The organism is Rhizobium sp. R711 (genome assembly GCF_002211365.1).
Lineage (GTDB): Bacteria > Pseudomonadota > Alphaproteobacteria > Rhizobiales > Rhizobiaceae > Rhizobium.
This window is the reverse complement of the sequence record NZ_LOKZ01000008.1, coordinates 1-55,654: the sequence shown is the minus strand read 5'-3', so window position 1 is coordinate 55,654 and position 55,654 is coordinate 1. Positions and strand designations below refer to the sequence as shown.

The 55,654-nt window shown below is 60.3% G+C and carries 53 protein-coding genes, 2 tRNA genes and 1 pseudogene (1 of these 56 cut by a window edge); 28 read left to right on the top strand and 28 right to left on the bottom strand.

Annotated elements, in window-relative coordinates:
* The 8 genes from infB to ATY80_RS11500 all read left to right on the top strand — a co-directional run.
* On the top strand, window positions 1-682 hold the 3' end of the coding sequence (gene infB / locus ATY80_RS11535; RefSeq protein WP_088692563.1) for a translation initiation factor IF-2. The gene continues 2,048 nt to the left of window position 1, outside the view; 682 of the gene's 2,730 nt are visible here — the last part of the coding sequence; its start codon lies off the left edge, out of view; the stop codon is at window positions 680-682.
* Between the two features lie 75 nt (window positions 683-757).
* Window positions 758-1,168 carry a 30S ribosome-binding factor RbfA gene (gene rbfA, locus ATY80_RS11530; RefSeq protein ID WP_088692562.1) on the top strand — a complete coding sequence of 137 codons (411 nt, stop codon included), beginning with the start codon at window positions 758-760 and terminating at the stop codon, window positions 1,166-1,168.
* Window positions 1,169-1,180: 12 nt separating this feature from the next.
* Window positions 1,181-2,113, top strand: coding sequence for a tRNA pseudouridine(55) synthase TruB (gene truB, locus ATY80_RS11525; RefSeq protein ID WP_088692561.1), 933 nt, complete (start codon window positions 1,181-1,183; stop codon window positions 2,111-2,113).
* Window positions 2,114-2,243: 130 nt separating this feature from the next.
* Window positions 2,244-3,095, top strand: a complete 852-nt coding sequence (locus ATY80_RS11520) for an alpha/beta hydrolase (RefSeq protein WP_088692560.1) — start codon at window positions 2,244-2,246, stop codon at window positions 3,093-3,095.
* A gap of 157 nt (window positions 3,096-3,252) precedes the next feature.
* Complete coding sequence (gene rpsO / locus ATY80_RS11515) at window positions 3,253-3,522, top strand: 30S ribosomal protein S15 (RefSeq protein WP_016552226.1); 270 nt, start codon at window positions 3,253-3,255, stop codon at window positions 3,520-3,522.
* Between the two features lie 317 nt (window positions 3,523-3,839).
* Window positions 3,840-5,990 (top strand): polyribonucleotide nucleotidyltransferase, encoded by a 2,151-nt coding sequence (pnp, locus tag ATY80_RS11510; protein ID WP_088692559.1) that lies wholly within the window; start codon window positions 3,840-3,842, stop codon window positions 5,988-5,990.
* Between the two features lie 75 nt (window positions 5,991-6,065).
* On the top strand, window positions 6,066-7,082 hold the full coding sequence (locus ATY80_RS11505; protein ID WP_088692558.1) for a class I SAM-dependent methyltransferase: 1,017 nt from the start codon (window positions 6,066-6,068) through the stop codon (window positions 7,080-7,082).
* A gap of 71 nt (window positions 7,083-7,153) precedes the next feature.
* Window positions 7,154-7,561 carry an ester cyclase gene (locus ATY80_RS11500; RefSeq protein ID WP_088692557.1) on the top strand — a complete coding sequence of 136 codons (408 nt, stop codon included), beginning with the start codon at window positions 7,154-7,156 and terminating at the stop codon, window positions 7,559-7,561.
* A 53-nt stretch (window positions 7,562-7,614) separates the two neighbouring features.
* Here ATY80_RS11500 and fabI read toward each other — a convergent pair whose 3' ends face one another.
* The 3 genes from fabI to fabA are packed head-to-tail and all read right to left on the bottom strand — an operon-like array spanning window position 7,615 to window position 10,223.
* Complete coding sequence (gene fabI, locus ATY80_RS11495) at window positions 7,615-8,421, bottom strand: enoyl-ACP reductase FabI (protein ID WP_088692556.1); 807 nt, start codon at window positions 8,419-8,421, stop codon at window positions 7,615-7,617.
* A gap of 4 nt (window positions 8,422-8,425) precedes the next feature.
* Window positions 8,426-9,649 (bottom strand): beta-ketoacyl-ACP synthase I, encoded by a 1,224-nt coding sequence (gene fabB, locus ATY80_RS11490; RefSeq protein ID WP_088692555.1) that lies wholly within the window; start codon window positions 9,647-9,649, stop codon window positions 8,426-8,428.
* A 58-nt stretch (window positions 9,650-9,707) separates the two neighbouring features.
* Window positions 9,708-10,223: a 3-hydroxyacyl-[acyl-carrier-protein] dehydratase FabA gene (gene fabA, locus ATY80_RS11485; RefSeq protein ID WP_007528973.1), complete on the bottom strand. Its 516-nt coding sequence runs from the start codon at window positions 10,221-10,223 to the stop codon at window positions 9,708-9,710.
* Window positions 10,224-10,526: 303 nt separating this feature from the next.
* Between fabA and irrA the strand changes: the two genes are divergently transcribed.
* On the top strand, window positions 10,527-10,946 hold the full coding sequence (irrA, locus tag ATY80_RS11480; RefSeq protein ID WP_088692554.1) for an iron response transcriptional regulator IrrA: 420 nt from the start codon (window positions 10,527-10,529) through the stop codon (window positions 10,944-10,946).
* 2 nt (window positions 10,947-10,948) lie between these two features.
* Here irrA and ATY80_RS11475 read toward each other — a convergent pair whose 3' ends face one another.
* Window positions 10,949-11,584: a trimeric intracellular cation channel family protein gene (locus ATY80_RS11475; RefSeq protein WP_088692553.1), complete on the bottom strand. Its 636-nt coding sequence runs from the start codon at window positions 11,582-11,584 to the stop codon at window positions 10,949-10,951.
* 124 nt (window positions 11,585-11,708) lie between these two features.
* On the opposite strand from ATY80_RS11475, the gene ATY80_RS11470 reads away from it, so the two are divergent.
* Window positions 11,709-12,191 carry a hypothetical protein gene (locus tag ATY80_RS11470; protein ID WP_088692552.1) on the top strand — a complete coding sequence of 161 codons (483 nt, stop codon included), beginning with the start codon at window positions 11,709-11,711 and terminating at the stop codon, window positions 12,189-12,191.
* A gap of 5 nt (window positions 12,192-12,196) precedes the next feature.
* Here the strand turns inward: ATY80_RS11470 and ATY80_RS11465 are convergent, their stop codons facing one another.
* The 6 genes from ATY80_RS11465 to ATY80_RS11440 all read right to left on the bottom strand — a co-directional run bounded on the left by ATY80_RS11465 (window position 12,197) and on the right by ATY80_RS11440 (window position 16,192).
* Complete coding sequence (locus ATY80_RS11465) at window positions 12,197-12,982, bottom strand: YdcF family protein (protein ID WP_088692551.1); 786 nt, start codon at window positions 12,980-12,982, stop codon at window positions 12,197-12,199.
* A gap of 53 nt (window positions 12,983-13,035) precedes the next feature.
* On the bottom strand, window positions 13,036-13,758 hold the full coding sequence (locus tag ATY80_RS11460; protein ID WP_088692550.1) for a YoaK family protein: 723 nt from the start codon (window positions 13,756-13,758) through the stop codon (window positions 13,036-13,038).
* Between the two features lie 746 nt (window positions 13,759-14,504).
* Window positions 14,505-14,924: a GNAT family N-acetyltransferase gene (locus tag ATY80_RS11455; protein WP_088692549.1), complete on the bottom strand. Its 420-nt coding sequence runs from the start codon at window positions 14,922-14,924 to the stop codon at window positions 14,505-14,507.
* A gap of 96 nt (window positions 14,925-15,020) precedes the next feature.
* Window positions 15,021-15,296, bottom strand: a complete 276-nt coding sequence (locus ATY80_RS11450) for a DUF1778 domain-containing protein (RefSeq protein ID WP_189637132.1) — start codon at window positions 15,294-15,296, stop codon at window positions 15,021-15,023.
* 286 nt (window positions 15,297-15,582) lie between these two features.
* Window positions 15,583-15,658 (bottom strand) — tRNA-Ala (locus ATY80_RS11445).
* Between the two features lie 147 nt (window positions 15,659-15,805).
* The gene (locus tag ATY80_RS11440) at window positions 15,806-16,192 is read right to left on the bottom strand and encodes a TIGR02300 family protein (RefSeq protein WP_088692629.1); all 387 of its coding nucleotides are present in this window, start codon (window positions 16,190-16,192) and stop codon (window positions 15,806-15,808) included.
* A 239-nt stretch (window positions 16,193-16,431) separates the two neighbouring features.
* On the opposite strand from ATY80_RS11440, the gene ATY80_RS11435 reads away from it, so the two are divergent.
* From ATY80_RS11435 to rpsA, 3 genes are all read left to right on the top strand, one after another.
* On the top strand, window positions 16,432-17,073 hold the full coding sequence (locus ATY80_RS11435; RefSeq protein ID WP_088692547.1) for an FMN-binding negative transcriptional regulator: 642 nt from the start codon (window positions 16,432-16,434) through the stop codon (window positions 17,071-17,073).
* Window positions 17,074-17,081: 8 nt separating this feature from the next.
* Window positions 17,082-17,729 carry a (d)CMP kinase gene (cmk, locus tag ATY80_RS11430; RefSeq protein ID WP_189637131.1) on the top strand — a complete coding sequence of 216 codons (648 nt, stop codon included), beginning with the start codon at window positions 17,082-17,084 and terminating at the stop codon, window positions 17,727-17,729.
* 165 nt (window positions 17,730-17,894) lie between these two features.
* A complete protein-coding gene (gene rpsA / locus ATY80_RS11425; protein ID WP_088692545.1) occupies window positions 17,895-19,598 on the top strand; it encodes a 30S ribosomal protein S1 in 1,704 nt (567 codons plus the stop codon).
* Window positions 19,599-19,688: 90 nt separating this feature from the next.
* Here rpsA and ATY80_RS11420 read toward each other — a convergent pair whose 3' ends face one another.
* The 3 genes from ATY80_RS11420 to ATY80_RS11410 all read right to left on the bottom strand — a co-directional run bounded on the left by ATY80_RS11420 (window position 19,689) and on the right by ATY80_RS11410 (window position 22,982).
* Entirely contained in the window at window positions 19,689-21,239 is a 1,551-nt protein-coding gene (locus tag ATY80_RS11420) for a hypothetical protein (protein WP_088692544.1), read from the bottom strand.
* A 234-nt stretch (window positions 21,240-21,473) separates the two neighbouring features.
* Entirely contained in the window at window positions 21,474-22,100 is a 627-nt protein-coding gene (locus tag ATY80_RS11415; protein ID WP_088692543.1) for a ribonuclease D, read from the bottom strand.
* Between the two features lie 75 nt (window positions 22,101-22,175).
* On the bottom strand, window positions 22,176-22,982 hold the full coding sequence (locus ATY80_RS11410; RefSeq protein WP_088692628.1) for a MerR family transcriptional regulator: 807 nt from the start codon (window positions 22,980-22,982) through the stop codon (window positions 22,176-22,178).
* A gap of 203 nt (window positions 22,983-23,185) precedes the next feature.
* Here ATY80_RS11410 and ATY80_RS11405 point away from each other — a divergent pair, with 203 nt between their 5' ends.
* Window positions 23,186-24,463, top strand: a complete 1,278-nt coding sequence (locus ATY80_RS11405; protein WP_088692627.1) for a 4-aminobutyrate--2-oxoglutarate transaminase — start codon at window positions 23,186-23,188, stop codon at window positions 24,461-24,463.
* A gap of 32 nt (window positions 24,464-24,495) precedes the next feature.
* A complete protein-coding gene (locus tag ATY80_RS11400) occupies window positions 24,496-25,977 on the top strand; it encodes an NAD-dependent succinate-semialdehyde dehydrogenase (RefSeq protein ID WP_088692542.1) in 1,482 nt (493 codons plus the stop codon).
* 81 nt (window positions 25,978-26,058) lie between these two features.
* Here ATY80_RS11400 and ATY80_RS11395 read toward each other — a convergent pair whose 3' ends face one another.
* Together ATY80_RS11395 and ATY80_RS11390 are read right to left on the bottom strand one after the other, a co-directional pair.
* Window positions 26,059-26,496: a PACE efflux transporter gene (locus ATY80_RS11395; protein ID WP_088692541.1), complete on the bottom strand. Its 438-nt coding sequence runs from the start codon at window positions 26,494-26,496 to the stop codon at window positions 26,059-26,061.
* 118 nt (window positions 26,497-26,614) lie between these two features.
* The gene (locus ATY80_RS11390; protein WP_088692540.1) at window positions 26,615-26,824 is read right to left on the bottom strand and encodes a SlyX family protein; all 210 of its coding nucleotides are present in this window, start codon (window positions 26,822-26,824) and stop codon (window positions 26,615-26,617) included.
* Window positions 26,825-27,005: 181 nt separating this feature from the next.
* Here ATY80_RS11390 and uxaC point away from each other — a divergent pair, with 181 nt between their 5' ends.
* Both uxaC and ATY80_RS11380 read left to right on the top strand, forming a co-directional pair.
* The gene (uxaC, locus tag ATY80_RS11385) at window positions 27,006-28,421 is read left to right on the top strand and encodes a glucuronate isomerase (RefSeq protein WP_088692539.1); all 1,416 of its coding nucleotides are present in this window, start codon (window positions 27,006-27,008) and stop codon (window positions 28,419-28,421) included.
* Window positions 28,418-29,872: a mannitol dehydrogenase family protein gene (locus ATY80_RS11380; RefSeq protein ID WP_088692538.1), complete on the top strand. Its 1,455-nt coding sequence runs from the start codon at window positions 28,418-28,420 to the stop codon at window positions 29,870-29,872. Before uxaC ends, ATY80_RS11380 begins: the two co-directional genes overlap by 4 nt.
* Before the next feature lie 263 nt (window positions 29,873-30,135).
* Here the strand turns inward: ATY80_RS11380 and ATY80_RS11375 are convergent, their stop codons facing one another.
* The 7 genes from ATY80_RS11375 to ATY80_RS11345 all read right to left on the bottom strand — a co-directional run bounded on the left by ATY80_RS11375 (window position 30,136) and on the right by ATY80_RS11345 (window position 38,853).
* Window positions 30,136-32,586 (bottom strand): FAD-dependent oxidoreductase, encoded by a 2,451-nt coding sequence (locus ATY80_RS11375; protein WP_088692537.1) that lies wholly within the window; start codon window positions 32,584-32,586, stop codon window positions 30,136-30,138.
* Window position 32,587: 1 nt separating this feature from the next.
* Window positions 32,588-33,463 (bottom strand): phosphotransferase, encoded by an 876-nt coding sequence (locus ATY80_RS11370; protein ID WP_088692536.1) that lies wholly within the window; start codon window positions 33,461-33,463, stop codon window positions 32,588-32,590.
* Window positions 33,464-33,528: 65 nt separating this feature from the next.
* On the bottom strand, window positions 33,529-34,608 hold the full coding sequence (gene ugpC, locus ATY80_RS11365; RefSeq protein WP_088692535.1) for a sn-glycerol-3-phosphate ABC transporter ATP-binding protein UgpC: 1,080 nt from the start codon (window positions 34,606-34,608) through the stop codon (window positions 33,529-33,531).
* Between the two features lie 24 nt (window positions 34,609-34,632).
* A complete protein-coding gene (locus ATY80_RS11360; protein ID WP_088692534.1) occupies window positions 34,633-35,706 on the bottom strand; it encodes a Gfo/Idh/MocA family oxidoreductase in 1,074 nt (357 codons plus the stop codon).
* A gap of 21 nt (window positions 35,707-35,727) precedes the next feature.
* Window positions 35,728-36,612, bottom strand: a complete 885-nt coding sequence (locus tag ATY80_RS11355; RefSeq protein ID WP_088692533.1) for a carbohydrate ABC transporter permease — start codon at window positions 36,610-36,612, stop codon at window positions 35,728-35,730.
* A complete protein-coding gene (locus tag ATY80_RS11350; RefSeq protein ID WP_088692532.1) occupies window positions 36,605-37,561 on the bottom strand; it encodes a sugar ABC transporter permease in 957 nt (318 codons plus the stop codon). Before ATY80_RS11350 ends, ATY80_RS11355 begins: the two co-directional genes overlap by 8 nt.
* Window positions 37,562-37,566: 5 nt before the next feature.
* Window positions 37,567-38,853 (bottom strand): ABC transporter substrate-binding protein, encoded by a 1,287-nt coding sequence (locus tag ATY80_RS11345; RefSeq protein ID WP_088692531.1) that lies wholly within the window; start codon window positions 38,851-38,853, stop codon window positions 37,567-37,569.
* A gap of 201 nt (window positions 38,854-39,054) precedes the next feature.
* Between ATY80_RS11345 and ATY80_RS11340 the strand changes: the two genes are divergently transcribed.
* Both ATY80_RS11340 and ATY80_RS11335 read left to right on the top strand, forming a co-directional pair.
* Window positions 39,055-39,732: a TetR/AcrR family transcriptional regulator gene (locus ATY80_RS11340; protein WP_088692530.1), complete on the top strand. Its 678-nt coding sequence runs from the start codon at window positions 39,055-39,057 to the stop codon at window positions 39,730-39,732.
* Window positions 39,733-39,887: 155 nt separating this feature from the next.
* Window positions 39,888-41,162, top strand: a complete 1,275-nt coding sequence (locus ATY80_RS11335; RefSeq protein ID WP_088692529.1) for a Gfo/Idh/MocA family oxidoreductase — start codon at window positions 39,888-39,890, stop codon at window positions 41,160-41,162.
* Here ATY80_RS11335 and ATY80_RS11330 read toward each other — a convergent pair.
* The 3 genes from ATY80_RS11330 to ATY80_RS11320 are packed head-to-tail and all read right to left on the bottom strand — an operon-like array spanning window position 41,159 to window position 45,056.
* Window positions 41,159-42,169 (bottom strand): hydroxyacid dehydrogenase, encoded by a 1,011-nt coding sequence (locus ATY80_RS11330; protein WP_088692528.1) that lies wholly within the window; start codon window positions 42,167-42,169, stop codon window positions 41,159-41,161. The two genes, ATY80_RS11335 and ATY80_RS11330, sit on opposite strands and share 4 nt — an antisense overlap.
* The gene (locus ATY80_RS11325; RefSeq protein WP_088692527.1) at window positions 42,166-44,022 is read right to left on the bottom strand and encodes a DUF2264 domain-containing protein; all 1,857 of its coding nucleotides are present in this window, start codon (window positions 44,020-44,022) and stop codon (window positions 42,166-42,168) included. The genes ATY80_RS11330 and ATY80_RS11325 overlap by 4 nt, the downstream gene beginning before the upstream one ends.
* Before the next feature lie 14 nt (window positions 44,023-44,036).
* Window positions 44,037-45,056 (bottom strand): LacI family DNA-binding transcriptional regulator, encoded by a 1,020-nt coding sequence (locus ATY80_RS11320; protein ID WP_088692526.1) that lies wholly within the window; start codon window positions 45,054-45,056, stop codon window positions 44,037-44,039.
* Window positions 45,057-45,193: 137 nt separating this feature from the next.
* Between ATY80_RS11320 and ATY80_RS11315 the strand changes: the two genes are divergently transcribed.
* The 6 genes from ATY80_RS11315 (at window position 45,194) to ATY80_RS11290 (ending at window position 52,759) form a co-directional block, all read left to right on the top strand.
* Window positions 45,194-46,483: an ABC transporter substrate-binding protein gene (locus ATY80_RS11315; RefSeq protein ID WP_088692525.1), complete on the top strand. Its 1,290-nt coding sequence runs from the start codon at window positions 45,194-45,196 to the stop codon at window positions 46,481-46,483.
* A 182-nt stretch (window positions 46,484-46,665) separates the two neighbouring features.
* Entirely contained in the window at window positions 46,666-47,688 is a 1,023-nt protein-coding gene (locus ATY80_RS11310; protein ID WP_088692524.1) for a LacI family DNA-binding transcriptional regulator, read from the top strand.
* A gap of 41 nt (window positions 47,689-47,729) precedes the next feature.
* On the top strand, window positions 47,730-48,968 hold the full coding sequence (locus tag ATY80_RS11305) for a sugar ABC transporter substrate-binding protein (protein WP_088692523.1): 1,239 nt from the start codon (window positions 47,730-47,732) through the stop codon (window positions 48,966-48,968).
* Between the two features lie 74 nt (window positions 48,969-49,042).
* Window positions 49,043-49,957 (top strand): sugar ABC transporter permease, encoded by a 915-nt coding sequence (locus ATY80_RS11300; protein WP_088692626.1) that lies wholly within the window; start codon window positions 49,043-49,045, stop codon window positions 49,955-49,957.
* Window positions 49,957-50,820: a carbohydrate ABC transporter permease gene (locus ATY80_RS11295; RefSeq protein ID WP_088692522.1), complete on the top strand. Its 864-nt coding sequence runs from the start codon at window positions 49,957-49,959 to the stop codon at window positions 50,818-50,820. Before ATY80_RS11300 ends, ATY80_RS11295 begins: the two co-directional genes overlap by 1 nt.
* A 25-nt stretch (window positions 50,821-50,845) precedes the next feature.
* Window positions 50,846-52,759: a beta-L-arabinofuranosidase domain-containing protein gene (locus ATY80_RS11290; protein ID WP_088692625.1), complete on the top strand. Its 1,914-nt coding sequence runs from the start codon at window positions 50,846-50,848 to the stop codon at window positions 52,757-52,759.
* A gap of 62 nt (window positions 52,760-52,821) precedes the next feature.
* Here the strand turns inward: ATY80_RS11290 and ATY80_RS11285 are convergent, their stop codons facing one another.
* Complete coding sequence (locus tag ATY80_RS11285; protein WP_088692624.1) at window positions 52,822-53,532, bottom strand: type 1 glutamine amidotransferase; 711 nt, start codon at window positions 53,530-53,532, stop codon at window positions 52,822-52,824.
* A 118-nt stretch (window positions 53,533-53,650) separates the two neighbouring features.
* Here ATY80_RS11285 and ATY80_RS11280 point away from each other — a divergent pair, with 118 nt between their 5' ends.
* A complete protein-coding gene (locus ATY80_RS11280; RefSeq protein ID WP_088692521.1) occupies window positions 53,651-53,947 on the top strand; it encodes a SelT/SelW/SelH family protein in 297 nt (98 codons plus the stop codon).
* A 2-nt stretch (window positions 53,948-53,949) separates the two neighbouring features.
* Here ATY80_RS11280 and ATY80_RS11275 read toward each other — a convergent pair whose 3' ends face one another.
* Complete coding sequence (locus tag ATY80_RS11275) at window positions 53,950-54,312, bottom strand: BA14K family protein (RefSeq protein WP_245306826.1); 363 nt, start codon at window positions 54,310-54,312, stop codon at window positions 53,950-53,952.
* A gap of 241 nt (window positions 54,313-54,553) precedes the next feature.
* On the opposite strand from ATY80_RS11275, the gene ATY80_RS11270 reads away from it, so the two are divergent.
* Together ATY80_RS11270 and ATY80_RS11265 are read left to right on the top strand one after the other, a co-directional pair.
* Window positions 54,554-54,638, top strand: a tRNA-Leu gene (locus ATY80_RS11270).
* A gap of 368 nt (window positions 54,639-55,006) precedes the next feature.
* A complete protein-coding gene (locus tag ATY80_RS11265; RefSeq protein ID WP_245306818.1) occupies window positions 55,007-55,327 on the top strand; it encodes a plasmid maintenance toxin (PemK-like) in 321 nt (106 codons plus the stop codon).
* 87 nt (window positions 55,328-55,414) lie between these two features.
* Here the strand turns inward: ATY80_RS11265 and ATY80_RS11260 are convergent.
* A pseudogene (locus tag ATY80_RS11260) lies at window positions 55,415-55,654 on the bottom strand (nucleoside kinase); the annotation flags it as partial.

The following is a 55,654-nucleotide window of genomic DNA, read 5'->3' as shown; positions in this document are numbered from 1 at the left end:
TGCCGCCCGCCATTCGGGCCAGCGCGGCTCGCTGGAACAGATGATGACGCAGCTGCAGTCGGCAGGCGTCAAGGAGTTCCCGCTGGTCATCAAGGGTGACGTGCAGGGTTCGATCGAAGCGATCGCCGGTGCGCTCGAAAAGCTCGGTACGGACGAAGTTCGTGCCCGCATCGTTCACTCGGCTGTCGGCGGTGTAACGGAATCGGATATCTCGCTTGCCGAGGCATCGGGTGCTGCGATCATCGGCTTCAACGTTCGTGCGAATGCACAGGCCCGTACGCTGGCAGAACGCCAGGGCATCGAAATCCGTTACTACAACATCATCTACGATCTGGTGGATGACGTGAAGGCGGCGATGTCGGGTCTGCTCTCGCCGGAGCGCCGCGAAACCTTCCTCGGCAATGCCGAGATCCTCGAGGTGTTCAACATCACCAAGGTCGGCAAGGTCGCGGGTTGCCGTGTTACCGAAGGCAAGGTCGAGCGTGGAGTTGGTGTCCGCCTCGTCCGCGACCACGTCGTCATCCACGAAGGCAAGCTCAAGACGCTCAAGCGCTTCAAGGACGAAGTCTCGGAAGTGCATTCCGGCCAGGAATGCGGTATGGCTTTCGAGAATTACGAAGACATCCGCGCCGGCGACACGATCGAATGCTTCCGCGTCGAGCACATCACCCGTACGCTCTGATCGTGTGATATTGGAAATTTGGACGGGCGCCGGATCAACTGAGGCCGGCGCCCGAACCTTTTGAGGCAAAGAAAAATGGCAACAAGACCAACAACCTCCGCACCTTCGCAGCGTATGCTGCGCGTCGGCGAGCAGGTTCGCGCCGCTATCACGCAGGTTCTGCAGCGTGGCGAAGTGCGCGATGACGTGATCGAGAAGACCGTCATTTCCATCTCCGAAGTCCGCATGTCGCCTGATCTGAAGATCGCGACGGCCTACGTGACGCCGCTCGGTGTAACGGATCATGATGCAGTGATCGCTGCGCTGAACCGCAATGCGAAATACATCCGTGGCCGCCTTAGCCCGCAGCTTCGGCAAATGAAATACATGCCGGATATCCGCTTCCGCGACGATACGAGCTTCGACAATTACAAGAAGATCGACGAGTTGCTGCGCTCACCGGAGGTGAGCCGCGATCTCGACCACGGCGATACCGAAGAAGAATAGTAGAAGAGACTGATGTCCAAACCACGTAAACCGAAGGGCCGCCCGATCTCGGGCTGGCTGATCCTCGACAAGCCGGTCGATTTCGGCTCCACCGAAGCTGTTTCCAAGATCAAGTGGCTGTTCAAGGCGCAGAAATGCGGTCACGCCGGCACGCTCGACCCGCTGGCCTCGGGCATGCTGCCGATCGCGCTTGGTGATGCGACGAAGACCGTTCCCTACGTGATGGACGGCCGCAAGATCTACGAATTCACCGTAACCTGGGGTGAGGAGCGCGCAACCGACGATCTCGAGGGCGATGTAACGCAGAGCTCCGACAAGCGCCCGAGCGAACAGCAGATCCGCGACCTCCTGCCAAAATACACTGGCGTCATCAGCCAGGTGCCGCCGCAGTTTTCGGCAATCAAGATCGCGGGCGAGCGGGCCTACGATCTGGCGCGCGATGGCGAGGCGGTGGAAATCCCCTCCCGTGAGGTCGAGATCTTCCGCCTGACGCTGTTGTCATGCCAGGACGCCAATACGGCGCATTTCGAAGTCGAATGCGGCAAGGGCACCTATGTACGCGCGTTGGCGCGCGATTTCGGCCGCGAACTCGGCTGCTACGGCCACATCTCGGGCCTGCGCCGCAGCTTCGTTGCACCGTTTGCCGAAGAAACGATGGTACCACTTGCCGACCTCGTCGCGCTCGAGGCGATCGAAGACGCCGACGAACGGCTTGCTGCCCTCGATGCCCTGCTGATCGACACCAGCGAAGCGCTCTCCTCGCTGCCGCATCTCGTCGTCAATGACGACCAGGCACATCGTCTGAAGATGGGCAACCCGATCCTCGTGCGCGGTCGCGACGCACCGGTTGCCGAAAGCGAAGCCTATGCTACGTCTCGCGGCAAACTGGTTGCGATCGGCGAGATCGGCCAAGGTGAGTTCCGCCCGAAACGCGTCTTTGGCTGAGCTTCTATAAACTTCTGGTTTTGGCTCGCTCGAGCGCCGGCAAAACCATAGATGGCAGTTGTCAGCCTTTGGCATTAAGATATGTTTCCCTGATCCGGGCCGTGGAGCCCTTTGGATCAGGGAGACAGTCATGGGCAGACTTGCAGCCGGCATCCTGATGTTCTTCTCGGCGGTTTTGATGGCCGCGAGCGCTTGCTCGGCAGAGCGCTGGGCAACGTTGCCAGCCTTTCCGCCAATGCCGACAGCAAAGACGAGCGGCATGGCACCCGTCAACGACATCAAGATGTATTACGCCGAGTATGGTGAGGGCGATCCGATCCTGTTCATCCATGGTGGGCTCGGTAGCGCGGACGTCTGGGGCTATCAGGTGGCTGAGTTCGCGAAGGATCATCGGGTAATCGTGGCTGACAGCCGCGGACACGGCCGCTCGACGCGCAGTGAGCAGCCGTTCGGCTATGACCTGATGACGTCGGATTATGTCGCTTTGCTGGACTATCTGAAGCTCGACAAGGTGACCCTGGTCGGCTGGTCTGATGGCGGCATCATCGGCATCGACATGGCGATGAAGAACCCTGAGAAGCTGACGCGCGTGATCGCGCAGGCGGCGAACGTCACGACCGACGGCCTAAAGGCCGACGTTATGACCAACGAGACCTTCAGCAATTACATCAATGCCGCCGGCGAGACTTACAAAAAACTCTCGCCGACACCAAACGAATATGATGCCTTCGTTACCGAGATCTCGGCGATGTGGGCGAGCCAGCCGGCCTGGACTGCCGACGACCTTGGCAAGATCAAGGTACCCGTCACCTTGACGATCGGCGACCACGACGAGGCAATCAAGCTCGACCATACCGAGATGATGGCCAAACAAATTCCGGGATCGAAGCTGGTGATCCTCAAGGACGCGAGCCACTTCGCCATGCTGCAGGACCCAGAGGGCTACAATGCCATGATCCGGGATGCGATGGCCGGAAAGTGACGAATCGGCGATCTGTGGCATACCTCTTTCCATTGCAGCGCATTTGGTTTATACGCAGCGCCAGCAATCGGGCTCGGCCCGAATGCATTCGCGGCCGAAGCTGGACGACATCCCGGCTTTTGGCGACCTAATCTCCTCTCATAGAAAGGAACATCCGATGTCGATTACTGCTGAGCGCAAGACGGCTCTCATCAAGGAATACGCAACGTTCGAAGGCGACACCGGTTCTCCGGAAGTTCAGGTTGCCATCCTGACCGAGCGTATCAACAACCTGACCGGCCACTTCAAGGACCACAAGAAGGATAACCATTCCCGCCGTGGTCTGCTGACGATGGTTTCCAGCCGCCGCTCGCTTCTTGACTACCTCAAGAAGAAGGACGAAGGCCGCTACACCAAGCTGATCGGCAGCCTGGGTATCCGCCGCTAATGATTTTTCGGCGGGCGCTCCCCCTTGGGACGCCCGCCGGATTTTTTCGGGGAACCTTTCCCCACCCGCCGCCCATGGCGGATTGCCCGGCAGACCCGGATGGGCCGGTTCTGCCAAACCAACCGTTGACCTGTCATGGGGCAGGATTGCCGGATGCTTTCGGCCAGAGCTCGAGGAGCTTTGGCCCGGTCTCTTCCGGGGCCGTCGATGTAAAGCCTCCCGTTGTCTTGCCCATGATGCGTCACACCGATTGCGGTTGACCGTGCGCCGTGCCTTGGAAGGCGGGGCGCATGTTCCCGCATTGAAGGACAAGACATATGTTCGATACTCATAGTGTGGAAATCGAGTGGGCAGGCCGCCCGCTGAAGCTCGAAACTGGCAAGATCGCCCGCCAGGCCGATGGCGCCGTTCTCGCGACTTACGGCGAAACAGTGGTTCTCGCCACCGTCGTTTCCGCCAAGGCGCCGAAGCCGGGCCAGGACTTCTTCCCGCTGACCGTCAACTACCAGGAAAAGACCTACGCAGCCGGCAAGATTCCCGGTGGCTACTTCAAGCGTGAAGGCCGTCCGAGCGAAAACGAAACCCTCGTTTCCCGCCTGATTGACCGCCCGATCCGCCCGCTCTTCCCGGAAGGCTACAAGAACGACACCCAGGTCGTCGTCACCGTCATCCAGCATGACCTCGAAAACAACCCCGACATCCTTTCGATGGTTGCGACCTCGGCGGCACTCACCCTTTCGGGTGTTCCCTTCATGGGCCCGGTCGGTGGCGCCCGCGTCGGCTACATCAACGGTGAATACGTTCTCAACCCGCATCTCGACGAGATGGACGAGTCGGTTCTCGACCTCGTTGTAGCAGGTACGCACGACGCCGTTCTGATGGTTGAATCCGAAGCCAAGGAACTGAATGAAGAAGTCATGCTCGGCGCCGTCATGTTCGGCCACCGCGGCTTCCAGCCGGTTCTCGACGCGATCATCAAGCTCGCCGAAGTGGCTGCCAAGGAACCGCGCGACTTCCAGCCGGAAGACTATTCGGAACTCGAAGGCGAAATGCTGAAGCATTTCGAAGCCGAGCTGCGCACCGCCTACAAGAACACGCAGAAGGCCGAGCGCTACGCTGCCGTCGACGCCGTCAAGGCGAAGGTCAAGGCGCACTTCCTTCCGGAAGAAGGCGAAGCCAAGTACACGGCCGAAGAAGTCGGCGCGATCTTCAAGCACCTGCAGGCAAAGATCGTTCGCTGGAACATTCTCGACACCAAGAGCCGTATCGACGGTCGTGACCTCGAAACCGTTCGTCCGATCGTCTCGGAAGTCGGCCTCCTGCCGCGCACCCACGGTTCGGCGCTCTTCACCCGCGGTGAAACGCAGGCGATCGTCGTTGCCACGCTCGGCACCGGCGAAGACGAACAGTACGTTGACAGCCTCACGGGCATGTACAAGGAGCGCTTCCTGCTCCATTACAACTTCCCGCCCTACTCCGTTGGTGAAACCGGCCGCATGGGCTCCCCAGGCCGCCGCGAAATCGGTCACGGCAAGCTCGCATGGCGCGCTATCCACCCGATGCTGCCGTCGGCTGAGCAGTTCCCCTATACGCTGCGCGTTGTCTCCGAAATCACCGAGTCGAACGGCTCGTCCTCGATGGCAACCGTCTGCGGTACCTCGCTCGCTCTCATGGACGCCGGCGTTCCGCTTGCGAAGCCGGTTGCCGGTATCGCCATGGGTCTGATCCTCGAAGGCGATCGCTTCGCCGTTCTCTCCGACATCCTCGGCGACGAAGACCACCTCGGCGACATGGACTTCAAGGTCGCCGGTACCGCTGACGGCATCACTTCGCTGCAGATGGACATCAAGATCGCCGGTATCACCGAAGAGATCATGAAGGTCGCGCTCAGCCAGGCAAAGGGCGGTCGTGCCCACATCCTCGGCGAAATGGCCAAGGCCATCACCGAGAGCCGTGGCCAGCTTGGCGAATTCGCACCGCGCATCGAAGTCATGAACATCCCGGTCGACAAGATCCGCGAAGTTATCGGCTCCGGCGGAAAGGTCATCCGCGAAATCGTCGAAAAGACCGGCGCCAAGATCAACATCGAAGACGACGGCACGGTTAAGATCGCTTCCTCGTCCGGCAAGGAAATCGAAGCGGCCCGCAAGTGGATCCACTCGATCGTTGCTGAGCCGGAAGTTGGTCAGATCTACGAAGGTACGGTCGTCAAGACCGCCGACTTCGGCGCATTCGTCAACTTCTTCGGCGCCCGGGACGGCCTCGTCCACATCTCGCAGCTCGCTTCCGAGCGTGTTGCCAAGACGCAGGACGTCGTCAAGGAAGGCCAGAAGGTCTGGGTCAAGCTCCTCGGCTTCGACGAGCGCGGCAAGGTCCGCCTGTCGATGAAGGTTGTCGACCAGGCAACCGGCCAGGAACTCCCGGCTGCCGAAAAGTCCGAAAAGAAGAAGGAAGATGCGGCTGAGTAAGCCGCGCCTTTCAACTCGTTCGAGGGCGTGGGAGTTTTCCCGCGCCCTTTTTGTATCCGAAGGTGAGAAGAGATCATGAGCCGCGAAACCCTGAAGACCCTGTTCCATCCCTTTGCCAGCGGCACCGTCGACGCGCCCGGCGAGGGCGAGCGTGTGCTCTTTCTGGGCGCCGAGGCAGGCTTCGCAGTGCCGGAGGGCTTTGCCGCCTCGCTGAGCGCCGTACAGGGCCTCCGGCCGCTGTACCGGCAGCTTCTCTCCCAACGCATCGAAACCACGCCTGAGATTGAAGGCGAGGACTACGATGCCGCCTTGGTCCTCTGCAACAAGCACAAGGGCGAGAACGAGGCCAACATCGCTGCCGCGCTTCAGCGTGTAAAGGTCGGTGGCCTGATCGTCATCGCCGGCGGCAAGGAGGATGGCATCCAGTCGCTCCGCAAGCGCATGGAGGGTTTCGGCTTCGACATCGAGCATATGCCGAAATATCACGGCGTTGCGTTGTGGTTCGCGCGGCCGGCCGATCTCAGCGAGATTGTCGGCAAGTTCGCCAAGCCACCCGTTCGCGTCGATGGCCGCTTCCTGGCCGCGGCTGGCATGTTCTCGCACGACCGCGTCGATGATGGCTCGGAATTGCTCGCCTCGCGCCTGCCTGCCGATTTCACCGGCGACGTCGCCGATTTCGGTGCTGGTTGGGGGTATCTCTCCGTCGAATTGGCAGAGCGGTCTCCCGGCGTCAGCCGTCTTGACCTCTACGAAGCCAACTACGCCGCTCTGGAAGCGGCAAAGGCCAATCTGGAGGAGAACTGCCCTGACGTGCCTGCGCGCTTCTTCTGGCACGATCTGGCCGGCGAACCGGTGAAGGACAAGTACGATCTCGTCATCATGAATCCGCCCTTCCACGAAGGCCATGCGGCAGAGCCGTCGCTCGGCCAGGCGATGATCAAGACGGCCGCGTCGGTGCTGCGTGGCGGCGGTCGCCTGCTGTTGGTTGCCAATCGTGGCTTGCCTTATGAGCCGGTGCTCGCTGCGAACTTCAAGGAAAGCGGAGAGACCTGCCGCAATGCCCGCTTCAAGGTGCTTTGGGCGAAGAAGTAGGCTGCCGACATAGGCAGCCTTGGGGGATCTGCTAGACTTGCTGCAGATGGAGAGACAACAGGGGGAGAGACATGGAGACGGAAGCCAACAAGACGCTCGTAAGGGCCTATGTTGAGGCATTCAATCGCTTCGACATGGCGGCACTGCGCGAGCTGTTTGCCGCCGATGCGCAGATTTACGGTGTTCTGGGGTATGGCGGTCTCGATGACGTCGAGCCCATCTGGCGCGAGCTTCACGAGGGTATGAACATAAACCTCGAGATCCTCGATATCGCCGCCGAGGGAGCGAATGTCGTGGTTCGCTATCGGGAAAGCGGGCGCTATTCCGGTTTCTTTCGCGGTCTCGTGGGTCATGACCCGACCGGCAAAAGCTACGAAGTCACTGCAATGGAATGGTTCGTGGTCGAGAACGGAAAGATTGCGACTCGCTGGGGCGCCAGGGATTCGGCGGCCATCTTGCGGCAGGTCACGCATCCCTAGCGGATGCATCTTGAAAAAAAGCCGGGCTCGTCATCAAGCCCGGCTTTCAGTGTCTATTCCACGTCTGCCTTGCGTAGCGTCTCGAGCGCCGGCATCGAGGTAATGTTGAAGCCGGCATCGACGAAGTGGATTTCGCCGGTGACGCCTGCTGCCATGTCGGAGAGCAGGTAGAGGGCCGAATTACCGACGTGATCGATGGTCACGGTCTTGCGCAGCGGCGAGTTCTGCTGGTTCCACGACAGAATGGCGCGGGCGTCAGAGATACCGGCACCGGCCAGCGTGCGAATCGGGCCGGCGGAGATCGCGTTGACGCGAATACCACGCGGGCCGTAGTCGGCGGCCAGATAGCGCACGGAGGCCTCGAGAGCGGCCTTGGCAACGCCCATGACGTTGTAGTTCGGGATGACGCGCGTCGAGCCGTTATAGGTCAGCGTCAGCATCGATCCGCCTTCGTTCATCAGAGGCGCGCAGCGCTTGGCGATCTCGGTGAAGGAGAAACAGGAGATGACCATCGTGCGGCTGAAGTTGTCGCGCGTGGTGTCGGCGTAAAGGCCCTTGAGCTCGTTCTTGTCGGAGAAACCGATGGCGTGAACGATGAAGTCGAGCGCGCCCCAGCGTTCCTTGATCGCTTCAACTGTGGCATCGACGGAGGCAATGTCCTCGACATCGCAAGGCAGAACGAATTCGGATCCGACTTCGGCGGCCAGCGGCTTGACTCGCTTGCCGAGCGCATCGCCCTGATAGGTAAAGGCGAGTTCGGCGCCCTGCGCTGCCAGCGCCTTCGAAATTCCCCAGGCGATGGAATGGTTGTTCGCGACACCCATGATGAGGCCGCGCTTACCCTGCATAATTCCCGTCATATTGTTATCCGTTATAGCGCTGGAAGACGAGCGTGGCGTTGGTGCCGCCAAAGCCGAAGGAGTTGGAAAGCGCAATGTCGATCTTGGCATCGTCGATGCGCTTGCGAACGATCGGAACACCGTCGAATTCCGGGTCGAGCTCGGTGATGTGGGCGCTTTCGCCGATGAAGCCGGCCTGCATCATCAGCAGCGAGTAAATCGATTCCTGCACGCCGGCTGCGCCCAGCGAGTGGCCCGTCAGCGACTTGGTCGACTGGATGTGCGGGATCTTGTCGCCGAAGACTTCGCGGATTGCACCAATTTCCTTGCTGTCGCCAACAGGGGTGGAGGTGCCGTGCGTGTTGATATAGTCGACATCGCCCTTAACGGTGGCGAGCGCCTGACGCATGCAGCGGATCGCGCCTTCGCCCGATGGAGCGACCATGTCGTAACCATCGGAGGTCGCGCCGTAGCCGACGATCTCGGCGTAAATCTTTGCCCCGCGCGCCTTGGCACGCTCCAGTTCTTCCAGCACGAGCACGCCCGCGCCGCCGGCGATGACGAAGCCGTCGCGGCTGACATCATAGGCACGCGAAGCCGTGTTAGGCGTGTCGTTGTATTTGGAGGACATGGCGCCCATGGCGTCGAAGAGGTTCGACATCGTCCAGTCGAGGTCTTCGTGGCCGCCAGCGAACATCACGTCCTGCTTGCCCCACTGGATCATCTCGGCGGCATTGCCGATGCAGTGTGCCGAGGTCGAGCAGGCCGACGAGATCGAGTAGTTGACGCCGTGGATCTTGAACCAGGTCGCGAGCGTTGCCGATGCCGTCGAAGACATCGCCTTCGGGACGGCAAACGGGCCGATGCGCTTCGGGCTGTTGTTCTTAATGGTAATCTCGGCCGCTTCGATCAGCGTGCGCGTCGACGGGCCGCCAGAGCCCATGATGATGCCGGTGCGCTCGTTGTTGCTGATGTCGCTCTCTTCGAGGCCGGAATCGGCGATCGCCTGCTTCATCGCAACGTGGTTCCAGGCACCGCCCTGCGACAGGAAGCGCATGGCGCGGCGATCGACCAGATCAGTCGGATCCAGTGTCGGGCGACCCCATACCTGGCATTTGAAGCCGTGCTCGGCAAAATCGTTGGAGAAGGAAATGCCGGACTTGGCATCGCGCAGCGAGGCAGTGACCTCGGCGGCATCATTGCCGATCGAGGAAACAACGCCCAGACCCGTGACAACTACCCGTCTCATGTGTTTCGACCTTTTCGTTTTTTCTAACTTGGAAACCGGGCAAGGATGCCCGGTGCAATCAGGCTTCTTTGTCCTTGGACAGGCCGACGCGCAGGTCGGTGGCCTGGTAGATGGTTTCGCCGTCGGCCTTCAGCCAGCCATCGGCGGTGCCGAGAACCAGGCGGCCGCGCATGACGCGCTTGAAATCGATGCCGTACTCGAGCAGCTTCGTCGTCGGGCGGATCATGCCCTTGAACTTCACTTCGCCTGTCGAAAGCGCCATGCCGCGCCCGGGCTCGCCCAGCCAGCCGAGGAAGAAGCCAGTCAGCTGCCACATGCCATCAAGGCCAAGGCAGCCTGGCATGATCGGGTTGCCGGCGAAGTGGCACGGAAAATACCAGTCGTCTGGCTTCACGTCGTACTCGGCGCGGATGTAGCCCTTGTCGAAGGCACCGCCGGTTTCGGAAATGTCAGTAATACGATGAACCATCAACATCGGCGGGAGGGGAAGCTGCGCGTTGCCCGGACCGAACAGTTCGCCGCGGCCGCAGGCCAGAATTTCCTCGTAGTTGAAGCTGGATTGTTTCGTCGCCATGAAAACTCTAATTCCCCCCGCAACTGTGCCGATGGATGTGAACGTTTAGTCCAAGTTCAGCAGAAAATGAAGCATAAGCATGACTGAGCTTCACCCACCTTCGGAGGACCGACTGCGCGCCTTATTTGGTGGTCGCATACAGGAAGGCCAAGCCCCCGACCAGCACTAATTGCGCCAAAAGCCCGATTTTGCGGCGCTTTCGCACTCTTTGTCCCCATTGAAACTATTGAAACGCTTTTGCGCAAAAGTTATATGGCTAATGAAACCTGATTGCTTGACGCTAGATTAACCGGAGTTTGTCGGATGGTGGCAGAGGCCCCGCTTACCATTGAGGCACGGCTGAGACACGCCGGCCTGCGTCCGACGCGCCAGCGCGTCGCACTCGGTGACCTGCTCTTTGCCAAAGGCGATCGGCATCTGACGGTTGAAGAACTCCATGAGGAGGCCGTGCAAGCGGGCGTGCCGGTGTCGCTGGCGACCGTCTACAACACGCTCCATCAGTTCACCGAAGCCGGCATGATCCGCGTTCTCGCCGTCGAAAGCGCCAAGACCTATTTCGACACCAACGTCTCCGACCATCACCACTTCTTCATCGAAGGCGAAAATGATGTGCTCGATATTCCGGTCAGCAATCTGACCATCGGCAATCTTCCGGAGCCGCCGGAAGGTCTCGAAATCGCGCATGTCGACGTGGTGATCCGCCTGCGCGCCAAGCGGCGCTGAATTCACATCACATCGTCAGGGTGCCGGCCGGGCTTGGCCTTGTACGTCGGAAATGTCCAGCCGAAGTACAGCGCACCGCCACGCACGAGGAATGCCGCAAGGACACCGACTGCGGAGGCTGCGTAGAGCGGCAGATTAAGTGCATTCGCAGCCGTAAAGATGCTACCGCCGACCAATGCTGCCGTGATGTAGATTTCCGGCCGCAGCAACACGGACGGCTCATTGGCCAAGAGATCGCGCAGGATGCCGCCGAAGGTCGCCGTCAATGTCCCGGTAACGATGCCGATCGTCGGTGAGCCGGTAGCGGCAAGACCCTTCGCCGCACCCATTACGCAATAGGCGGAGAGCCCGACGGCATCCAGCCAGATCAGTAAGCGATAGCGCGACTCGACAAGGTGGGCGGTAAAGAACACCAGGACGCCAACGGCGCAGCAAACGATGACGTAAGTCGGGTTCAGAACCCAGAATACCGGCACGCGTCCAAGAATAATGTCGCGTACCGTGCCGCCGCCGGTGCCGGTGACGATCGCAAAGAAGAGAAAGCCGATCAGGTCGAGCTGCTTGCGCGACGCCGCGAGCGCGCCGGTCGCCGCAAAGAGCGCAACGCCGGCATAATCAACGTAGACGAACGGCGACATGCAGTCCTCCAGAACCGACGAGTATCTTTCCGAAATATGAATCACGGCGGCAAGGGCGGCGCAAGGCGGATCAGCCAAACTGTGCGGCCAACAGCGTCCTTATTCGACCAAAAGAGAAACCCTCGTGAAAACGCTTCTGATCGCTTTGAACATTGCCGCGCTACTCGCCGTACCAGTTGCGGCCTTTGCCCAGCAGTCGCTTATCTCGGACCCGGAGATTTATGAGAAGAAGCACTTTCAGGAACAGTGCACCAAGGCCGAGTTTTCGGATGGCTACGTCATCCGCCAGGATATCAACAACGATGGCTTGGTCGACGCCGTCGTCAATGAGGGCGAGTTGACCTGCGACGGCGAGAAGGGGCCGCAGTGCAATGACGACGGCTGCACCTACAATTTCTATCTGCAGGTGGCCGAGGGCGGCTATTTCATGATCGCGACCGCCCAGATCTATGGCTACGACTTCGTGAAGCGCTTCGGCAACATGGTGCTGGCGATGAAAATGCACCCGCGCTTCTGCGATCGCCCGGATGCCGACAAGACGAAAGAGCCCTGCATCGTCACGGCCCGTGTGCGCGGCACCAAGTTCGTGACGATCTCCAAGAAATAGCGCGTTCAGCCAGGATAGAGCTCCGAGGTGCGACCGGCGAGATAGTAGCCGACAAGACCGAACCACTCGCGGATCGCTGTTGCGAGGTTCTGGGAATTTCGGCTCGGCTGCGTGAAATCGAGGCCAAGACTCTCTCGTCCGTCGGTCCGATAATCTGTCGGCCAGGGCACGATGTCGATACCAAGCTTGCGGAAAATACCGACCGACCGCGGCATATGATAGCCTGAGGTGATCAGCAGGCAGTTCGAGAGGCCATGGCCCACCAGGAGTTCCTTGGTGTTCATCGCGTTTTCGAACGTCGTCCGTGACGTCGTTTCCTTAACCAGGCGTTCCCTGCCGATGCCGAACATCGGAAAGAAGCGCGCCGATATCACCGCGTCGCCTTCATAGATTCCGGAAATCGAACCATCACCTCCTGAAATCAAGATTCGCGCCTGCGGAAATTTCTGTGCCAGCCGCAGCGCCTCGACGAAGCGATCGGCGCCGGCATTGAGCTCGACGCCGTGGCGGGCGGTATTCACCTCGTTCTCGAAAGCGCCGCCCAACACGATCATGCACTGCAGGTTTGCAGGATCCTGCAGTTTCACAAACCGATCCTCCAGTCCCTGCAGAAGGTAATTGCCGGCAGTCGTGTAGAGCGTGATGAACAAGATGAGACCCGCAATCGCGCACGAAACGAGGCTTGTCGCACGCCAGCGGACAAGGCCGGCCAGCACGGCAAGCACGACGAAAAGAAAGGCGAGCGACAATGGCTGCCCGAACAGCCAGACGAGCTTTGAAAAGAGAAACAAGGATGCCTTCCTCTAGCGGTTTCCGCTCGCCCCTTATCTGATTCGGTGGGGTTCTATTGTGACCGTGACTTCATACGCGCTGACGAACGTGGCGCGGCGTTAAACCGGCTTTGGGTGCGTTTCGGAATCAAGAGGGTGGCGAGCGCAACCAGCATCGCAAAAACGGCAATCAGCCACAGCGCCGCAGCTCCCGCGATTTGTGTCAGCAGCGCTCCAACGATAGCCCCAGCCAGCATGCCGGCCCAAGGTACGATCTGGATGGTCCAGTCCATCTGCCTGTCGCCGATGATCCAGCGTCCAAGACCCCGTCCGAAACGCGAAAGCGCCCCCGTTACATAGGTCAGCCCTATCGGCAACCCTTCGATCTGCTCGACCGCCGCGTTGACCATCCCCATCGAGGCAACAATGAGATAAAAGCGCGGCATTTCCATACTCTCGCCCATCATAAGCGAGGCGGTTGCCAGCGCGATGCTGACACATGACAGCACGGCGAAGGTGCGCCGGTCCGAGAAATGCGCGATCACGATGCCGACAGCATTGCCGAGCACGAAGACCATGATCGCCGAGAGAAGAATGGCTGCATGCCGCAGGTTTCCCTCTCCGAGCGACAGGGCTGCACGTGTCGTGTTGCCCGTCATAAACGACACGAAGTCCCCTGTCAGCGCAAGGCCGGTCGCATCGGTCATCCCGGCCAGAAAGGAGATCGTGCCGGCAAGCGTCAGGCCGGTTGCCGTTCTGCGCGTATGGATGATCCGCCGTCGTCTTTCTCGTGTCATTCAATCACTCCAGTCCGCCGGAAAAGCCGGCGTCGACACCATAGCCGCTGTTGCTAAAAATTTGGCAAAGCATCGATAAGCGAAGCACCTGGTAAACTGCTCTTTCAGTTGATTGTGACTGTGGATCTCGCCAGGTTCGGCGCACTCAACACGCGATGCTCGGTGCGTCTTCGACGCGGCCAGAAGCATGAGGCCGGCCCGTATATCGAGGAGGGCCGACTTCGATCTGCCGTCGGATAGAATAAAGAAGCTTTCCCCCAACGACCGTCAAGTCGACGATGGGTTGGGAAGCTCAGTCTTAAATAGCAAAGTGATATTCCCGCAGAGGCGAGGACGCGCTCCAGCGAGGATCTGGAACATCGCCACCTGTATAGTGCTCTCGCTGACTCTGCCGCAGACCGTTTGGAGCTGCTGAAGAGGCAGAAGACCGGGTTGTATGCTGTGCTGGAGGTCATCATGTCGCGCCCAGAGGAATTCTCGGAAACGATACAAGTCTTCCACGAGCGATCTGACGGAGGAGACGACGCGGTTGTTGCCGCACGAAAACTGCTGGTTGGGTAGGCCGAGCTGTTCAACGACTACGCGGATTTGGAAGCCAGTGTGATGACCGATCTGGAATGGGAAGTGATGGCGTACCCGGGACGGCGCTGTCAGCTCGCCGGATGGACGCCGTGAGTTCTGATAATGTAGGCTTTCGGAAGTCAAAAACGTGTCCAGATCACCAAAGGGTGCACGCCGCCTGGCGTTTAGCCTGTGGCCTCCTTCAAGGAAGCTGCAATGTCCTTAGTCGGCAGAATGAGGCGCCGTTCCATGTTCTTCGTTTCTTGGAAGCCGAATTTTTTATAGAAACTGACGGCATCATCATCGAGAGCGTGAATTATTACGGCGCGAAAAGTGACTACTTGTGCGGCGGACACCACACTCATGAGCGCGTTTTTGAGGAGTGCTTTGCCAAGGCCCTTACCTTGATGGTCGGCATCAACGGCAAGTCGGGCTAGAACTGCAATCGGAATCTCGGTTGGAGATTTAGACCCCTTCACCGATCGGGAAACATCGTTCCGGTGTATCATGCCTGCGCAAACCGAATGGTACCCCACCACTCTGAAGTTTTCATCCGCAATTACAAATGTGCGAGTATACCCCTGCTCCTGATTATATAAGGCCATTTCCTTTAGCCACGAATCCAAAGAGGGCTTCCCTGACGAGAAGCCCTCAATGATGTGCTGATTTGTAATAGGGCAAGGCTTCCGATAGGGCAAACGTCAGTCCATCCAATCTAATTTGGTCTGAAAAAGCTGGACCAAGTTGTCTCTGGCTATGCCTGGAGCGGCAAGCTGGTCGCTTACAGCTTCAAACACGTCAGCGGATACGCCCATGAATCGTTGATCTAGCAGCTCTTCTTGCGCGGTATGAACCGAGGCTTCGGTCATGAACGCAGTTATGCTCTTTCCACAAACCTCAGCCGCACGTGCAATTAGATCATGCGTTTCCGGTTCAATCCGAAGATTGACGGTTTTGGTTTTCCTAGGAGCGGACATCATGCTTCTCCATCAATCGCACAGTTGATTTTGATTTGTGCGACGTACCCGATGAATGTTCGAAAACAAACGTGTGTGGTCAATGTAAATACGTTACAATAATTTTCAATTACTGAAAAAGTTCCATTTCCGCTAATGCGCTGAAACCAGTCCGGATTTTTGTCATTGCGTAGGTTGGCGCCATCAAAAATAAGCGTTCGTACTTCCCCGGTGCTTCTCCAGAGACGAAGTCAGTCTGGGTCAGGGCCGAAGCTACCTATATGTGGTTGACTGCGCAGGAGAAAATTGGTGGAGCTAAGCGGGATCGAACCGCTGACCTCTTGCATGCCATGCAAGCGCTCTCCCAGCTGAGCTATAGCCCCATCAAGGCAGTCCGGCGAGCCGGTCCTGGGATGCTTCGCGAAGCCTTGCCTCGCGGAGTGGCGGCTTATTACTTCCGGTTTTTGGAGATAGCAAGCCAAAAAAACGGCCCGGCGAAATTTTCTCGTCCGGGCCGACGCTTGATAAGATCAGACTTCGTCTTCGTCGCCGGTGACGCCGATGATGTCGCTCATGTCGTCATCGTCGTCGTCTTCGTCGGCTTCGAGGAAGGTGTCGTCTTCGTCGCCTTCGATTTCGACGTCGTCGTCGCCCATATCAGGAATGTCGTCGCCGGATGCGCCTTCATCGGCGTCCTCGAGCGAAACCATTTCGACTTCCGTGCTTTCCGTATCGACTTCCGCCACTTCCTCTTCATCCTGGGCTTCAGCGGCGGCTGCAGCGGAGGTTTCCTCGAAGAAGGAGAGGGGATAGGACTTGCCGGTGTAGGGAGAAACGATCGGATCCCGGTTCAGGTCGTAGAACTTCTTGCCGGTTTCCGGATCGGTACGCTTCGTTCCAAGTTCAGCTTTCGCCACTGTAAGCCTCGTGAGAATGGCCGAATCAAGATTCGGCAAATGCCGTGAAAACCGGCGTTCTATTCGGAATTTATAAGCCGGTCCCCATAATCGTTGCAACACGGCATGTCAAAGCCAAACTTCACGCATCGCTCATGCGTGACGGATGACCGGCGCCGCCGTTTGTGGTACTGAGCCGGCGATTGTTCATTTGCAGGGCAGATCGGCATGTCGCCGGCTGCCGGAATGGGTGCGAGACAATGTACCAGCCGCCGCATTTTCGTGAGGAAGACCTGAGCGTCCAGCACGCCTTGATCCGGGCGCATCCGCTCGGCTTGCTGATCACTGCGGGTGCCTCGGGCCTGATGGCGAATTCGATTCCTTTCCATCTGGATGCCGCGGCCTCCCAGAAGGGTACGCTGCGCCTTCACCTCGCCAAGGCCAATCCGCAGTGGCGCGATATCGAGGCCGGCGCCGACGTGCTGGCCGTCTTCCAGGGCGCCGATGCCTACATCACGCCATCCTGGTACCAGACGAAACAGGAGACCGGCAAAGTCGTGCCGACCTGGAACTACGCGATCGTGCAGGTGAGGGGCAACGCACGTGTCATCGACGACGCGGCTTGGCTGCTTCAGCAGATCAACGCGATCACGACGCAACAGGAAGGGCCGCGCGCTAGGCCCTGGGCAGTCGGCGATGCGCCGGATGATTTCATCCGCGCGCAGATGAAGGGCATCATCGGCGTCGAAATCGAGATTGCCGCGATCGAAGGCAAGTGGAAGGTAAGCCAGAACCGACCGGTTGCCGATCGCGAGGGCGTTGCTTCAGGCCTCGGCGAAGAGGCCGGGCAGGCGGATATGGTCGATCTCGTCCGCCGCTACGGCAGACTGGCGGAAAAATGAACGGACAGATGACCTCAAGACACTTCACCATTGCCATCGATGGACCGGCGGCTGCCGGCAAGGGAACACTTTCGCGCCGCATCGCGGAGACCTACGGATTCCATCATCTCGATACGGGCCTAACCTATCGCGCCACCGCAAAGGCCTTGCTCGACGCTGGCCTGACGCTCGACGATGAGGCGGTGGCGGAAAAGATCGCCCGCGAGGTTGAATTGGCCGGTCTCGATCGCGATTTACTCTCGAAACACGAGATCGGCGAGGCGGCCTCGAAGATCGCGGTGATGCCTGCTGTGCGGCGTGCACTGGTGGAGGCGCAGCGGCGGTTCTCGCGAAAGGCGCCTGGAACGGTGCTCGACGGTCGTGATATCGGCACGGTTGTCTGCCCGGCAGCGCCGGTGAAGCTCTATGTAACGGCAAGTCCCGAGGTTCGGGCGAAGCGCCGCTACGACGAAATTAGAGGCAAGGGAGGAATTGCCGATTTCGATGCCATTTTCGACGACGTCAAGCGCCGCGACGAACGCGACATGGGGCGGGCCGACAGCCCTTTGAAACCAGCCGAAGACGCGCACTTGCTTGATACGTCGGAAATGAGTATAGAGGCGGCGTTTCAAGCTGCGAAATCGATCATCGATCAAGCCTTGAGCCGAAATACCTAATTCGAGCGATTTGCCCAAGCTTTGCCTGGGTCGCTTTCGAAGACTAGCCTGAAATTCCGTCCAAGCGCCGGATTGCTTCCCGACAGGAAGCGGACTGGGTTCAGGCCCGTTCAACACGAACCAACCGGCGCATACGTATCCGGATTCGGATATGCAGGAGATTACATGTCAGTAGCTACTCCCTCTCGCGAAGATTTCGCGGCCCTTCTCGAAGAGTCCTTTGCCAAGCACGACCTGGCTGAAGGCTATGTCACCAAGGGCATCGTAACGGCAATCGAGAAGGACTCTGCCGTTGTCGACGTCGGCCTCAAGGTCGAAGGTCGCATCCTACTCAAGGAATTCGGCGCCAAGGCCAAGGACGGCTCGCTCAAGGTCGGCGACGAAGTCGAAGTTTACGTTGAGCGCATCGAAAACGCTCTCGGCGAAGCTGTTCTGTCGCGCGAGAAGGCTCGCCGCGAAGAAAGCTGGATCAAGCTCGAAGCCAAGTTCGAAGCCGGTGAGCGCGTTGAAGGCGTTATCTTCAACCAGGTCAAGGGCGGCTTCACGGTTGACCTCGACGGCGCGATCGCCTTCCTGCCGCGTTCGCAGGTCGACATCCGTCCGATCCGCGACGTCACCCCGCTGATGCACAACCCGCAGCCATTCGAAATCCTCAAGATGGACAAGCGCCGCGGCAACATCGTCGTATCGCGTCGTACGGTTTTGGAAGAATCCCGTGCCGAGCAGCGTTCTGAAATCGTTCAGAACCTCGAAGAAGGCCAGGTTGTTGACGGCGTCGTCAAGAACATCACCGACTACGGTGCGTTCGTTGACCTCGGCGGCATCGACGGCCTGCTGCACGTCACCGACATGGCATGGCGCCGTGTGAACCATCCGTCGGAAATCCTGTCCATTGGCCAGCAGGTCAAGGTTCAGATCATCCGCATCAACCAGGAAACCCACCGCATCTCGCTCGGCATGAAGCAGCTCGAGTCGGATCCGTGGGATGGTATCCAGGCCAAGTATCCGGAAGGCAAGAAGATTTCCGGTACCGTCACGAACATCACCGACTACGGTGCGTTCGTCGAGCTGGAGCCGGGCATCGAAGGCCTGATCCACATCTCGGAGATGTCCTGGACCAAGAAGAACGTACACCCCGGCAAGATCCTGTCCACGAGCCAGGAAGTCGAAGTCGTCGTTCTCGAAGTCGATCCGTCCAAGCGTCGTATTTCGCTCGGCCTCAAGCAGACCCTGGAAAATCCGTGGGCGGCATTCGCTCGCAGCCATCCGGCTGGCACTGAAGTCGAAGGCGAAGTCAAGAACAAGACCGAATTCGGCCTGTTCATTGGCCTCGACGGCGATGTTGACGGCATGGTGCACCTCTCTGACCTCGACTGGAACCGTCCGGGCGAACAGGTCATCGAAGAATACAACAAGGGCGATGTCGTTAAGGCTGTCGTTCTCGATGTAGACGTCGAAAAGGAGCGCATCTCGCTCGGCATCAAGCAGCTCGGCAAGGACGCTGTCGGCGAAGCTGCTGCTTCGGGCGACTTGCGCAAGAATGCAGTCGTTTCCTGCGAAGTTATCGCAGTCAACGACGGCGGCATCGAAGTGAAGCTCGTCGACCACGAAGACATCACCTCGTTCATCCGCCGTGCAGACCTGTCGCGCGACCGCGACGAGCAGCGTCCGGAACGCTTCTCGGTTGGCCAGGTTGTTGACGCCCGCGTCACCAACTTCTCCAAGAAGGACCGCAAGATCATGCTGTCCATCAAGGCGCTGGAAATCGCAGAAGAGAAGGAAGCGGTTGCTCAGTTCGGTTCGTCCGACAGCGGCGCTTCGCTCGGCGACATCCTCGGCGCGGCTCTGAAGAACCGCGGCGGCGAATAATCGTCAGCCTCAGGCTTGAAGACTAAAAGAACCCGCCGGAGTGATCCGGCGGGTTCTTTGCATTTGTGCTGTCCATGCAAGTGTGGCTGGCTATTCCCAGTCGACCTTGCGCCGGTAGAGCATATAGGCCTCGTCCGCATTTGCAGCCATCGGCAGCGGCGGCGCCGGTCGGTGAGGCGGTGTTCCCGCCTTGATCTGACTTTCCCGGGAGGTCAGAGCCTCTGCGACTTCGTCGTCGGTGGCGAGACCCGTTCCTTCCTCCTCCGACGGTTCGCCGTGCTGCTCCGCATCTTGCTCCGACGGCTCGCCGCCATTGTGGTCTTCGCGGTACATCTCGCGGGCGCCGCTATCGTCAACCTTGTCCTTTGAGAATTCGTAGGGCTGCATCGCGTAGGGTACGCCCTCGACAATCTTCATCAGCACCGGCACATAGGTTTCGTCGATGGCCTGCTGCACGATCAGCGGGCCCTGGACTTCCGGAGCCTGATGTTTTTTCGCGGTTGCGATAGCTGCTTCGCCTGCCGGCTGTTCTGCCACGAGCGGTGACTGGCGTGCCATGCCTTCCGGCAGGGGCAGCGCGCGATCAGGCAGTGCAGTCAACTCCTCCGGCAGATCGGCCAGGATCGTCTCATCGAGGATGATGTCGATTTCGACTGCCGGATCCGGTTCGGCTGCCTCGAGCAGTGATTCCGTTTCCTGGTCCTGAATAATTGTCACGATCAGTTTCGTTGTATCGTCCGACAGGGACGCAGGTATCGCCGCCCAACTCTTCGGAATGATGGGATCGCCCTTGGATACCGCTCCGTTCGTGTCTGCGTGCATGGTTTCATGGGCCGCCTCGGCCTTTTCGCTGGACGCCACGCTCTCCAGCAAGACTTCGCCGAGCTCGGGGAGCGCTTCTTCGCCGGTCGCCTCGACAGCCGCTTCGGCGATTGGCCTGTCGGTGGAGACAGATCCTTTGATGAGTTGGACGGGCTCGCCATCTGCATTGAGATACGCGGCGGCAACGAGCGCCGTCCGCGGTTGCGGAGCTTCCGGCTCCTGCCTCGCCGTAACCGGAGCCCGCGCCGCGTCAGCAAGATTGTCCCGATGGATGCTGATTTCGGTCCGCTGCTCCTGGCGCACCGGCGAGGCATCGTTCTGGCCGTAGGAGCGAACGACGGCGCGGGCAGCCAGATCGCGATCCTTGTAACGAATGGTTTCGAGATAGGTGGCGATGCGGGCGGCTTCCGGTCCGGCCGGGTTTCGCAGTGCCTCGGCGAGCAACCGAAGCGGGACTGCATGGCCTTGCATTGCAAGCTGACGCTCTACCTGTTCGATTTTCGCCGACGGCAATTTCTGAATCGCGGCCGCCAGACGGGAGGCAAAGGCCAGATCGGTTTCATCTTCCTCCCGCGGGATTGAAAGCACCTGGCTGGTCGCATTGAGGACATCAAGAAGGGCGTCGACCATGCGTGCACGCACGGCCAGCAGCAGGATGTTGAGTTTGCCGGCAACGGAGGAATTAAGATCCGCGCCCTGGATCTGGTGGACCGGAGCAACGGTGCTGGCAGCGCGCACGAGGCCGTCAGTGCTCACGGCGGCCGTCTGCCCCTGGGAAGATAAACTTGCATTTGACGCTGCACGAACCGGAGTCAACATGTCATGCTCCTTCTTTCGTAAAGTGCGATGAAAGCAGGTTACAAGAAGGCCGCGCTCATCCGGCCCGTCGCATTCCCCGGCAGTTCCTTGCTGCGCGACGTGACGCTCCATTGCGCCGTCGAATGCATAAAAATTGGTAAACAATTTAACGACGCGGCGGTTAACGAATCGCTAATGGCCGGTGCGCGGTTGGGCCACACCCCCGGTCCTGTCTGTCCAAAATCCAGAAATGTCTCAGCTATGCGCGAAGATGTCGGCTTCTTCCCAGCCGAGCAGGTCGAGCTTGGCCCGTGTCGGAAGGAATTGGAAGCAGGCATTGGCGTGATCCATGCGGCCGTCGCGCACCAGCCGTTCAGTCAGCTTGTCACGCAACGCATGCAGGTAGAGGACGTCGGAGGCGGCGTACTCCAGCTGGGCTTGCGACAGAGTTGCTGCCGCCCAGTCGGAAGACTGCTGCGCCTTGGAAATATCGACCTCAAGCATTTCCTTGAGATTATCCTTGAGGCCGTGCCGATCGGTGTAGGTGCGGCAAAGGCGCGAGGCAATCTTCGTGCAGAACACCGGCTGGGCGGTGACTCCGAACGTATGGAACAGAACCGCGATGTCGAAGCGGCCGTAGTGGAAGATCTTCTGGCGGGAAGGATCCGCCAGCATCGCAACCAGGTTCGGTGCGTCTTTCTGGCCGGCAGCGATGCGGATGACATCAGCCGAACCGTCGCCCGGCGAGAGTTGGACGACGCAAAGCCTGTCCCGGCGCGGCACGAGGCCGAGCGTTTCGGTATCGATCGCAATGGCTCCGGTGTAGCGCGCAGCATCCGCCGCGGAGATATCACCTTCATGGTAACGTATGGTGGCTGCCATCGATCTCGTCTCTCACTCAAACTGTCACTTGTGGCGCTATAGCGCAAAGTCACCGCAGACGATACCGCCAAGGTTTCAGAATGTCGGCGGCGTATTGATCCAGAGGACGATAGTTTCGCCGTCGTGACGGTTGCGCCAGGAATGGTAGCGGCGGCTCTCGAAGTAGAGCGAATCGCCCGGCCCAAGGTCGAAGAATTGATCGGAATCCAGCACCAGTTCCAGCCGCCCGGAGAGCACGTGCATAAACTCCTCGCCCTCGTGGCGATAGGCGCCTTCGCTTGCCGCGCCGGGCGCGAGCACGAAACGGTGGCAATCCATCATCGTGCGCCCTTCGGCCAGAAGCTGGACGGTAACACCGGGCGTCGTTTCCGGCCATGTGCGCCAGGCGCCGGCACGAACGACCGCAGGCACGTCGTCGCGTTCCTCCCCGGACAGGCGAGAAACCGTGGTGCCGTAATATTCGGCGAGGTCGTGCAGCGTCTTGAAGCTCACCCCCTGGGACGTGCGCTCCAGAGTCGACAGCGTCGAGGCAGCAAGGCCGATGTCGCCCGCGACCTGATCCAGCGTCTTACCCGCGCCATGGCGCAGGCTGCGCAGCCGCCGTCCGAGATCCGAAGAGTCCGCTGTTTCCGAGCTTTCCGACGGTTCCTCGCTTTCCAGCGCCTCGCGAATGGCCGCCGGATTGAGTCCGCGCTCGGTTCGATACCAGGCTATCTTCTTGATTCGCGCGACGTCTTCGGTGCTGTATTGCCGGTGTCCGGTGTCCGAGCGGTCCGGAACGACAAGCCCCTGGCTTTCCCAAAGACGCAAGGTGGATGCGGAAACGCCCGCCGATTTTGCCGCCTCCGCTACCTTGTAGCGCACGGGCGTCCCATTGTTCATAAGCCAAATATTCCCGGTTCGTTTGTCTTCTTGAGGCCTCTCCGGCCTTCGTTTCTTGAGTCGACCATCGCCGAAAACGGCGACGGTTTGAAGCGGAAAATGCCGCTTGCTTTCTTGCAGGAAAAATGTAGGAGTTTTGTACATATCTTGCAGAAGTTATGCAAGATCGTTTTCAACTCATTCCAAAGCGCAGGAACGCACCGATGACCGCGACCACTCTTACAGACCGGAAGAATGCTGCCATTTCGCGCGGCGTTGGCATGACCACGCAGATCTATGCCGATCGCGCAGAGAACGCCGAAATCTGGGACAAGGAAGGTCGCCGCTATATCGATTTCGCGGCAGGTATCGCCGTTCTCAACACCGGTCATCGCCACCCGCGCGTGATCGCTGCCGTCAAGGAACAGCTCGATCACTTCACCCATACCTGCCATCAGGTCGTCCCCTACGAAAACTACGTACATCTTGCCGAGCGCCTGAATGCGCTGACGCCCGGCAATTTCGAGAAGAAGACGATCTTCGTCACGACGGGCGCCGAAGCCGTCGAGAATGCCGTGAAAATCGCGCGTGCCGCGACCGGTCGCTCCGCCGTCATCGCCTTTGGCGGCGGGTTCCATGGCCGCACCTTCATGGGCATGGCGCTGACAGGCAAGGTCGTTCCCTACAAGGTCGGTTTCGGCGCAATGCCGGGCGATGTCTTCCACGTTCCGTTCCCGGTCGAACTCCATGGCGTGACGCCGGATCAGTCGCTCGGCGCGCTGAAGAAGCTGTTTGCCGCCGATGTCGATCCGCAGCGCGTCGCCGCCATCATCATCGAGCCGGTCCAGGGCGAGGGTGGTTTCTACTCGGCGCCGGCCTCCTTCATGAAGGCGCTGCGCGAGATCTGCGACCAGCATGGCATCCTGCTGATCGCCGATGAGGTCCAGACCGGCTTTGCCCGGACCGGCAAGCTGTTTGCGATGGATCATCACGAGGTCGCGCCCGACATGATGACAATGGCCAAGAGCCTCGCCGGCGGCTTCCCGCTCGCAGCCGTCACCGGTCGCGCCGAGATCATGGATGCGCCGGGACCGGGCGGTCTTGGCGGCACCTATGGCGGCAATCCGCTCGGCATCGCGGCCGCTCATGCGGTTCTTGACGTCATCAAGGATGAGGATCTCTGCAACCGTGCCAATCAGCTTGGCAGCCGGCTCAAGCAGCGACTGGAATCGCTTCGCGAAAGAGCGCCCGAGATCGTCGACATCCGCGGTCCGGGCTTCATGAACGCCGTCGAATTCAACGACAAGACGACGAAGCTGCCGAGCGCCGAATTCGCCAACAAGGTGCGCCTGATCGCGCTGGAGAAGGGCCTGATCCTTCTGACCTGCGGTGTGCACGGAAACGTCATCCGTTTCCTCGCCCCGATCACGATTCAGGACAGCGTATTCGGCGAAGCGCTCGACATTCTGGAAGCCTCGATCCTCGAGGCAAGCGGCAAGTAAGGCGATAACCTCTTTGCCTGGAGTTACATGACATGGCATTCACGACTGCACTGACAAAACACGTTTCCTTCTCCTCGCCTTTCCTGCGCGACGCCGGTTACATTAACGGTATCTGGACGGCTGGTGGGGCGACCAAGACCTTCGACGTCCTCAATCCTGCTACCGGTGAGGTTCTCGCCTCATTGCCCGACATGGGCGCTGCCGAAACGCGGGAAGCAATCGATGCCGCCTATGCCGCGCAGCCGGCCTGGGCGGCCCGTCCCGCCAAGGAACGCGCCGGAATCCTGCGTAAGTGGTTCGATCTGATGGTCGCCCATGCCGACGAGCTGGCGGCGATCCTGACGGCTGAAATGGGCAAGCCCTTCGCGGAGGCTCGCGGCGAAATTCTTTACGCCGCAGCCTATGTCGAATGGTATGCGGAGGAAGCCAAGCGTATCTATGGCGAAACGATCCCCGCGCCCTCGAACGACAAGCGCATGATCGTCATCAAGCAGCCCGTTGGTGTCGTTGGCACCATCACGCCCTGGAATTTCCCGGCCGCGATGATCACCCGCAAGATCGCTCCGGCGCTCGCCGTTGGCTGCACCGTCGTTTCCAAGCCGGCCGAACAGACGCCGCTGTCGGCGCTGGCGCTTGCCGTTCTCGCCGAGCAGGCTGGTATTCCCGCCGGCGTCTTTAACGTCATCGTTGGCGAAGACGGCCCGGCGATCGGCAAGGAACTCTGTGGCAACGACAAGGTGCGAAAGATCAGCTTCACCGGCTCGACGGAGGTTGGCCGCATCCTGATGCGCCAGTGCGCCGATCAGATCAAGAAGATCAGCCTCGAACTCGGCGGCAATGCGCCCTTCATCGTCTTCGACGATGCGGATCTCGACGCTGCAGTCGAAGGCGCTCTGGCGTCGAAGTACCGCAATGCCGGCCAGACCTGTGTCTGCGCCAACCGCCTCTACGTGCAATCCGGCGTCTACGATGCCTTTGCCGCCAAGCTCGCCGCGAAGGTGGGAGAAATGTCCGTCGGCGACGGCTTCAAGGCTGGCGTGACGATCGGCCCGTTGATCGATGAGCAGGGACTGGCGAAGGTGGAAAGCCACGTCGCGGATGCGGTGTCGAAGGGCGCGAGGATCGTCACGGGCGGCAAGCGCATCGAGGGTGCAGGCACCTTCTTCACGCCAACAGTGCTCACCGGTGTTACCCGCGAGATGACGGTCGCGCGCGAAGAGACCTTCGGTCCGGTCGCCCCGCTCTTCCGTTTCGATACTGTGGAAGATGTGATCGCGCAGGCCAACGACACCGAGTTTGGCCTCGCCGCCTACTTCTTCGCCGGCGACCTGAAGAAGGTCTGGCGTGTCGCCGAGGCGCTGGAATACGGCATGGTCGGCATCAACACTGGCCTGATGTCGGCGGAAACGGCGCCATTCGGAGGCATCAAGCAATCCGGCCTTGGCCGCGAAGGCTCGCGTCACGGCGCCGACGACTATCTCGAGATGAAATATCTCTGCATGGGCAATGTCTGATCGCTGGATCGCTCACGCCTTGAAAATCAACGGGATCGCTGGCAACGGCGGTCCCGTTTTCTTTTGGCCAGCAAAACGGGCCTATGATTCCTCGGCGGCTGGCTGCCAGTCCGGCAGCGGGAAGACCCGGTCATAGGCCCAGTTGAAGACGAAGGCGTAGACCACATAGAAAAGCGCGAAGGATACGTCCATCATCAGCGCTTGAACGACACTGATCCCAAGGTACCAGGCGATCATCGGCAGAAGCGCCAAAAGCAATCCCGTCTCGAACATCACGGCATGCAACAGGCGCATTGCGACACTCTTTTGCGTGCCGCCGGTCAGACGCTTAATCAGGTGATCGAAGCCGAGATTGTAGATGTAGTTCCAAACCGTCGCCAGCGTCGCGCCGGCAACGCCGACCACGCCGATATCGGCCATGGGCATGCCGAAGGCGAGTGCCCCGAGCGGCGTGACGAGCGCTAATCCGATGATTTCGAAGCTGATGGCGTGACGGATACGATCCGCGGTCTTCCGCATGATTACCCCAATGGGAATATTCGGGTCGTCCCGAGTTGATGCCCATGGAGGGGGAGGTCGTCCTCACGCCCCTTTTAATAGGCATTCCGGCTGCCAAGAACAAGGGTGGGAGCTTTGCTTAGTAGTGCGGCGGCCGTGTAATTGCCGGGGCTTCCAGCGATCGCTCCTCAAGCGACAAAAACCGCTCCGTCAGCCTATCGAGCTTGGCGCGCGTTTGCTCAACGACCTTCCATTGTTCGGCCAGCTGGTCGGACAACTCTTCGATCGTCTTTGCCTGGTGAGCGACGATTTCCTCGAGCTTCGTCACGCGGCTTGTCTCTTCGGACATGGAACCTCCTTGCCGCAAGCGGCCAATTTCGTCCGCATCTGAAAAGCGGAAATAGTTCGCGCGGTCAATCGTTTCGAGGGTTGAACGGAGCGATTCGCAAAAGCGAACTGTTTGGTTACTAAAAGCCCTTGCCGCGTTCCGTCTTGTGGGGTAGGCCGATAGCTCTCAGGAGGAATTCTAGATGGATGTTGGAAACGGCTTTCTTCATCCGGACCGGCTCTTTCCGGCCGATCCGGCAACACGCACGATCGCGCGGGATCTTTACGAGATGGTTCGCGCGCTGCCGATCGTAAGCCCGCACGGGCATACCGAGCCGTCATGGTTTGCCGACGACAAGCCGTTCGAGGATGCCTCCTCGCTGCTCGTCATTCCGGATCACTATCTCTTCCGTATGTTGCATAGCGTCGGCGTCAAGCTCGATGATCTCGGCGTTCCGCGCCTCGACGGCAAGCCGGTCGCCAAGGGACGCGACATCTGGCGCGCTTTCGCCGCGCAGTACCATCTCTTCCGCGGCACGCCCTCCAGCCTCTGGGTTGATCACGCGATGTCGGCCGTTCTCGGCTGCGAAGAGCCGCTAACGCCTGAAAATGCGGATGCGCTTTACGACCATATCAATGCTCAGCTGGCGCTGCCGGAATTCCGCCCGCGTGCCCTGCACAGGCGTTTCGATATCGAGACGATCGCGACGACCGAAGGCGCGCTCGACCCGCTGGTGCACCACCAGAAGATGGCGCAAGACGGCTGGATCGGCCGCGTCCGTACCACCTATCGGCCAGACAGCGTCACCGACCCGGATGCCGTCGGCTTCCGCGAAAACCTCGTTCGGCTCGGCGAATTGACCGATTGCGACGTGACGAAGTGGGGTGGGCTGATCGATGCCCACCGCAAGCGCCGTGCCTATTTCCGCCAATTCGGCGCGACCGCCACCGACCATGGGGTCCCGACGGCCTTCACCGCGGACCTGCCGCTGGCCGACAAGCAGCGCCTGCTCGACAAGGCGTACAAGGGCACGCTGAGCGCCGACGAAGCGGAGCTTTTCCGTGGCCAGATGCTGACCGAGATGGCCGGGCTTTCGGCCGAAGACGGCATGACGATGCAGATCCATGCCGGGTCGCGCCGCAACACCGATCGCGAACTGTTCCAGACCCGCGGTCCGAACATGGGTGCGGATATCCCGACACCGACCGATTGGGTTGGCGGACTTTCCGCCATGCTCGCAAAATACGGTCATGCGCCGGGCCTGCGCGTGCTACTGTTCACGCTCGACGAGACGAGCTATGCGCGCGAGTTGGCGCCGATGGCCGGCCATTGGCCATGCCTGATGATCGGTCCGCCCTGGTGGTTCCACGACAGCCCGAACGGCATCCGCCGCTATCTCGATCAGGTGGTCGAGACGGCGGGATTCGCCAATCTGGCGGGCTTCAACGACGATACGCGCGCGCTTCTGTCGATCCCGGCCCGCCACGATGTCTGGCGCCGCGAAGTCTGCCGGTTCCTGGCGCAGTTCGTGAGCGAACACCGCATGTCGCGCAAGGAAGCCGAGATCGTCGCCGGCGAACTCTCTTATGGAAACGCAAAGAAGGCATACAAGCTGTGACCGAACGTCTGACGAGCCTTTCCGGCCTCGCGCCGACAGCCAAGCTTCCCGGCTACGATCGCAAGGCATTGAAGACGGGTATCCTGCATCTCGGTCCGGGCGCCTTCTTTCGCGCCCACTTCGCGCCCTTCACAGATGCCGCGATTGCGGCAGCCGGCGGCGACTGGGGCATCGAGGTCGCAAGCCTGCGCACGGCCGATGTTGCCGATCACCTGAACGAGCAGAACGGGCTCTATACGATGCTCGTGCGCGACACCTCGGGCACGACGGCGCATGTCATCGGCCCGATCCTGCGCGCCCATGTGGCGACCCGCAATCCCGGCGATCTCCTTGCCCGGCTTGAGGATCCCGCGATCAAGATCGTCAGTCTGACGGTCACCGAGAAGGCTTACGGCTTCGACTCCGCGACAGGCGGGCTCGACTTGAAGCACCCAGATATTGCCGCCGACCTTGCCAACCGCCATGCGCCCCGCGGCGTTATCGGCTATCTCGTCGAAGGTCTTGCGCGCCGCCGCGCCAAGGGTATCGCACCGTTCACACCGCTCAGCTGCGATAACCTGCCGAGCAACGGCGCCGTATTGAAGCGGCTCGTGCTCGAGTTTGCCGCTCGCATCGATCCGGAACTGAGGCAGTGGATCGAGGAGAATGTACCTTTCCCATCGACCATGGTCGATCGCATCACGCCGGCAAGCACGGATGCTACCTATCGCGATGCCGAAAGGCTCACGGGCCGGCAGGATCTGGCGGCGATCGAGACCGAACCCTTCACGCAATGGGTGATCGAGGATCACTTCGCCAACGGCCGCCCGGAATGGGAAAAGGCCGGCGCGCTGATGGTCGAGGAAGTCTCGGCTTACGAAAAGATGAAGCTGCGGATGCTGAACGGCGCGCATTCGCTGCTCGCCTATCTAGGTTACATAGGCGGCTATGAATTCATCCGCGACGTCATGGATGATACCGGCCTTGCAGCTCTGGCACGCCGTCACATGAATGCGGCCGCCGCCACGCTCGATCCCGTTCCGGGCATCGATCTTGATGCCTATGCCGACGAGTTGATCGCACGCTTCGCAAACAAGGCGATTGCCCACCGCACCTATCAGATCGCCATGGATGGCACGCAAAAGCTGCCGCAGCGTCTTCTGGAGCCTGCGACCGAGGCTTTGACGCATGGCGCGAAGGCTGAGACCTACGCGATCGCGGTGGCTGCGTGGATGCGCTACGCCCTTGGCGTTGACAGGAAAGGCGAAAACTACGAATTGCGCGATCCCCGAGCGGTGGAAATTGCCGCATTGCTGGCCAATGTGCCGCGCAATGGCGGCGCCGTGTCGAAGGCCCTGTTCGGGTTACCAGGCCTTTTCCCGGCAGCGCTGACCGGCAACGTAGCCTGGACGGAGGATGTGGTAAACAAGCTGGAAATCCTGATCCAGGACAACAAGCTGCCGCTGTTTTGACAAGGGTGCTGCGATGAGAAGGATCGTCGCAGCATGGATTTTCGAGGCACGCGATTGGCGCATCCGCGGTGATAATCCGTTTCGGCGGGGGTGCCCTCCAACGCGTCGTCCCTGTGCTTGTCAAAGGGATCGAACACACCCAAGCCCTCAGGCTCCGGAGGCTCTTTTTCGCGGCTTGTAAATCATTCACCGCGCCGACGCGCGGTGGCTGGATTTTTATGAAAAGCACAGGAACGAGGGCCCAAGGCGCGATGCGCGCTTGATCAGGCCTTCACCCTCACCATCTCCGGATCGTACAACGGTTTCAGCGAAACCCGGCAGGGGACACGCTCGCGAGCCACGTCGAGTTCGTAGCGGCCTGACAGAACGAAGTCTTCGCTTACGTCTTCCACATTGCGCACATAGCCGTAGCCGATCGACTTGCCGACCGTGTAGCCGAAGCCGCCGCTGGAGAGCCAGCCGATGCGCTTGCCGTCGCGGTAGATCGTCTCGCGGCCAAGCAGCACGACATTGGGATCATCGGGCACGAAGCAGGCCAGCATCTTCTTGACGCCTGACGCGAGCTGCTGTTCGATCGCTTCGCGGCCCCGAAACGGCGTGTTCTTTCTCGTCTTCACGGCCCAGCCAAGCCCGGCTTCGATGGGCGTATGGTCCGGGCCGATATCCGAACCCCAGGCGCGATAGCCCTTCTCAAGGCGGCAGCTTTCGATGGCGCGGTAGCCGGCATTGGTGAGCTGCAGCGGAGCACCCGCCGCCATCAAGGCGTCATAAACAGTCGTTGCGTATTCGATCGGCACATGCAGCTCGTATCCGAGTTCCCCGACATAGGTGATGCGCAGCGCCCGAACGGGGCAGCCGGCGATACCGATGGTCTTGATGCGGCCGAACGGGAATGCGGCATTGGAAACGTTGCTGTTTGTGACCTTCTCGAGCACTGCGCGCGCATTCGGCCCCATCAGCGAAAGGACGGAATAGGCGGAGGTGACGTCGACGAGCTCCGCGTGCATCCCGTCAGGAATATTGCGTGCGATCCAATCGAAGTCATGCGTCGCGAAACCGGTGCCGGTCACGATGTAATACTCGTCGTCGGCCACGCGCGCGCAGGTGAGATCGCATTCGATACCGCCCTTGTCGTTTAGCATCTGCGTGTAGACGAGCGAGCCGACCGGTTTTGCTACATCGTTGGAGGCGATCCACGAAAGCGCAGCCTCGGCATCGCGCCCCTTCAACACGAATTTGGCGAAAGACGTCTGATCGAAGATCACGGCGGCCTCACGCACGGCCTTGTGCTCGCGCCCGACGGCCTCGAACCAATTCTGGCGATCGTAGGTGTAGATATCCTTCGGCTCCTCGTTGGCGAAGAGATCGGCAAACCAGTTCGGCCGCTCCCATCCAAGCTTTTCGCCGAAACAGGCGCCCTGCGCCTTCAGGCGGTCGTAGAGCGGCGATTTGCGGCACGGCCGACCGCTGGAATACTCCTCGAAGGGGAAGGCCAGCGTGTAGTGCTTGCCGTAGGCCTCAAGCGTGCGGGTACGCACCCAGTCCGTATCGAAGTGCGGGCGGCCGAAGCGGCGGATATCGACCGGCCAGAGATCGTAGGGCGGCTCGCCCTTGGCAACCCATTCGGCGAGCGCCATGCCGGCGCCGCCACCGGACGCGATACCGAAGGCGTTGAAGCCGGCGCCGACGAAGAAGTTCTTCAGCTCCGGCGCTTCGCCGAGAATGAAGTTGCCATCGGGCGTGAAGCTCTCCGGCCCGTTCAGCAGCTGCTTGACGCCGACGTTCTCCAGCGCCGGAACTCGGCCAAGCGCCTGCTCCATGATCTGTTCGAAATGATCGAAATTGCTGTCGAGCAGCGTGTAGTGGAAGCCCTCGGGAATACCATCCTTCGCCCATGCGATCGGGTTCGGCTCGTAGCCGCCCATGACGATGCCGCCGACCTCTTCCTTGTAGTAGGTCAGCCGGTCGGGGTCGCGCAGCGTCGGCAGGTTCGAGGGAACACCAAAAGACTCGGTGATGATATACTGGTGCTCGACGGAGACGAGCGGCACATTGACGCCGAAGCGGGCGGCAAAGGCTCGCGTCCACTGCCCGGCGCAGACGACGACGCGTTCACATTCGATCCGTCCATGCTCGGTGATGACAGCGCGGATCCGACCCTTTTCGATCTCGAGGTCGATCACCTCGGTATCCTCGAAGATCGAAACGCCGGACATGCGGGCGCCTCTGGCAAGTGCCTGGGTGATGTCCGACGGGTTGGCCTGGCCATCGGTCGGTAGGTAGGCGGCGCCGACGAGGTCATCGATTGTCATCAGCGGCCAGAGATCGAAAGCCTCCTGCGGCGTCAGCAGCTGCATGTCGAGCCCGAAGGATTGCGCCGTCGTCGCCTGCCGCTTGACCTCGGTCCAGCGCTCCTCGTTGCAGGCAAGGCGCAGGCCGCCATTCATCTTCCAGCCGGTCCCGAGTCCTGTCTCGGCTTCGAGCTTCTTGTAGAGATCGACGGAATAGCCGAGCAGTTGCGTGATGTTGGCGCTGGTGCGCAACTGGCCGACGAGGCCGGCCGCATGGAAGGTCGTACCCGAAGTCAGTTTCTTGCGCTCGAGCAGCACCGTATCCGTCCAGCCGAGCTTGCCGAGATGATAAGCCGTCGAGCAGCCGATGATCCCGCCGCCGATGACGACCGCCTTGGCGGTCTTTGGCAATTCCTTCGTCATACTATCGATCCTGTTCAAAAGCGTCATAGGCGCGCTCGAAGCGCGCTAAGTTCTCGGCCGTATAGCCGGCGTAGTCGAAGTCGATGATGGAGTGGATTTCGGAGACCATGCTCCATAATGTCTCGCGCAGCAGCGACGCGCATTTCATGGCCTGGTAGCGCCGCCAGAGATCAGCACTCAGCGGCATCCGGCAGTAGGCCTCGAGCATGGATCGCTCGGTCGCCTCGGAAAACTCGCTGTTGGAGGCAAGGCCGCCCAGATCGAAGAGCGGTGTGTTGAACCCCGCATAGTCCCAGTCGATCAGCCACAGGCGCTTGCCGTCATCGAGGAAGTTGGCGGCCAGCATGTCGTTGTGGCCGAAGGCGATCTCGAACGGGCCGCCCGCGGCCTCCAACGTTTCGGCCTTGGCGAGTAGATCCGGGAAAAGCCGGCGATAGGCGCTGTTTGCGGCCTCCAGATTGGCGATGTAATCGCGAATGACATGGAATACCCAGAAGATCGCCGCCGCACCGCGAAATTCGCGGGCGATGTCATGATGGCAGGCCCGCACCAGCGGGATGACGCGCTCCAACATCTCGGGGCGTCGAATGTCCTCGGGGGAGAGCGCCTTCGACTCGATATAGTCGAGGACGAGCACACCGGGCGCGTGATGAATGACTTCAGGCGAAAGCCCAGCAGCATGTGCAGCCTGGCTTGCGGCAAGCTCGTTCTGCCGGCTGATGTGGTGGACCGGGATATCTTCTCCGAGCCGGACAACGCGTCGAACCGTGCGATCCCGCACCAGATAGTTCCGATTGGTAATGCCGCCGGTAATAGGCACAATTTCGATCGGACCCTGCCATATGCCAAGCGCATGAATCCGATCTTCAGGCGTCACGCTTTTCCCCTTCGCGGCCTATCCTATTGAAATCATGGCCAGAGCGGGATCAGCTGTCAAGCGCGCTAGATGGCGGCGCCTGATGCGTCAAAGACGTGACACCGCGCCGGGTCGAAGGACGCTTTCACGTTCGTTCCGCGTTCGACCTTCTGCTGTCCGTCGAGCGCAATCGTCAACTGCTGTCCGTCCGGGGTCTTCGCATAGAGCATGGTGGCGCCGCCAAGGTTCTCGACGAGGTCGATGTTGACAGTCGCAAGCGTGATGCCGCTATTTTCGAGTACGGAAAGATGTTCCGGACGGATGCCGAAGGTGATGGTCTGGCCTGCTTCGGCCTTCAGCCGCCGCGGCAGGCGAACGGCGTTGCCGCAGACGTTGATGATCGTCTCGGCCTCACCGACCTGCTCGACCCTCGCCTGCAGGAAGTTCATCTTCGGGCTGCCGATAAAGCCCGCCACGAAGCGGTTGGCGGGATTGTTGTAGAGGTCGAGCGGCGCTCCGACCTGTTCGATGCGGCCGGAGTTCAGCACCACGATCTTGTCGGCCATGGTCATGGCCTCCACCTGGTCGTGGGTGACGTAGATCATGGTGTTGCCGAGGCTGCGATGCAGGCGGGAGATCTCGACGCGCATCTGCACGCGCAGTTCCGCGTCGAGGTTGGAGAGCGGCTCGTCGAAGAGGAAGATGCGCGGCTCGCGCACGATCGCGCGGCCGATCGCTACGCGTTGGCGCTGACCGCCGGAGAGCGCCTTCGGCTTGCGTTCCAGCAGCTTCTCGATCTGCAGGATTTCGGCGGCGCGCTTCACCTTCGGCTGGATCTCGGCCTTCTTGTAGCCGGCGGTCTCAAGCCCGAAGGCAAGGTTCTTGTAAACCGACATATGCGGGTAGAGCGCATAGGATTGGAAGACCATTGCGATGCCGCGCTTGGCCGGCGCAACTTCGTTCATCCGCTCGTTGTCGAGCAGAAGCGCGCCGCCGGTGATCTCCTCAAGGCCTGCGATCATACGCAGCAGCGTGGACTTGCCGCAGCCCGAGGGGCCGACAAAGACCGCGAACTCGCCGGGATCGATCTTTAGGTCGATGCCGTGGATAACATCAAGGGCGCCGTAGCGCTTTTCGACCTTCTGGAGAACGACGCTTGTTGCCATGATCTCAGGATCCTCCCTGGTCCGTTACTTCGTGCGAGCACGCCAATCGGCGTACTTCGGGCTGTCCGATCCGATCGGCAGGATGACTTCGTTGCCGGTATCGGACGATTGATAGATCGCGGTGACGAGTTCCAGCGCGCGGCGCGCGTCCCTTGTCGTCACCGGTAGCGGCCCGTTGCCGCTGAGATAGGCATGGAAATGCTCCATCTGGGTGGTGAAACGCGGCGCCACCGGCTGCCAGTCGCCGATGACGGCGTCGATGCGCGCCTGAACCTCGTCATTGGCGGCGATGATCTTCCACGGATCCTTGCCCGGCGAATAGGGCTCGTGGTTGCTCTCGAAGGTGACGTTCTCGAAATGCAGCCGCAGGCGGCTTATCTGCTCCTGCGAACCAAGCGTGCACGAGAGCGATACGAAGGCGCCATTCTGCATCAAAAGGCTGGCGGAGGCGCAGTCCTCGACCTCGATATCGTTGACCCGGGTGGCGACGCGGCCGAAGACCTTCGAAACCGGGCCCATCAGATGCAGCAGCATGTCATGCAGATGCAGCGCGTGCGTCACCAGCACACCGCCGAGCTCGGTCGCCCATTTGCCGCGCCACGGCACGGAATAGTATTCGGGCGTGCGCAGCCAAAATGTCTCCACCGAGCCCATATAGGGCTTGCCTGCGATACCGGCCTCAATGATCCGCTTCGCCTTCTCGATGCCGTCGCCGTAGCGATACTGGAAGATCGGCATCAGCGTTCCCTTGGCTGCCTTCTCCGCCTGCATGATCGTGTCGACCCCGGAAAGTGAGCCGGTCAGCGGCTTCTCGCAGATGACATGCTTGCCCACTGCCAGCGCCGCGACCACCTGCTCTAGGTGAATGCCGGGCGGCGTGCAGATGTCGACGATGTCGACGCTCTCGTCATCAAGCACATCGGCAAACGAGGTCGTGCGCTTGGCGATGTCGAACTCGTCGCCGATCTCGCGCAGCCGCTCTTCGTTGAGGTCGCAGATCGCCACGACCTTGAACTTTTCCGGATGCGGCAGGTAGCCTTCGACGATGTGGGAACGGCCGATGCCGCAGCCAACGATCGCAACTCTCTTGATACTCATTGATCTATATCCGTAACTGCATCAGCGCTTCATGCCGGTCGTGGCGATGCCTTCGATCAGCAGCCGCTGGAAGAACAGGAAGAACAGGAACACCGGCACCAGCGTCAGCGTCGACATGGCAAACAGCCCACCCCAGTCCGATGCGCTGGTCGAGTCGACGAAGGTGCGCAGACCGAGCTGGATCGTATAGGTGTTCATGTCGTTCAAGTAGATCAGCGGGCCGAAGAAGTCGTCCCAGGTCCAGATGAAGGAGAAGATCGCGGCGGTCGCGAGAACCGGTAGCGACAATGGCAGCATGATCTTCCAATAGATGCGCCAGGCACTGCAGCCGTCCATCATCGCGGCTTCGTCGAGTTCGCGCGGAATGCCGCGGAAGAACTGCACCATCAGGAAGATGAAGAAGGCGTCGCTTGCCAGGAATTTCGGCACCACGAGCGGCAGGATGGTGTTGACCCAGCCGAGATTGAGAAACAGCACATACTGCGGAATGAGCGTCACGTGATACGGGATCATCAGCGTGCCGAGCATGATTGCGAACCAGAAGTTCCGGCCGGCAAAACGCAGGCGTGCAAAGGCATAGGCTGCGAGCGAACAGGCGACGACATTGCCGATGACAGTCAGCACCGAGATAACGAGCGAGTTCCAGAAGAACCGGCCGAAGGTGATGTCGAGCCCTGTCCACCCGCGCAAATAGGACGAGAAATCGATCGACGACGGAATAAGCGAGGTCGATGAGAAGATCTCGTTTTCCGGGCGGACCGAGGCCGAGACCATCCACAGCAGCGGATAGAGCATCAGCAACGAGCCGAGGATCAGCAGCGTATGGATCGCAATTGACGCCGGAAGGCTGCGCTTGGTGATATCGGAAGGTGGTGCCGCAGCAGCTGATGTGATCCCGTTAGTCATCGTAGTGCACCCAGTAACGCGAGGTCAGGAAGGAAAACGCCGTGAAGATCGCGATGATCAGCACGAGAATCCAAGCGAGCGCCGAGGCGTAGCCCATACGGAAGTTTCCGAAAGCCTCCTGATAGAGATAGAGCGTGTAGAACAGCGTCGAGTTGATCGGTCCGCCGGTGCCGCCGGAGATGATGAAGGCCGGCGTGAAAGCCTTGAAGGCATCGATCGTCTGAACGACGGCGTTAAAGAAGATAACAGGCGTCAAAAGCGGCAGCGTGATCTTGTAGAATTGCCGGAACTTGGACGCGCCGTCGAGGCTGGCGGCCTCATACATGTCGGTCGGAATCTGGCGCAGACCGGCAAGGAAGATGATCATCGGCGAACCGAACTGCCAGACACTCAGCGCCACCAGCGTGTAGATCGAATAGCTCGGATGCGAGATCCAGCTCGGTCCCTCGATGCCAAAATGGGCAAGCGCGGCATTAACGAGGCCATCGCCGGCGAAGAGTTGTCGCCAGAGGACAGCGATCGCCACGCTACCGCCGAGCAGTGACGGCAGGTAGAAGATCGCGCGGTAGAGCGGCAGTCCGCGGACGCCTTTGTTGAGGGCCATCGCGACCAGCAGCGCGAAGGTCAGCTTGAAGGGCACCGACAGAACCACATAAGTCAACGTGACCCTCATTGCCGCGGCAAACTTGGGGTCGGCGGTTGCGATGCGCACGTAGTTTGCCGCTCCCACCCACTCGGCCGACCGGATCATGTCGAAATCCGTGAACGAGAGGTAGAGCGAGATGACGGCCGGTCCGAGCGTCAGCCCGAAGAAGCCGATCAGCCACGGCAGAAGGAAGAGATAGCCGGGGGCATTGGCGGCCCAGAGGCGTTTGAAACGCCCCTCGGCCGCCGCCCCGTATTTACTCTTGATTGCGTCCGGGGCGGTCGTGCGCATCACATCACTCATCCGCGTCAGCCTTTGGCGAGAATGCGGCTGATCTCGTCGACCAGTTGCTTGCCGCCATCGGCGGGGGAAAGCTGACCAAATGCGACTTGCTCAGCGATGGTGCGTAGCATCACCTGGCCCTCGCCAGCGCCCGAGGGCGGCGGCGGCGGCAGCTTGCCGGCAAGGTCACCCAAGCCGCTGACATAGGCGAGGGGGATCTTGCCTGTCGCATCGAGCTTGGCTGCCACGACGTCGCGCATCGCCTTCGATTCCGGAATGCCGCGTTCGACATCGAGCGCCAGAGCCGCATCGGGGTTGGTGACGAAGAAATTGACGTAATCGACGGCCTGGTCGACGACCTTCGACTGCGCGGATACCGAGAAGAACATCGAAGGCTTGCGGTAGTGGCCGCCCTTCGAATCCGGCTTGATGCGTGGGTAGTTGTTCAGTGCTAGCTTGTCCTTGCTCATGGCCTGGAAGCCCACGAACTGGTTGCTGTGCGCGTAGTCGGCAGCCGCCTTGCCGAGCGTGACGGGGCTCGTGTCGATCGTGTCCTTGTTGAGAGCCTGAACGTCCGGCGGTACGCAGGCCTTGGCCTCGCGGAACTTGCTCCACATATCGAACCATTCGGAAGCCTCTTCGGCGCCGAAGGCGATCTTGGAATCGGCTGAGTAGAGCGCCTTGCCGCGCTGGCGCAGATAGTTTTCCAGCAAAGGTTCGTTGCCGCTGCCGTCGGCGAAACCATAAAAGCCCTTGCGCTTGCCGGCCTTGGTGATCTCGGCACCGATCTTGCCGAATTCCTCCCAGGTGGTGGCCTGCGTCGGCAGATCGACACCGGCTTCCTGGAACGCGACGGTATTCAGCACCGTTGATGCGGCGTTTGCGCCGAGGCTGACACCATAGAAGTGCCCGTCAACACTGCCGCCCTCGATCTGCGCCGGATCGAAATCGCCGAGATTGAGCTTGGCAGGCATGTAGGACTCAAGTGGAGCAAGTGCGCCGCGGCGCGCATACTCGACGATGTAGCGATAATCCATCTGGATGACGTCGGGCGCATTGCGGCCGGCGACCTGGGTCGCCAGGCGCGGCCAGTAGTCTGCCCATCCCAGGAATTCGCCGGTGATCGACGTTCCCGGATTCTTCGTCTGATAGAGCTGCGAAACCTTGTTGGTACGGTCGGCGCGTGGCTGCGAACCCCACCACAGAAGCCGCAGGCGGGAATCGGCGGCAAATGCCTTCGAACCCAGTGCGGACATCGAAAGAAGTGTTGCTCCCCCCGCCATGAAATTACGTCTGCTTACGCGTAGTGTCATCTGTTCTCCTCCTCCCTTGGGGAACGCCTCCACACGTTCCTTGCTGGTTTCTCTTGCAACAAATAACTAATTGGTTACAAGCTATGGAGAAGCATTGAGGCTGTCAAGCGCTGATATGATAGTGCTCCTCATGCTTCTCGTTTTTTACAATTCGTTCGCAACGTACTATGAGCGCAATGGGGAAATAAGAAAGGTGGGCAGATGGAAGGCGCCGGCGGAAGTGGGGAAAAGAAGCGAGTGAGGCGCCAGTCGCCCGAGCGTGTCTTGCAGCGCGATCCGGAACGGACGCGTGCGGCAATCCTCGAGGCGGCGACCAAGGAGTTTGCCGAAAACGGCATGGGCGGGGCTCGTGTCGATGCGATCGCCGAGCGCGCCGGTACAAACAAGCGGATGCTCTACCACTATTTCGGCGACAAGGAGCAACTCTATCTCAAGGTGCTCGAGGAGGCCTATGTCGGCATTCGCACGGCCGAGCGCGAGCTCAATATCGGTGATCGCACGCCGCAGGAAGGTATTGGCGAGCTGGCGCTGTTCACCTGGCGCTATTTTCTCAAGCATCCGGAATTCCTCAGCCTGCTCGGGACCGAAAACCTTCATCGCGCCCGCTGGCTGCGCCAATCCGTCCGGCTCAAGGAACTGCATTCGCATTTGATCGGGGAGCTTGCCGAGGTGCTCGAGCGCGGCAAGAAGGCCGGTGTCTTTATTGCCAGCGCCGATCCGCTGAATGTCTACCTGACGATTGCCTCGCTCGGATACTTCTACCTCTCCAACCAATATACGCTTTCGACGATCTTCGGCCGTGATCTGGTCGAACCGGGAAATCTCGACGCCTGGGAGCGGCACATCGTCCACGTCACCCTCGCGTCGATTACTGCCTGACTTGCGAAATTCGCGATCGGCTATTGACAGTGGATGGCGTCTGCCATCAGGTAACTATTTAGTTACAGCCTGATATGGCCCGCTAGTTGGGGAGCCGCGACGTGTTGGGCACCGGACCAATTTTCGTTTCATGACGCATGAAGGAGGATCATACGATGGAGAAACGTCGCTTTGCCTTGATCGGAACGGGAAACCGCGGCACCACCATGTGGGGCAAGGAACTGCTTGCCGGCTGGCGCGAGCATGTGGATCTCGTTGCGATCGTCGACACCAATTCGCTGCGTGCCGAACGGGCCCGCACGATGATCGGCAGCAATGCGCCGATCTATGAGAATATCGACGCCATGCTGGCCGAACAGCAGGTCGATCTCGTCATCGTCTGTACGCCTGATCACACCCATGACGATATCGTCGTTCGTGCGCTCGAAGCCGGCATCGACGTCATCACGGAAAAGCCGATGACCACGGCAGTCGACAAGATCCGTCGCATCCTCGACGCCGAAAAGCGCACAGGCAAGCGCGTCGATGTCTCCTTCAACTATCGCTATGCGCCGACGGCCGCCAAGATCAAGGAACTGCTGAACGCTGGTGAGATTGGCCGCGTCACCTCGGTCGACTTCCACTGGTACCTCGACACCAAGCACGGCGCGGACTATTTCCGCCGCTGGCATGCCTATGCGGAAAATTCCGGCAGTCTTTTCGTGCATAAGGCGACGCACCACTTCGATCTCCTGAACTGGTATCTCGACAGCGATCCGGATGCCGTCACCTCCTTTGCAGATCTGCAGAATTACGGCCGCAAGGGGCCGTTCCGCGGCCCGCGCTGCAAGCTCTGTCCGCACACCGGCGAGTGTGATTACTATCTCGACCTAGAAGCCGATCCTTTTCTCGACTCGCTTTACGAAGATCCTTCGAAGATCGACGGCTATTTCCGCGACGGCTGCGTCTACCGCGAGGATATCGATATCCCCGACACGATGGTCGTCAGCATCCGTTACAAGAACAATGTCCATGTCTCCTATTCGCTAAACACCTTCCAGCCGATCGAAGGCCACCACATCGCGTTCAACGGCACGCGTGGGCGAATCGAGTTGCGCCAATACGAGAAGCAGCCTTGGGAAACGCCTGACGAGGACACCATCCTGCTCGTGCGCAATTTCCCGAAGGACAAGCCCGCAGTCGAACGCATCGTCGTGCCGCATTCGGCGGGCGGCCACTACGGCGGCGACAACCGCATGCGCAACATGATCTTCAAGCAGGGTATGGAAGACAAGCTCGGTCAACGTGCCGGCACGCGCGCGGGCGCCATGTCCGTGCTGTGCGGCATTGCCGCTTTAACAAGTTCGCGCACCGGCAAGGTCGTGAAGATCTCCGACCTGATGCCGGAGATTGTCGCAGCCAGTGCGCCGGCCGGTTTGAAAGCCGGCTAAGCGATAAGTGCCAGATCGCGGCGCAGGATCTGAAAGAGGAGCGGTTCGCCTTTGATGAACCGCTCTATTTCATCGACTGCCATGTCTCCAAGCCGCCCGCGCTCCAATCCGACGGCGCCGGCGATGTGCGGTGTCAGGAAGACATTCGGCAGATCGTAAAAGGCCGACATCGGCTCCGGTATTTCCGGCTCGGTGACGTCGATGACCGCGTCGATCCGTCCGGTGGCAAGCGTCTTCAGCAGTGCCGTCTCGTCGACCAGGGAGCCGCGTGCCGTGTTGATCAATGTCGCGCCGTCCTTCATCAGCGACAGCTCTTCGGCTCCAATCATATGACGCGTCGACGGCAATGATGGCGCGTGCAGGCTGACAATATCCGATTGCTTCATGAGCGTGATCAGATCGACCTTCTCTGTTCCAAGGCCGATCGCCTCACCGGGATCGATCGTGGGATCGAAGAGAAGCACGCGGTATCCAAAGGGCCGCAGTCGTTCGATGACGCGCCGACCGATGCGTGACGCTCCGACAATACCGACCGTTCGGCGATAGTTGCCGATCGCCAGCCGCTGCATCGCGTGTGTCCGGTCGCGATTGCGATCCGCCACATAGAGGTCGCGGAAACGGAACACCTGCTTGCCGGCAAAGATGATTGCCGCAAGCGTGAACTCCGCAACCGGAACGGAGTTCGCCTCGGCCGCATGGGTCACGGCAATGCCGGCATCGAATATCTGTTCGTCGACAATTCCTTTCACGGTTCCGGCCGCATGCGCAATCAGCCGCAGGCGTGGAGCAGCCGCAATAACCTCCCGCCCGACATAGGGCGAGCCCCAACCGGTAACCAGCACCTCCGTCTCGGCGAGAATGCGCTTGGCCCGGTCGCTGTCGAAGCACTCGAGCGGTTCGGGGTCGAGCACGCGTCCGACTTCGCAGAGCCGACGCAGGGCGTCAGGCGAGAGAACATGTTCGGTGCGCGAAGGCTGCATCGCAAGCGCGATCGAGGGGTGCTTCATGGCATCTGCCCCGGCGCCTCGATGGCACTGACGTTGATCCCTGCTTTTGCGACAAGCGCTTCGAGTTCGGCAGTATCAGGGGCTTTCGGCGGGCGGGTCCAGGCACCAGCCAGGGTGCCGGTGTCGTTTGCAGCGAGGACAGCACTCATCAGCATCGTCTGGCCTGCCGGTATCTTGCCACGCAATTGCGGCACAAGCGTCTTGGCGACGATCATGTTGGTATTCGGCGGCGCCTTCTGCGTCAGGCCCGTGCGCGCCACCTTCGAGCCGATGTCGAGAATGCCGCTGAAGTCGTCTTCGCCGATCGCATAGGCGCTCGAGCCCTCAGCGACCAGTGTGTCGAGTTCGAAATCACGGCGCGCGATCGCAAAGCCGCCTTCCGCCGTCTGTAGCGGTCGCGGGGTGTTGATGCGGTGAATACGGATGTGCCAGGGGGCTGCGGGTACCAGCCAGGTTTCGACATCCACATCCGGGAACGGCGACCACTTGGAGTAAAGAACCTCACCCGCAAGCTTGGCTTCCCGGTTGGTCTCGCGAACGCGGTAGTGCAGGCCATCGTCGCTGAAGGCGAGGGCAGAATCAAAGGCTGCGCCAGCGAAGTTGCGCTCGTCGGACTCGACGCTGAATCCATAGCGGCTGGAATAGGCGAATTTCGCGTATTTCTCTGTGCCGAACCGCATTTGCAGGTTCTCCTGGCCGGAGGAAAGCGCGACGACATCGCCACGATCACGCATCAGCACCATGCCGGGATGGCGCTGCGGCAGGACGCTGGCCGATTCAACCGGTGGCGCTTCCGCGGCTGTCCAGAAGGGATGATCCTCGGCGAGCGCAAGCGGCAGGAATGCTTTGAAGGCCCAGTAGGGCGAACCGGCCGAATTGTAGTTCTCCGACATCAGCAGGTTGGGATAGCCGAACCCGATCGACAGAATGCCGTCGCGATTGGTCATCGGCTTATCCTTCCACCAGCGCAGGTGCTGAAGGCACAGGCTCTTGATCTCGCCCCAGGGCAACGCTTCAAGATCGGCAAAGGCAAGCGCCGACCAGAAGCCGGCGCAAGCGAAGCGATAGGTCAGGCTGCGGCCAAACGGGATGGTCGCCCCATCGGCGCCGAACCAGTGCCTGAAGTCGTTTGCAAAGAGGTGGGCGCGTTCGCGGTAACGCCGTGCATAGTCGTCATCCACGAGCTTGGAATAGATCAGGCCGTAGAAGTGCATGGCGAACGGAATGTAGTGATCGATCCGGCGGACGTTGCCGTCACGGTACCAGCCGTCGCCAATATAGAAGCCCTCAAGTTCTTCGAGATATTGCTTGGTCAGGCTGCGATCGAAATTGGCGCCGACGCGGTCGAGCGCGATGTCGACGAAGATGCGGAAGAATTTCCAGTTGTTGTCGGCATAGTCGAACTGCCGCGCATGCTTGAGATAGGCGACGACGTTGTCGCGCGCCTTTCCGCCAAGCGGCTCCCAGACCCTTTCCGGCACGAGCGCCAGAGCAAAACCGAGCGCCGCGAGCTCGACCATGCGCTGGTCGCGGCCGTTGACCGTTCCCCAATATTCCGGATGCTTTGGATCCGTGCCGTTAGCAATGCCCTCGGCAAAACGATGCCATTCGGCAAAGTCGCCACCGCCGGCACCGAAGGGTGCCAGCCCCCAGAGCGGCCGCGCAAAGCCCTCGAGATCCGCTGCAGCGCGGTCGAAATGCGCAGCGGCGCCGTCGAGCCGGACGCGGGCATTGCCTGCGGAAAAGTAGGGGAGTAGCGGATCGAAGAGGTCGCGAAGCGCGCGTGCCATGTCCTTACGCGTCTTCAGCGGATTGTTGGCAAGCGGATTTGCACTGGCGGGATCATAGGTCATCGGCATTGCTCATGTCAGGAGTTCGGGACGGTGCCGCCGGCAATTGGGACAACGGCATGGCAAATCTGGCGGGCAGGGGCGGTGCGATCCTTGAAACGCGCAACCATGAGACTGACAGCCTCCCTGCCGAGCGCCACGCGGTCGACGCGCATGGTCGACAGCGGCGGGTTGGTCATCAGCGCGCAGGGAAGGTCATCAAAGCCGACGATGGCGAAATCCTCAGGCACCCGCAGTCCAGCCTCGGTCACTGCTTCCAGAACGCCGACGGCAATGAAGTCGTTCATGCAGAAAGCGGCAGTGAAGCCCGCGTTCTTAGCAAGCACGCCAGCCGTCAGCTCATGCGCCTCGTGTGTTGCGCTGCCCTTGAAAGCCATCGACACAAGATGCCCTTCGGCACCGTCGACCTCGGCAATTGCTGCCTTGAAGCCCCGCACGCGCTCGCGGATGGTGTTTCGGTGCGAGCCCGTCAGATGCAGAATCTTGCGATGGCCGGCATTCAAAAGGCGGGTTGTCGCTTCATATGCGCCGAAAAAGTTCGAGGGCGAAACGCCGTCGATCTTCAATTGCGGATCGGTGCCGTTGACCAGTACCGTTGGTATCGCTGCGTCCTCGAACCAGGCGCGCAACTCGGCGCTCGGATCGATTCCGACCAGAAACAAACCACCGGCGCCGGCCGTCTGCATATACTCGTGAACCACGTCGGGTGTTGCCCTGTGCTCGCGGATCAGCCGCACCTCGAAGGGGAGACCGGCGTCGAGGGCACCGGCGCGCAACCCTTCGACGATTCCTTCGTAGAAGACGCTAAGCCCGCCTGTGACCCCGTCGCTTGCAATCAAGGCGAGGGCGCCGCGCAGCGCGCCGCTTGCGGTGCGCGCAGAGTAACCGTTTTCGGCCGCCACCTTGAGAATATGCTGGCGCACGCTTTCGCTGATGCCGGGCTCGTTTGCGAGCACGCGCGATACGGTCGATACAGATACGCCGGCCATGGTCGCAATGTCGGCCTGTCTCAGTTTTTTCGTCTTGATCTCATTCATACGAAGAAGATTATGCAAATTATGCAAATTTGCAAGAAAAGATAATTTGTTGCATTGAAAATTTTTTTGCGTAATCTACCCCGCATAAGCCCAATGAGCCGTTGGAGGACGGCGGGCGATGAAAGAGGAGGATGAAAATGCAGGTCAATCGCCGTTCATTTCTGATGGGTTCGGCCGGCGTCGCTGCCGGGCTAGCCTTCGGTGCCGGAAGCGCAATTCCCGCCTTTGCGGAAGACGCCAAGCTGCGCGCCATGTGGTGGGGCTCAAACGATCGCGCCAAGCGCACGCTCGATGTCGCGAAGCTCTATGAAAGCAAGAACGCAGGCGTATCGATCGTCGGCGAGTCGCTGAGCGGCGATGGCTACTGGACGAAGCTGTCGACGCAGATGGCCGGTCGCGCGATTGCGGACGTGTTCCAACTCGAGCCGGGAACGATCTCGGACTACTCAAAGCGCGGCGCCTGCCTGGCGCTGGACGAGTTCGTGCCCACGACATTGAAGATCGATTCCTTCGGCAAGGACGTACTGAAGCTGACAACGGTGGATGGCAAGCTCTACGGCGTCGGTCTCGGCCTCAACTCTTTCGCACTGTTCTTCGACCAGACTGCTTTTGACAAAGCGGGCATCCCCGTACCGACCGCGGATCTAACCTGGGATGAGTACGCCAAGCTCGCGGTCGAACTGACGAAGGCCGGTGGCAAGGATAACTACTGGGGCGGTCCTTACGGTGCACGCTACGCTTACGTATTCGATGCATGGCTGCGCCAGCGCGGCAAGAGCCTCTATGCCGACGGCAAGCTCGGCTTCAATGTTGACGACGCAACGGCCTGGTTCACCTACTGGGAAGACCTGCGGAAGAAAGGCGGCACGGTTGCAGCTGATGTTCAGACGCTGGACCAGAACACGATCGACACGAACTGCCTCGCGCTTGGCAAGTCGGCCATGGGCATGGCGTATTCCAACCAGCTCGTCGGCTATCAGCTGATCTCCAAGAACAAGCTGGCAATCACACTCCTACCGCGCGAGAGGAAAGGTGGCCCGTCCGGCCACTACTATCGCCCGGCTCTGATCTGGAGCATCGGCGCGACGACAAAGAACGGCGAGGCTGCGGCCAAGTTCATCGACTTCTTCGTCAACGATGTGGACGCTGGCAAGATCCTTGGCGTCGAGCGCGGCGTGCCGATGTCGCCTGTCGTGCGCGAGGCGATTCTCCCCCATCTCAATCCGACCGAACAGGACACTGTGAAGTACATCAACCTGCTGAAAGATCAGGTCGGCGAGTATCCGGCGCCTGCCCCGCTCGGCTCGACGCAGTTCGACCAGCGCGTCTTCCGTCCGATCGCCGATGAGCTCGCATTCGAGCGCACAACGCCTGCGGAGGCAGCGGCACGTCTCCTGGAAGAAGGCAAGGCGACGATCAAGGGCTGATTGCACCCTACATCGCTTAGGTTTTGGATCGCGGCGGGCGTCAGTCTGCCGCGATTTTCTTTGTTGCCGGTCGTTCTCGATGCCTCGATGACAATTGTATGATTTTTGCGTGAGAAAACCTTTTCTCACTTGACGATGAAGATGGGAAAAGCTTTTCTCATCCACAAATGAGGAGGAGCGCGGTGAACATCGCGGGAGGAAAAAGAGGCCGGATCACCATCCACGACGTCGCGGCGGCGGCGGGCGTCAGCATTTCCACCGCCTCGAAGGCGCTAAACGAAACCGGCCGCATGAGCGCCGAAACCCGGGAGCGGGTAAAGCGCATCGCCGGCGAAGTCGGTTTTCGTCCGAACGCGCTCGCCCGCGGTCTGCTGAGCAAGCGCAGTTTCACCATCGGGCTTTTGACCAACGATACCTATGGGCGCTTCACGTTGCCTGTGATGGCCGGCATTTCCGAAGCGCTCGTCGATCACGGTGTGTCGGTCTTTCTTTGTGCAATCGAAGATGATCCAGCACTTGGCCAGACCCATGTCGATGCCATGTTGGAAAAGCAGGTGGATGGGATCATAGCCACCGGAAAGCGACTGGACCGGCAGCTTCCGGTCGATCTGTCGAACCTGCACGTGCCTGTCGTCTACGCGTTCACGGAAGGGACGCCTGCAAGCGTCACCTTCAGCTCCGATGACGCGCAGGGTGCGCGGTTGGCGGTGGAATGGCTGGTGAAAATGGGCCGTCGGCGGATTGCCCATGTGACCGGGCCTGAGAGCTTCTTCTCAGTTCGCGAGCGCGCCGACGCCTATCGCGAGGTGATCGGTGGGGAAGGGCTCGTCAGGTTTGGGCATTGGGCGGAATCCTGGGGCCACGAAGCCATCGCGGAGATCTGGAACGGACAAGGTGAAAAGCCGGACGCGATCTTCTGCGGCAACGATCAGATTGCCCGTGGCGCGGTGGATGCGCTGCGCGAGCGCGGTATTCGGGTGCCTGAGGATGTTTCCGTGGTCGGTTTCGACAATTGGGAGATTGTCGCTGACCAGACGCGGCCGCCGCTCACTTCCGTCGATATGGAGTTGAAGGAGCTGGGGCGCCAGGCCGGGTTGACGGTCCTGGCGCTGGCGGAGGGTCGCCCGGTGGAACCGGGTGTCAGGAAATTGCCGTGCCGGCTTGTGGTGCGGCAGTCATGCGGGGCCCAAAGCCCCAAGAGATGAGGAACCGGCGCTAAGGAGTGCGCCAATTTGGGAGGAGTGCCATGATTAAGCGTCTGTTGGCTGCGACAAGCGTTGCCACCCTATGCCTGGTGTCCGGAGCATCGGCCGCCGAAAAGGTCGAAATGTGGGTTCGCACAGGTATCGGCGAGTCCTTCAAGAAGGTTGTCGAAGCCTACAACTCCAGCCACGAGAACCAGGTTGTCGCGACCGAAGTGCCGTTCTCGGAACTTGTCCAGAAATACGCAACCGCCATCGCTGGTGGCCAGGCGCCGGATGCGTTGTCGATGGACCTTATCTACAACCCGGCTTTTGCCGCTGCGGGACAGTTGGAAGATCTGACGGACTGGGCAAAGAAGCTGCCCTATTTCAACTCGCTGTCGCCGTCGCATGTGCGCCTCGGCACCTATCAGGATCGCGTCTACGGCCTGCCGTTGTCGGTCGAAACCTCGGTCTTTGCCTGGAACAAGGACCTCTACAAGAAGGCAGGTCTCGATCCTGAAAAGGCGCCCGCGACCTGGGAGGAAATCACCGCCAACGCCGAGAAGATCCGCAAGCTCGGTGATGACACCTACGGCTTCTATTTCTCCGGCGGCGGCTGCGGCGGCTGCATGATCTTCACGTTCACGCCGCTCACCTGGGGTGCAGGTGCTGACATCCTGTCGGCCGACGGCAAGACGGCGACGCTCGACACCCCGCAGATGCGCAAGGCGGTCGATTACTATCGCGACATGGTGAAGAAGGACCTCGTTCCGGCGAGCGCTGCCAGCGACAACGGCGCCAACTTCCTGACCTTCACCAACGGCAAGATCGGCCAGCAGAGTCTCGGCGCCTTTGCAATCGGCACGCTCGTCACCGAGCATCCCGACATCAACTTCGGCGTGACCCTCATTCCGGGCGTTGACGGCAAGCCTTCTTCGTTTGCCGGCGGTGACAACTTCGTCATCACCAAGGGCACCAAGAAGATCGACGCCGTGAAGGAATTCCTCGAATACATCTATTCGATGGACGGCCAGAAAGTCATGGCGAAGTACGGCAGCCTGCCGACCCGCGGTGATATCGCCGACAAGGTGCTCGAGGGGCTCGATCCGCGGATGCAGGTCGGCTTGAAGGCCATTTCGGTCGCCAAAACGCCCTACACGCTGCAGTTCAACGATCTGATCAACAGCGCCAACGGTCCGTGGGCGACCTTCACCAACGCCGCCATCTTCGGTGACGATGTCGACGGTGCCTTCAAGAACGCGCAGTCGGAGATGCAGTCTATCATCGACAGCGGCCAGTAATCTCCCAAGGCCGTGGCCGGAGGATGGTGGCAGTCCTCCGGCCGATTTTATCAGGAATGATGCGGAGTGTTTCGATGACCGTGACGGGTCGAAAGCAGACAGCATGCGTGCGCAGACGTGCCCCACGACCGGAATGGACGGGCCTTCTCTATATCGCTCCGGCGATGCTTTTGGTGATCGTGTTCTTCGTGCTGCCGGTGGGCTTCACCGCCTGGATGAGCCTTCACAACTGGCCGCTGATGGGGGCCCAGCGCTGGATCGGCTTCAACAACTATCTCCGCATGTTCAATGACGGCCGCTTCGTCGCGGCGCTGAACTTCACGGCCTATTATACGGTTATCGTGACGATCCTGATCTTCGCGGTCGCCTTTCCGCTTGCGCTTTTTGTCGAGCGGCAGCGGGCCTTCGTCAGCACTTATCGCACCGTTATCTTTCTACCCGTCGTCGTCGGTCTGGCGTCGGCGTCGCTATTGTGGGTGTGGCTCGCCAATGTCGACAGCGGTTTCATCGGTCCCGCCCTGAAGGCACTCGGACTGGTCGAGAAGAGCCCCAATCTGCTTGCTACCTTCGACAGCGCGTTCCTGACGATCTGCGTCATGGTCGTGTGGAAGATAGCCGGCTTTACAATGATCATCCTGCTGACAGGCCTACAGGCGATTCCGACCGATCTGACCGAGGCGGCCGTCGTCGATGGCGCCAACTGGTGGCAGCGCTTCCGCTTTCTGACGCTGCCGCTGATGCGCCGCACGATCGCGCTTGCGCTGATCATTTCCGTGACCGGCTCGATTCTCGCTTTCGATCAGTTCTACATCATGACCTCTGGCGGACCGCAAAACCGAATGATCTCCGTCGTCTACTACATCTTCAACCAGTCGTTCGTGTCCTTCAATCTAGGATACGGCGCGGCCCTCTCCATTGCACTTCTGGCCATTCTCGTGGTCATCAGCGTTGTGCAGCTCTGGCTGCTGCGTGTCGGGGAGGAGCGCTGATGAGCCTCGTCACTGGTCGCAAGCGAAGCCGTGTTATCCGTGCGCAGGCCGCCTATCACGGCACGGGTATAGCCATCGCCATCTTCTTTCTCGCTCCGTTTGTTATCACCCTGCTCGCCTCGCTCCGGCATGGCACGGAGGCGCGGCTGCCGCCGCTGCCGCCATGGCCGACGAGCGGCATCAGCTTCGATTCCTATCGCTCGCTCGACAGTTTCGGTGCCGGCATTTTGCAGCACACCCTCAATTCGCTCATCGTGTCCGTTGCGACAGTGGTGCTGACCGTGGTCATCAGCCTGCTCGCCGGCTACGGTTTCTCGCGCTATCGTTTCCCGATGAAGAACGTCTTCTTCATCCTGATCATCGCGACGCTGATGATCCCCTTCCAGTCGATCCTGACGCCACTCTTCATCATCCTCGCCAAGCTCGGGCTCAACAATTCACTGTTCGGTTTGACGCTGGTCTATGTGACCCTGCAACTGCCGTTCTCGGTGTTCATGATGCGTAACGCCTTCGACGCGGTGCCGAAGGAGATCGAGGAAGCAGCCCGTATCGACGGCGCCCATGACCTGAAGATGCTTGTGTTGGTCCTGCTGCCGCTCGTGCTGCCGGGGGTCGCGACGGTGGCAATCTTTGCCTTCCTCAACGCCTGGAACGAATTCCTGGCTGCGCTCGTGCTGCTTTCCAGCAACGAGAAATACACGCTGCCCGTCCTGATGATGGCCGTGCGCGCCGGTCGTCTGGGCGCGATCAACTGGGGCGCCGTGCAGGCGGGTGTCGCCGTCATGACGATCCCCTGCCTCATCGTTTTCCTGCTTCTGCAACGCTACTACATGCGCGGGCTCATGGCCGGCGCAGTGAAATGACTTTTGAAGAAAGATGGATCAAGCCATGAACAAGTTGAAAAGAGACCGCCAGTTTCGTCCGCTTCCCGTGCCTGATGTCGATGTGCATGGCCTGTTCGGGGAGCGCCAGGACGCGATCTGCGACGGCACCGCTGAAACGCTGCTCGACCGCTGCGTCGAAGCGGGCATGCTGCAGGCGATCGACGTCACCAAGCCGAGCCCCGGCGTTGTCATCCCGATCGGTCCCTGGGGTGGCTCGACGCAGATGTTCTGGGACAGCGACCTCGGCAAGTCGATTGAGACGGTTGCCTATTCGCTCTATCGCCGCGCCAATCCCGCACTGGAAGCCCGCGTCGATGCCATCGTCGACATGTACGAAAAGCTGCAGGACAAGGACGGCTATGTGAACGCCTGGTTCCAACGAGTTCAGCCCGACCGCCGCTGGACCAACCTGCGCGATCATCATGAACTTTATTGCGCCGGTCACCTGATGGAAGGTGCGGTTGCCTACTATCAGGCCACCGGCAAGCGCAAGTTGCTCGATATCATGTGCCGCTTTGCCGATTACATGATTACCGTTTTCGGCCACGGCCCAGGCAAGATGCCGGGCTATTGCGGCCACGAGGAAATTGAGCTGGCACTGGTCAAGCTTGCGCGTGCGACCGGTGAGAAGAAGTATCTGGACCTTGCCAAGTTCTTTGTGGACGAGCGTGGCACGGAGCCGCATTTCTTCACCGAAGAAGCGATCCGCGATGGCCGCAGTGCAGCCGACTTCCATCAGAAGACTTATGAATACGGCCAGGCGCATCAGCCGGTTCGCGACCAGAAGAAGGTCGTCGGCCACGCCGTTCGCGCCATGTATCTCTATTCCGGCATGGCCGACATCGCGACCGAATACAATGATGACAGCCTGACCGGCGCCCTCGAAACCCTCTGGGACGACCTGACGACCAAGCAGATGTATGTCACCGGCGGCATCGGGCCGGCCGCCGCCAACGAGGGCTTCACCGACTATTATGATCTGCCGAACGAAAGCGCGTATGCCGAGACCTGCGCCTCCGTCGGCCTGGTCTTTTGGGCAAACCGCATGCTCGGACGCGGCCCGAACCGCCGCTATGCCGACATCATGGAGCAGGCGCTTTATAACGGCGCAATGGCCGGCCTCTCGCTCGACGGCAAGACGTTCTTTTACGAGAACCCGCTGGAAAGCGCCGGCAAGCACCACCGCTGGATCTGGCACCATTGCCCCTGCTGCCCGCCGAATATCGCCCGCCTGCTCGCCTCGATCGGCTCCTATATGTATGGGGTCGCGGACGACGAAATTGCCGTCCATCTCTACGGCGAAGGCAAGGCCCGGTTCAAGATTGCCGGCACGGATGTCGAGCTGACCCAGAAGACCCGCTACCCCTGGCATGGCGCGGTTCACTTCGACATCAAGGCAAGCAAGTCGGCGCGGTTTGCCGTTTCGCTGCGCATTCCTGAATGGGCAAATGGTGCTACGCTTGCGGTCAATGGTGAGCCGATCAGCATTGGCTCTGTCGACGTCGATGGCTACGCCCGCATCGGGCGCGAATGGCGCGATGGCGACAAGATCGACCTCAACATCCCACTGGAAACGCGCGCGCTCTGGGCAAACCCACTGGTGCGTCAAGATGCCGGCCGCACCGCCCTGATGCGCGGCCCGCTCGTCTATTGCGTCGAGGCGACGGACAACGGCGCGGGCCTGAACGGGATCCGGCTTGGCGAGGACATATCGGTGAAGACGGCGGAGATCGCCGAGCTCGGCGGTGCGGTCGCGCTCGATATTCCTGTAACCAAGGATGAATCGGATTGGGGAGCGACGCTCTATCGAACCAAGCCGCCGGCTGCCGAGAAGGGGACCGCGCGCTTTGTGCCCTATCATCTGTGGGACAACCGCGCGCCGGGCGAAATGCTCGTCTGGATACGCTCCGCCACTTAATTCTGGCTAGGGCATGTCAGGTCGCCGACCTACGCGTCGGCGACCACCGCCTTGGGCTGTGATCACGCTTCGGCGCGGATCATGCGCACCCAGTTGCGGCCGATGGCAAGGCCGGTGGCATCTGATGCCGCGGCATGGGCAGCGGCCAGCGCCGGGTAGCGTTCATGCCAGCCCGGCTCCATCTCCTCGATCGATTCCGCAAATTCGCCCTTCCAGCTATCGATGACAGATGCGCTGGCCTCGAAATGGAACTGGGTGCCGTAGGCCGCGCGCCCGATACGAAACGCCTGGTTCTGCGTGAGCTCGCTGACTGCAAGCCGCGTCGCGCCCTGCGGCAGCGTGAAGGTGTCGCTATGCCACTGGAATGTCTTGAAATCGTCTGTGAGCCCCGATAGCAACGGATCCGCCTGCCCATCCTCTGACTTGGCGACCGAGTGCCAGCCAAACTCCAATCCGGCATTCAGGTGGTTTTGCGCACCGTAGGCGCGCGCCAGGATCTGCGCCCCGAGGCAGATGCCGAGCACCGCCTTGTCGGCCTCCGTGAAATCCCGCATCAATTGTGCAAGCGCCGGCAGGTAGGGATAGTTCGCGTCGTCGATCGCATTCTGTTCGCCGCCGAGCACCACGAGCGCGTCGTGATCAGCAATGCCTGTCGGCAGCTTGCCGTCGATCCACGGATGGAAGCGCTCGATCTCGGCGTTCGCCTCCAAAAGCGCCGTCCCGAGCGACCCGAGCGGCGTGCTCTTCATGTTCTCGATGACGGCAACCCGCATCAGCGTCTCCTGTCCGATCTTTAACCAGGAGAGGAACACCAAGCGCTTCGTCATTGCAATATGGATTGCGGAAGGACACTGCAGTTCTTAAATCGGGATGACGAAAGGAAGCCCTGCCATGAGCGACAAGAAAGCCCGCGTGACGATCCTCTACTGCGCCCAATGCAACTGGCTGCTGCGCGCCGGCTGGATGGCGCAGGAGCTTCTGCAGACCTTCACCGACAGCATCGGCGAGGTGGCGCTCATTCCTGGTACCGGCGGCAACTTCGAAATACGCGTCGATGATGCGCTGATCTGGGAGCGCAAGCGTGACGGTGGCTTTCCCGGTCCGAAGGAGTTGAAGCAGCGCGTCCGCGACATCATCGAACCCGGCCGGGACCTTGGTCACGTCGATCGCGCCTCGCTGGAAAGCTGAGCCTAGTCGTAAGGTGAATTGCAGGTCTTGTAGATGCCTTCGTAGGTCAGGAACCGGTCAGTCTTCGGATTGTAGGTCCGATACTGATTGCGGCACCAATCGACGTGGAATTGTCGTCCTTGCGTCTTCGGCTGCACCGTGCGCACTGGCGGCGGATCGTAATAAAGCGGTGCCGGCCCCCGTGCGCCTGGCCGATAGTAGGTCGGGCCGGTGGCCGTCGGCGGTCGATAGTTGGGCTGGACGTAGGACGGGCGGAACGATTGCACTGGCCCGAAGGTAAAGCAGCCGCGCGCATCGCACATGGTCGACCCCACACGGACGATGTCCGATTGGCCGGTGGCGGATGAAAAGGCGCCAAGCGGCATCGCAAAAGCCGCACAGGGCAGCAGTGAGTAGAGCGCAATCAGGCAGAGGTTGTGAAGGCCGGGCATTTAGACGATCCTTTCTTACTGCACATATAGGGCGGATTGTGTCGATCGCTACCGCCGCCTCAGATTGCACCGTCGTCAACATGCACCGGCATCAACGAGTTTTTTGCTGCCTGTCAGGAAAACTTCAAAAACCCTGTTGACAGCAAGGTGCCGCGCCCGTACATGGCTCTCCGTCGCCCAGATGGCGGAATTGGTAGACGCGCAGGTTTCAGGTACCTGTGCCGCGAGGCGTGGAGGTTCGAGTCCTCTTCTGGGCACCATTTCCTTTTGATCACTGCCAGGATCAAATACTCAAGTCTTCCCAAGAAGTTGCGCATTTAATACCTTGTAACAAAGGTTCGCAGCAATGCGCCTGGGCTTGGCAAGCCCGATGATCTCCAAAGGCTCTTCAAAAGCGAATACCTGCCACATGGCTCTGCCGCAAAAATCTTGCTGATGTCCGAAAGAGCGCCGAAGATTTCAGCGAGATTTCTGATGAGCGATTTCAAGTGGTGCCCTTTCGAGGTGAGGTGATTTTGTGGGCGGTGCGGTGGTATTGCCGTTATTGGTCCTTCGTTACTCCTAACTCTGGCATTGACGAAATCTCGAAGGCTGCGAGGAGGGTTGGTAAGGGGAACGCCCTGCGCCTGTGCTGGCGATCGTTGCGCATCTCGACGACCGGACGCTGACGGTTCGCGTTTGCCGATCACCCACACGCCGCCTGACAAATAGAGAAGATGCGATCGAAATTCCGCCGGCGACGAAGCGACAGCTCCGGCTCGACGACGAGCGTTCCTGGGTCGTCCTGACCGAGAGCAACCGCTTTGTTTGGCCGGGGCAGGATATCCGACCGGTCGATGGCGGGATGGGGTATATCGGGCTTTGCCGCCGGGGCGTCGGTGAGGTAAAGCGCCGCTTCGTCGAACTGGCACGATCGCAACGGTGCTGCTCCTCGCATATTTGCTTTTGAATCATTCACTTCCGATAAGCAGTACTTATCGAAAGCGAGGGGTCCCGGAAACTGGAGTTCGGGGTCCGATCACAAACCTGCCGTGCTTCAGGTGAGTTTAGCGAGGATATCGTCGACGACACTTGGGACGGTATTCGCCGTGTCGATATTATTGCCGGCAGGAAGATGCTCCCGGTTACGATGGTAGCGGAGTACCAGCTCCCGCTCGGCCGGCTCGAAGCCCGGCTCATTCGGCCGCCCATCTAGTCGTCGGTTCAACGTCTCAACGTCGATGTCGAGTACGAAAACCTCATCGAACAGGTCCAGGAATTTGTGAAAATTGCGCGA

What these genes read in the sequence shown, in the direction of transcription:
- rbfA (WP_088692562.1), top strand. Translation starts at nt 758, where the DNA reads ATGGCAACAAGACCAACAACCTCCGCACCTTCGCAGCGTATGCTGCGC.
- truB (WP_088692561.1), top strand. Translation starts at nt 1,181, where the DNA reads ATGTCCAAACCACGTAAACCGAAGGGCCGCCCGATCTCGGGCTGGCTG.
- ATY80_RS11520 (WP_088692560.1), top strand. Translation starts at nt 2,244, where the DNA reads ATGGGCAGACTTGCAGCCGGCATCCTGATGTTCTTCTCGGCGGTTTTG.
- rpsO (WP_016552226.1), top strand. Translation starts at nt 3,253, where the DNA reads ATGTCGATTACTGCTGAGCGCAAGACGGCTCTCATCAAGGAATACGCA.
- pnp (WP_088692559.1), top strand. Translation starts at nt 3,840, where the DNA reads ATGTTCGATACTCATAGTGTGGAAATCGAGTGGGCAGGCCGCCCGCTG.
- ATY80_RS11505 (WP_088692558.1), top strand. Translation starts at nt 6,066, where the DNA reads ATGAGCCGCGAAACCCTGAAGACCCTGTTCCATCCCTTTGCCAGCGGC.
- ATY80_RS11500 (WP_088692557.1), top strand. Translation starts at nt 7,154, where the DNA reads ATGGAGACGGAAGCCAACAAGACGCTCGTAAGGGCCTATGTTGAGGCA.
- fabI (WP_088692556.1), bottom strand. Translation starts at nt 8,421, where the DNA reads ATGACGGGAATTATGCAGGGTAAGCGCGGCCTCATCATGGGTGTCGCG.
- fabB (WP_088692555.1), bottom strand. Translation starts at nt 9,649, where the DNA reads ATGAGACGGGTAGTTGTCACGGGTCTGGGCGTTGTTTCCTCGATCGGC.
- fabA (WP_007528973.1), bottom strand. Translation starts at nt 10,223, where the DNA reads ATGGCGACGAAACAATCCAGCTTCAACTACGAGGAAATTCTGGCCTGC.
- irrA (WP_088692554.1), top strand. Translation starts at nt 10,527, where the DNA reads ATGGTGGCAGAGGCCCCGCTTACCATTGAGGCACGGCTGAGACACGCC.
- ATY80_RS11475 (WP_088692553.1), bottom strand. Translation starts at nt 11,584, where the DNA reads ATGTCGCCGTTCGTCTACGTTGATTATGCCGGCGTTGCGCTCTTTGCG.
- ATY80_RS11460 (WP_088692550.1), bottom strand. Translation starts at nt 13,758, where the DNA reads ATGACACGAGAAAGACGACGGCGGATCATCCATACGCGCAGAACGGCA.
- ATY80_RS11455 (WP_088692549.1), bottom strand. Translation starts at nt 14,924, where the DNA reads ATGGCCTTATATAATCAGGAGCAGGGGTATACTCGCACATTTGTAATT.
- ATY80_RS11450 (WP_189637132.1), bottom strand. Translation starts at nt 15,296, where the DNA reads ATGTCCGCTCCTAGGAAAACCAAAACCGTCAATCTTCGGATTGAACCG.
- ATY80_RS11435 (WP_088692547.1), top strand. Translation starts at nt 16,432, where the DNA reads ATGTACCAGCCGCCGCATTTTCGTGAGGAAGACCTGAGCGTCCAGCAC.
- cmk (WP_189637131.1), top strand. Translation starts at nt 17,082, where the DNA reads ATGACCTCAAGACACTTCACCATTGCCATCGATGGACCGGCGGCTGCC.
- rpsA (WP_088692545.1), top strand. Translation starts at nt 17,895, where the DNA reads ATGTCAGTAGCTACTCCCTCTCGCGAAGATTTCGCGGCCCTTCTCGAA.
- ATY80_RS11420 (WP_088692544.1), bottom strand. Translation starts at nt 21,239, where the DNA reads ATGTTGACTCCGGTTCGTGCAGCGTCAAATGCAAGTTTATCTTCCCAG.
- ATY80_RS11415 (WP_088692543.1), bottom strand. Translation starts at nt 22,100, where the DNA reads ATGGCAGCCACCATACGTTACCATGAAGGTGATATCTCCGCGGCGGAT.
- ATY80_RS11410 (WP_088692628.1), bottom strand. Translation starts at nt 22,982, where the DNA reads ATGAACAATGGGACGCCCGTGCGCTACAAGGTAGCGGAGGCGGCAAAA.
- ATY80_RS11405 (WP_088692627.1), top strand. Translation starts at nt 23,186, where the DNA reads ATGACCGCGACCACTCTTACAGACCGGAAGAATGCTGCCATTTCGCGC.
- ATY80_RS11400 (WP_088692542.1), top strand. Translation starts at nt 24,496, where the DNA reads ATGGCATTCACGACTGCACTGACAAAACACGTTTCCTTCTCCTCGCCT.
- ATY80_RS11395 (WP_088692541.1), bottom strand. Translation starts at nt 26,496, where the DNA reads ATGCGGAAGACCGCGGATCGTATCCGTCACGCCATCAGCTTCGAAATC.
- ATY80_RS11390 (WP_088692540.1), bottom strand. Translation starts at nt 26,824, where the DNA reads ATGTCCGAAGAGACAAGCCGCGTGACGAAGCTCGAGGAAATCGTCGCT.
- uxaC (WP_088692539.1), top strand. Translation starts at nt 27,006, where the DNA reads ATGGATGTTGGAAACGGCTTTCTTCATCCGGACCGGCTCTTTCCGGCC.
- ATY80_RS11375 (WP_088692537.1), bottom strand. Translation starts at nt 32,586, where the DNA reads ATGACGAAGGAATTGCCAAAGACCGCCAAGGCGGTCGTCATCGGCGGC.
- ugpC (WP_088692535.1), bottom strand. Translation starts at nt 34,608, where the DNA reads ATGGCAACAAGCGTCGTTCTCCAGAAGGTCGAAAAGCGCTACGGCGCC.
- ATY80_RS11360 (WP_088692534.1), bottom strand. Translation starts at nt 35,706, where the DNA reads ATGAGTATCAAGAGAGTTGCGATCGTTGGCTGCGGCATCGGCCGTTCC.
- ATY80_RS11355 (WP_088692533.1), bottom strand. Translation starts at nt 36,612, where the DNA reads ATGACTAACGGGATCACATCAGCTGCTGCGGCACCACCTTCCGATATC.
- ATY80_RS11350 (WP_088692532.1), bottom strand. Translation starts at nt 37,561, where the DNA reads ATGAGTGATGTGATGCGCACGACCGCCCCGGACGCAATCAAGAGTAAA.
- ATY80_RS11345 (WP_088692531.1), bottom strand. Translation starts at nt 38,853, where the DNA reads ATGACACTACGCGTAAGCAGACGTAATTTCATGGCGGGGGGAGCAACA.
- ATY80_RS11340 (WP_088692530.1), top strand. Translation starts at nt 39,055, where the DNA reads ATGGAAGGCGCCGGCGGAAGTGGGGAAAAGAAGCGAGTGAGGCGCCAG.
- ATY80_RS11335 (WP_088692529.1), top strand. Translation starts at nt 39,888, where the DNA reads ATGGAGAAACGTCGCTTTGCCTTGATCGGAACGGGAAACCGCGGCACC.
- ATY80_RS11330 (WP_088692528.1), bottom strand. Translation starts at nt 42,169, where the DNA reads ATGAAGCACCCCTCGATCGCGCTTGCGATGCAGCCTTCGCGCACCGAA.
- ATY80_RS11325 (WP_088692527.1), bottom strand. Translation starts at nt 44,022, where the DNA reads ATGACCTATGATCCCGCCAGTGCAAATCCGCTTGCCAACAATCCGCTG.
- ATY80_RS11320 (WP_088692526.1), bottom strand. Translation starts at nt 45,056, where the DNA reads ATGAATGAGATCAAGACGAAAAAACTGAGACAGGCCGACATTGCGACC.
- ATY80_RS11315 (WP_088692525.1), top strand. Translation starts at nt 45,194, where the DNA reads ATGCAGGTCAATCGCCGTTCATTTCTGATGGGTTCGGCCGGCGTCGCT.
- ATY80_RS11305 (WP_088692523.1), top strand. Translation starts at nt 47,730, where the DNA reads ATGATTAAGCGTCTGTTGGCTGCGACAAGCGTTGCCACCCTATGCCTG.
- ATY80_RS11300 (WP_088692626.1), top strand. Translation starts at nt 49,043, where the DNA reads ATGACCGTGACGGGTCGAAAGCAGACAGCATGCGTGCGCAGACGTGCC.
- ATY80_RS11295 (WP_088692522.1), top strand. Translation starts at nt 49,957, where the DNA reads ATGAGCCTCGTCACTGGTCGCAAGCGAAGCCGTGTTATCCGTGCGCAG.
- ATY80_RS11290 (WP_088692625.1), top strand. Translation starts at nt 50,846, where the DNA reads ATGAACAAGTTGAAAAGAGACCGCCAGTTTCGTCCGCTTCCCGTGCCT.
- ATY80_RS11285 (WP_088692624.1), bottom strand. Translation starts at nt 53,532, where the DNA reads ATGCGGGTTGCCGTCATCGAGAACATGAAGAGCACGCCGCTCGGGTCG.
- ATY80_RS11280 (WP_088692521.1), top strand. Translation starts at nt 53,651, where the DNA reads ATGAGCGACAAGAAAGCCCGCGTGACGATCCTCTACTGCGCCCAATGC.
- ATY80_RS11275 (WP_245306826.1), bottom strand. Translation starts at nt 54,312, where the DNA reads ATGCCGCTTGGCGCCTTTTCATCCGCCACCGGCCAATCGGACATCGTC.